The sequence below is a fragment of the Nostoc sp. ChiVER01 genome (genome assembly GCF_034531155.1).
Lineage (GTDB): Bacteria > Cyanobacteriota > Cyanobacteriia > Cyanobacteriales > Nostocaceae > Nostoc.
Map to the genome: position 1 here is coordinate 1 of NZ_JAVRBS010000020.1, position 44842 is coordinate 44842.

Below are 44842 nucleotides of genomic sequence, written 5' to 3' on the forward strand. Positions count from 1 at the left end.
TCGATTATTAAGGGGGAAGTGTGAATTTTCAATCCGTTATAGCTTTGTTGCATCAAGGCTTTGCTTTGTTATGAACGTAAATATCGCCGCCTCATCGGCAATTTATCCCACATTCCGCAGGTTAGTTAGTAAAGCAGATAATATTTTCGACAGGGGGCACCAAAAAAGTTGAGAATCCAGCGTCTTTCGGAAGTCAAATTAGTAATTTGCTTGCTTTGGGCAACAGTAACTAAGTGAATCGACATAAAACATTGAAAGATCCAGCGTAGAGTCGGAGCAGCAGTAGGTTTACCCAACTGATCGTCGATAGTCTTTTTAGCTCTATCGAGTGCTTGACGCAATGCCCTTTGACCCAAGCTATAAACAAGCAAACACAAGCCCATAATCATGGCTGATGCAGCAACCCGTTTGGGTGAGTTGAGGAAGACACTGGAAGTAAAGAATAGCGGGTCTTTGAGAAAGCGAAAACCGCGTTCAGTAGATTGCTGTGTCTTATACTCAATTAACACATCATCATCACTTAACTCAGAAGCATCAAGAACATTGGTTGCTAGGAGGAACCTACTGGCTCTTTGGACTTCAACATCTATAGCAGTTTGTTTGGGTGCAAGTGTTGCACAAAGTTGATAGTACTTTTATATAACAGCATTCTTTCGCGGTCTACCACGTCCCTTGTGCTGCAAAATCTCAACTACTTTGATATCAACTAGCTGATGTAAAGGCAACAAGAAGTTTCAAGCTATTATCTCGTTGATGAAATTCGTGGAACTTATCGTGGCATGATGATTGCAATTCCTCCAAAGGAATGGAAGGTTTTTGCACAAATGAATCTAATTGAACTGACCAACATACTTCGAGATTTGGCAGCTCGCGTTAATTTAGTTCTTTTTGCATCCCACCCTCGCGCACCAAAAAAGACAAGAAGGATACTAAAACGTACTCGTCCTTCCAGACGACCCCATGTTTCTACAGCTAAAATTCTATCCCAAAAATAATACCTAAAAACAGACACCTTGAAAGGGCTGGTCCTAGCTTTTACTACTTGACCTACACTAATTATTTCTTGCGGATGGCTTCCTAGTAGCCGATTGATTTGCTCTACTAGTTCCATTTCGTCACATATGCCTGCGACTATCCCTTACTTGGTCAATATCCTGTACTCTTATATCTAATGGTGATGCTGTCATGCTTCTAAAATGCAGCATTTAGGTCATTTCTAAAAATACAGCATTTACGATCGCACCTGCAGAATGTGGGATTTATAAGTTATCTCTGCCTAAAAATAAGAGTTTCTGCTATTGTTTGGGTAAGTCCTGTTTACTTTTCGCTGTTCGGCTGAAGACTCGATAGTATAGCGACGTACTAATTTCCTTTAAGGGAAACAGGAGATAGGTAAGAGGATTTATTGCCACAATAATATTTCGGAAGTCTCGTCGAGCCAAAAATAAAATAGCACGAGCAACTTGTTGTGCAGACATGACTCCATAAGGATTCAGTTGACTTTTAAATGGGCCAAGAATTAACTTGCGAATTACACAATCCCCGTCCAAACGTTTCAGGGTAACAATATCTCCTAGCGATCGCTTGCTGAGTTCATAAAGCGGACTTAGTGCTGGGGAAACCTCAGCCTCAGAAGTGTTTACCCAGATTTCTTTGGTTGCTTTTGCTTGTGGGCCTGTTACAGTTGTCAAAAATATATCCATCAACCGGAAGGCTGAAAAGGTATTTACTTCATAGGAGGTATTGATAGCCTCCGATGTGCGGCTGGCGTAGACATTGATTCCGTGGTTGATAATTAAAATATCTACTTTCTCTAAACTATCTTTCAAATTGGCTTCATTACCCAACTGCCAAGGAACCACCTTCACCCCAAATTGCTCTACTAATTTTTTTGGATTAGTGGTTAATGCCACGACTTTAGCATTATTCTTTACAAGTTCAGCTGCTAATGCTTGTCCCAACGCTCCTGATGCTCCGGTTAAAGCGATGGTTTTACCTTTAAGAGACAGTCCTGTACCAATAATTTTATCCACTAGGGGGAAGACACCACTGTAGTAAGCGTTGACATCATCAAAATGATGCCGCCAATGGTAAGACCGATTCACCCACCAAATGGATGGTATTGTCTCTAAAGGGCCGGGTAGGTGGTTGTAGTCTGTATCAATTTTTCCCTGGAAATATCTTACAGACGCGCCATACAAGAACGTGCAACTATAAGCTACTCCCAGCCATAACCCCATTTGCTGGACAATTAAGGCAATGACTACCAATACCACTAGTAGTAGACTCGACTCTAAAATGTCGTGATAGAGCTGGGATTCTTGGTAAACTTTCTGAGAAGCTATTGATAAATCACGACGATAAGCCATGTGGTGCTTGTTGTGCCATTTAGCAAGCCAATTGACTTGGTGACACAAAGCATGGTAGCTGTCTCTCAACACCTCAGCGAGTAAAAGTGAAAAAAGTCCCCAAATAACAAACTGCAAGCTGGCATTTAGCCAAACCCAATTAATTTGTAATTTTGTCTCAATTCCAATCAAGTTTTCAGCTAGCATTTTTATCATATTTGTCTATACTCGTTTTTCTTAATCATTCTTCATGGAATGAAGCAAACAACGTAAGATAAGCCTTTCTAGGCGTTCTTTGTATTAAAATGCTCAAAAGATGTTCAAAAGCCTTATTATAAGTAATATAATCACTATTTTTGGTATAAATTAATGCTCCAAATAGATGCTCAATGAATGCTCATTTTTTAAACCTATCTGTCTTACCCTACCTTATACCTGAACTTATTAAGCAATTTACTAAGCAACTAATGACCTCTTAGTGTACAAGCATTACAGCCTATTTTGACCTATAAGCCACTTATAGACAGTTGATAGTATATTCTTCTATTCCTTGTTTGGTAAGGGTTAAAGGGTCTTTGAATGAGATAAATAACACTTGCCATTGCCCTGTCTCTCATGTTTCTAGCTGTTACGTAATCAAGTTTTAATTATGTTACGTTTTCAAGTTAAGATGATATAAGTTAGACAGAGCAAGCGATATGACTAAATACTTGGTAGAGCTAAAAGATTCTACTACAGATGATATGGTACTAATGCAGCTACACGCTGGTTCAGTAGATGAGGTTAGAGAATAAGCAATAGAAGCTAACCCAGGTTGTGAAGTGGTAAAGCTGAAGCATACACATGGTGGCAAGCGTAGCGGCGCTGGCAGAGTAAGTAAGTGGGGTGATGGAGTGAAGACCCAAACATATCGCTTACCTCCTGCCTTTGGTGAGAAAGCTGAGGAAGTAGTAGGAGAGTTAGAAATGGTAGGTCACATCTTAGATAGCTGGCAATCAAAGGTAGATGAATCAAAAGGTAAATCAGCTAACGGTCAACCTAGCGAACGCTACAAATACGTTGACCAATTGATTAGAGACTTGAAACAAGCTATGCAGGTGACGGGTGAAAAGTTAGTGTGAATACTAGTCGTTTTGAAAATTGCACTCGATTTTTTAAGGAAAATACTCAAAAAATTGAAAAACCGTTTTAGGCAGGGTAATGGGAGTGAGAAGTTAGTCTAGCCACTGTGGATCGCCAACTCCTCAGCATCTACCCAAGGAGTAAAGTAGCCGTCAGGCTTTTTACAAGAATACTGCTGTTCATTAATACTGGCTACTACCATTTTCAGTTCACCTAATGTAGTGGCGTAACGTTTGCCTACATAAGAGACGACATCCCCAATCTTGAAATACTCATCTTGATTGAAAATTTCATTTAAAATATCTCCTTTACCCTCCATACCCTCCACTATCCTTCCCTGGTAAGGGTTTAAACCCTCCACTGTACCCTCCATACCATCCTCCATTTGCCCTCCACTTTTAGTAAATGTTGCTGGATTACTAATTAGCTCATCTCCACTAGCTGTTGTGGAGGGTATTGTGGAGGGTTGAAAAGCTTGCTGCGACTCGATAGTGGAGGGTATGGAGGGCAAGTCGTCTAATTCCTCTGCGTATTTTTCTTCGAGTGTGGGGATGTGGTCGTCTGCTTCCTTTCGACGAAGCTTTAGTCCTACTATTTGATTATTCTGACTAGTCTTGCTTTTGGTGACTTCTTTCCAACTTAGAATGTTATTGCACAAATCTACTAGGTGGCGCGAGAATTCAGTGTTGGATTTTGGTATTTTTCCGGCATCCAAGCAACGCTGATAGTAACTACCATACGGGAGCATCCAGTTTTGGAAGATTTACCATTTATGGGAAAATGTAAAGGGAAATAACCCTGTGCGATCGCGCTCCTATGAACCAAGAGAAAACCAATCGTTAGTTGATTATGTCAATAGCCAACATTTGGTTAACCCACTTGTCTGCTTAGGAGATGGTCATGATGGCGTGTGGAATTTAGTCAAAGAGTTTGGAACTGAAAAATTTGAACGTTTAGAAATTCTAGATTGGTATCACCTCAAGGAGAATCTTTATAAAATTGGTGGTTCTTTAAAGCGTCTAAAAGCTGCTGAGAGCTTATTGTGGCAAGGTCGGATAGAGCCAGTTCAGGTTTTATTTAACAATTGCCGAGGCAAACAAGCTAAGAAGTTTATGGCTTATCTCGAAAAACATCGCACTCGCATTATTAACTACAGCTATTACCAAGCTGAACAACTGTGTTCTATTGGTTCTGGATCTGTCGAATCTGCTATTAAACAGATTGGAGCAAGGATTAAAATCTCCGGCGCACAGTGGAATGTTGAAAGTGTTAACCAAATTCTTTCTGAACGCTTACGCTTATCTCAATGGGTTGCTTGCAATTTGAGTCTTTCTGCCAAAACTGGATGCTCCCTAGAATTTTTTGGTTGTTACATCATACGTTCTTCTAATTAAAATTCGTTCTTTTTCCCATTCAATATCGCACCACATAAAAGCTATTGCTTCACCTGTTCGGCATCCAGTAAGGAATTTAAAACTAGTGAAAAAATACCAGTGAGGACAATTGTTTTTTATATAATCAAGAATTATTTCTCTCTCGTCCCAAGTATAGGCTTTTGCTCTATCCAATACATCATCATCGTTTTCCGTTTCTACTTCATTCTGAGTTTTACCTTTAGTTCCTTTAGTGGTTATCTCCTCCGCCATACCTTCAAAAGGATTATGAGTTAATAATTTATTTTTTATTCCCATTCGGTAAGCTTTCGAGAGATTAGAAAGTAGCTGTCTTACGTGTTTTGGATTTCTATTCTCAACTAACCAATTTCTAATTTTTAATGCATCTTCTGATTTAGTGGCTTCTATCGCTGATTTAAGAAAGTTTTTATACTGTCCTTGATAAGTGCTTACAAAAGTACTTTCTCTTAGATCATGTTTCCTGTATTCACAATAGATATTCCAGACTTCCATTAAAGATAGTTCAGGCTTAGGCGGTAGTTGACCACTCGAAACTGTAGTACTATTCACTACTTTTAAGTCTGGTTTAAGCTTCTGGTCAACTAAAATTTCACGATACCTGCTTTCGTTAAAGGTTCCATCTGAGTTGGTAAGCTTCCATTCTTCCATCTCTAACTGTAATCGGCGTTGCAGCTTATCCGCCTTCCCCTCCCATCCATCTAACATTTACAATGCCTGTTGCCTTCTTTACTTGATTTGGTTCACCTGGGAAGAAAGGACGCGGAAAGCAAGCTTTTATCGAGCCGGAGTCCATCGCAGCAGTATAAATACTTAATTGTCAACGTCTGGGGCGAATGACTTCGGCTCGTGCTGCTTCTGGCACAAATGCACAATACATAGCATATTTTAACTTAGTTAAGTACAGAAGTTAGTTTTTAAAACCAGAATTAAGTTTGTTTTAAGGGCTAACTCCTGCCTTATTTAAATGGCTCTTTGCCGCACATGTTCCCCATTAAGTCCTTGCTTAATCCAACTCAGGCATTCATATTCGGATTGGAATAATTTTGGAGCTGCGATATTATTCAATAACTCTGGTGGATAATGATCATAAAAATATTTGTCACCTTCTTGGGAAATAATTATCAAATTGTTTCGGTAAATGTAGCGAGACTTAAAATTATCCTTCTGGCTAACAAACTCTGAATTTTTATCAATATGTTCTTTAGCAATATCAATGATATTACTAACGTTAATTCCATAAATTTCTGCTGGATTTTCTGCTTTATGAAATTGGCTTGTGTGTCCAACGTCTGATAGCAATTTATACGAATAAATCTCGTAATTATCAAGCTTTCCAAAAACAAATGGAATGATGAGATATCCTTTGTAAGAGACTGAATTTTCATAAAGAAGACGACTCATTTCAACCTCCTTTGGTGTAACTGCCTCAAAAAATTCGCTAAGATCACATTTACATTAAAATTCAATACTTTTCTGTTAAATCTACTTATGTATCACCTAAAACCTCATTGCCATTTAACAAATAGGGCTATTATACCTTTTGTCAAGCAGAAAGGAATATCAAACTTTAACAAGAAAGTATCGTAACACTAATTATCGCTCTTTTTTTAATTACTAAACGTGAGATATTTTGTAAAAGTTAAAAAATTAGAAATCTCCTTCTGTGGGCTTAGTTCCTCTACTTCTTGCATCCTGCTTTTCAAGACCATAAACTGAGTTGATTGGGGGAATGCTCAAGGTTATTCCAAGGTAGGGGTGGAATTGGTGTGTGACTCTGTTCTAATAGCTGTTGGAAGTGACGGGCTGTGCTGGGCGATCGCGCTTCTATTGGACAATGAACAAAGAAATAAATTCGCACTCCCATTTGCAACCATTGCTGAATCTGTCTCACCCACTCTTCCATAAACGGCTGATTCACTGATAAATTTGGATGCGAAATAAATCGAATCAGAGTAAAAGGTGCTGTCACACTCAATTGCAAAGGTAATTTTGGTTTACGTCGTTCTGATTGTAACTGGGGGTCATCATCTCCAGTATAAATGGGGCGCGAGTCTAACAATACCCGTCCTACACCGAGTCTTTCTAAAAGTGTCGTCAAATTACTTGCACGGGGTTCTCTAAACCAGTCGGGATGCCGAACTTCTAACGCTAGGGGTGCTTCTATACGTGGCCAAGCTTCCAGAAAGTTAGTCAAATCATCAAGCAATGTAGGTGCGTAACTGGGTGGCAACTGGGCAAATATCGGGCCAAGACGCTTACCTAAAGGACGCATCCCTTCCAGAAATTTTAATGCAGCTGGAATATAAGGTTTCAGCAATCCTTGATGGGTAATATCTCGTGGTAATTTCAGGCAAAATTCAAAACCTGCTGGTGTTTCGGCACCCCAACGGGTTACAGTTTCTTGGTTAGGCACGGCATAAAAGGTGGTGTTACCTTCTACAGTGGTGAAGCGACGACTGTAGAGATGGAGAAAATCGGCAGTGCGAGTGCCTTGGGGATAGAGTTCGCCCACCCAACCTTTATATGCCCAAACAGCACAACCGATAAAAAAGTTCACAGTGCCTAAAAGCCTTGATGTATCATATTCAATTTTACAGGCAGGTTGTAGGGATGGATCAAGCTAGGTTAGATTTCCAACTTTTTGAAGGATACTGCTGATCATTAAAATTACAAACTGCTTTCTCATTTCAGTAGATTCAGCAAGCAAATCTCAGTTTATTTATTTTAGACTTTATATTAAAATCCAAACTAAGCAGTAAATGTATACTTAGATTAATTATTTTAGACTTATATTAAAATCCAATAAAATTCCAGGGACAGGCAAAAGCCATTTGCACACCATTGGATACACTTAATGGGCTTAATGCAAATGGTCAAGGCGATATTTTGCAGCAGTTGTAAATCTGTTGCTTAACTTTTATACTCATTTATTTTGGTGTTTTGGACAAGCATTAAAGCATATTGAAAAAGCAATATGCTTTAATGCTTGTTCATTTGAATAATTCATATTTTCTGTATCATAGCGCAGCCTCAGCTACTGATAAATTGAACCATCAGGCATAATCGCCCCTGCTAAGTTAGTACCAACTAGTTTAACTAAAAGGCGCTCACCAGAACGAATCCGCGCTCCTGTTAAGTCGGCTCCTCGCAAGTCGGCCCCACTGAGATCCGCTCCAATTAAATTAGCAGCGCGTAAATTTGCCTCCCTGAGATCCGCTAAAAGTAGGTTTGCCCGAAATAAATTTGCTTCAGATAAATTCGCTCCTCTGAGGTTGACTTTGTGCATAAAAGTATCGCTAAGATTAGCGCCGCTCAAATTGGCATAACTCAAATTTCTGCCAGATAAGTCTTTATTGCTCAAATTTGCCCGACTGTAGTCTTTACCACTCAAGTCTGAGTTTTGCCTTGGTGGTTTTTGGGTCGTTTGAGCTGGTTTTTCCTGTTGAGCTGGCGGTGAGTATGGTTTCTGGGTTGTTTGAGATGGTTTTTCCCATTGAGGTGGCGGTGAGTGATGTGTGGTTTGATGTTTGGTTTTTAGAGAGCGCAACTTTTCACGAGCTTCATTTATGGCTTTCAGCTTGTCTTGTGCTTTCTGCTGTAAACGGAGATTGTCTTTAGGAATGCGATCGGGATGCCAAACAAAGACTAAATCTTTGTAAGCCTGGTTCACTTCTTCAAGTGTTGCTCCAGGCTCTAATTCCAAAATTCTATAGTAGTGCTCCAGATCGCTCATACGATATTTTGGTGGACAATCAACTTAATTATGAGTGATGGAGCCATTTATTCGCTGCATCATTATGTCATTGGGCATAGGGGATTGGGCATTGGGCATGGGAAAGAGGACTTGGGGACAAGGAGAATTGGGGACAAGGGGAAACACTTGTTGCAAGTTCTGATTTAAGTAACCTTGTCTCTTTGTCCCCTTTGTCCCCTTGTCCCCTTGTCTCCCCTGCTCCCTCTGCTCCCTCATCTTCCCATCTCCCCATTTCTCCATCGAGCGATCGCTCTCAAATATGCTGCAACTGGAATCTGATAAATTTCAATCACAATCCAAACAATAATTGATAAATGTGATAAGAAAGTTAATATCGTCCAAATATATGGCGTCCAGGTTATGGGTTCTTTGAGATTAGCAGGGAAATAGTAAGCTACTATGCCAATTAGAGTAGTGGGAAGAATTACAAAAATTGCTGCTGCTAGTCCATAACCCCAACCTAATTCCACGCCTTCCAACTGACCTTCTGTCCAACTAAACCCATTCCAACGCCAAATTAAGGGTGGTTGTCTAGAAGGCATCTTGATTTGCTCTAGTTCTAAGTTGACTGTAAAAATCTCTTGGCAAAAGTCACAAGCCATAGCTTCCATCATTGGCATGTGAGAAATCTTACCTATCCGACAGACTGGGCAGGGGTAAACTCCATAATAGTCGAAAGATTGGGCTAAGATTTTGGAACTGGGCATAATCAAAGTGAATGATCCTAAAAAGTTGATCTAGTCAATGAGGACTTGGGTTAAGAAAAATGTATGGCGATCGTCAATTGTCTGTAATAAGTTTTCGCAAGGTGAGGTAACAAGTCAGGAGAATTATATATTTTAACTTCTCAATCCTGGCTTTTTAAACTTCTCCGAGACGGAAGTCACTGTATAGATTTCTCTCTGATAACCTTGATTTGGCTGTATTATATTCTTTTAGGGAATCGCTAGATTCTGAATTTTTAGATTTTTCACCATTGATTTTTGTTCATCTACACTACCCATTAGTCATCACACAACAATAATTTGTTAACTTATTAACTAAAGTGATATCTAATAACAAGCAGCTTTCTTTGTCTACGCAAACAAGCAATTAGCACTTCACTTCACTACACAATCAGAACAGGGCGTGATTTTGAATTTTGCCAAGCGTTACTAGTATTTACTCCCACATTTGTACTGAGTCTATCGCTTTTTTATGGTTTGTGGGGGTATTGACACCGCCTGATGTTCCTGTTAATGTTACTTTAAATAGGTATATTTATTAAGTTACCAGCAAAAACCTCACAAATGCTTCACACAAATTCCTACTTTTATTTTTGGTTTAGGGTGGTTCACCGGGAGTGAATTGAGTTTCCTAAGGGAAACTGCCCGGTGAACCGCAGAGCGAACTCTGCGGTTTTTGTTGTTTTAAGGAGAATTTCATCGTCATGACTTATTTGAATAGCTGGTTTTATGGCTTTTATTGGCCCAGACTAAGTTCCGGGTAAATAGCGTCATGTCGATGATTCAGAACGCGCCCGGAACTCTTCAAAGGTTTCGGGCTTTTTTATTATCCGTAAATAGTGCCCAATACTCAATTTTTAGGAGAACGAAACCATGATTAACGCCAAACTTGCCGCACAATCTCATCCAAACCACCAAACAATCGTTAAAATCTCAAAAAAAGTCGCTTTCGGGGGCGAAGAACTGGTAATTATTGGTGGTCCCTGCACTGTTGAAAGTTTAGAACAAATGGAAATAGTCGCCCAAAAGCTATCTGGTGCATCGGTGCAAGGGTTGCGTGGCGGTGTCTACAAACCCCGCACATCTCCCTATGCTTTTCAGGGTATGGGAGAAGAAGGATTGGAAATTTTGGCAAGGGTGCGATCGCATTACAATATGCCAGTTGTCACAGAAGTTATGTCAATTTCTCAAATTGAAGTAGTTGCTGCCCATGCTGATATGCTTCAGATTGGTAGCCGCAATATGCAAAACTTCGACTTGCTCAAAGCTTTGGGACAAGCTGGTAAACCAATACTGCTCAAACGTGGGTTAGCAGCAACAATTGAAGAATTCGTTATGGCTGCTGAATATATTCTCAGCCACGGAAATCCTAATGTGGTGTTGTGCGAAAGAGGTATCCGCAGTTTCGATGATTACACCCGCAACGTTCTAGATTTAGGGGCAGTGGCAGCACTCAAGCAAATAACTCACCTGCCTGTGATTGTAGATCCTTCCCATGCTGTTGGGAAACGTGAGTTGGTAGCACCTGTGGCTAGGGCTGCGATCGCTTGTGGTGCTGATGGATTAATTATTGAATGTCATCCAGAACCAGAAAAATCTGTTTCTGATGCTCGTCAAGCTCTTTCTTTAGAAGATATGGTGCATTTAGTTGATAGTTTAAAGCCTGTAGCTACAGCCGTTGGGCGCAGTATATCAGAAGCGATCGGGGCGGGTTTGGAACCTGCCCCGATTTTTTGTGCTGCTTAAATTTCAGTTGAGGGCGAGCGCTTGTATATCTCAATCCAAAGATTTCTTTTGGCTTAAAGACAAACAGCAATCGCCTTCGTAAAATAAAGGTGCTTAGGCTATTCTATTTATTCTTAAACATTTTTGCGACACAGCCCCATATATGAATAAAGTCACAATAACTTAGTACAAAAGTCACAAGAGTTTAATAACAATTTCTCTCCTAAGGGGGTAGGCGGAAAAAGCATAATATTAGTACGCTAATGTTTAGTTTAACTAATATTATGCTTTCCTAATTAGAATTAATCGCAACCAATCATTTTGCGGAAAATGCGATGTCTAATGACAAGCTAGTACCTGTCTGTACTTTCCCCCTTTCCCCCAGAATTGTTGATATGCGCTGTTTAGCCCCTGTTCAGACGATAAAGCCTTCGTCTTTGCCTGATCAAATTTTTCCTCGTTTTCAGAGCCTTATTCAAAAAGCGCGATTATCACTACTTATCTTAAGCCTGGCCTACTTGTGTAGCGCCTGTAATGCTTCTGAAGCCGAATCAAGTGGAAAAGAAGCAGGAAAAAAACGAGCCGTGCCAGTGGTGGTTGCTACTGCGGCTCAAAAAACGATTCCAATACAGCTATCGGCTACGGGAACAGTAGAAGCATATTCTACAGTATCTGTCAAGTCTCAGGTGGGTGGACAACTTACGGGAGTCTATTTTCAGCAAGGACAGAACGTTAAGAAAGGAGACTTGTTATTTAAAATTGATTCCCGCCCTCTACAAGCTGCATTGATGCAAGCGAATGCTGCCAAAGCCAAAGATTTAGCTCAGGTGAAACAGGCACAGGCAAATGTGCTACAAGCGATCGCTCAAGTGAACCAAGCAAAAGCGAACGTTGTAAAGGATAAGTCTCAGGCAACAAATGCAAATGTGCAGGCTCGACGTTATGCTACTTTGCTCAAGCAAGGGGCAATCAGTAAAGAACAGGCCGAACAGTATCAGACTACTGCTAATGCTCAACAGGCGACAGTGAAAGCAGATCAAGGTGGAGTGGCAAATGCTCAAGCAGCAGTGGCGGCAGCCCAAGCAGATGTCCAAAATGCTCAGGCGGTGGTAGTGGCAGATGAAGCTGCGATCGCTAATGCTAAAGTTCAGCTTTCTTACAGTTCTATCTACTCGCCAATTGCCGGGCGCACAGGTAGCCTAAAGTTAAATCAAGGCAACTTAGTACAGGCGAATGCCACCGATCCGCTAATTACAATCAGCCAAATTCGCCCCATTTACGTCAACTTTTCCATTCCTCAACGACTGCTGCCAGACATCAAAAAATACAGTGCTAATAACGGCAAATTAGCAGTTGATGCTTTACCTGCTAAAGATGCAGGGCATCCGGTACGAGGCGAACTCACCTTTGTTGATAGTGGAGTCAATACCCAAACAGGCACAATTCAACTTAAGGGTACTTTTGCCAACACTGAGGAGCGCCTGTTTCCGGGGCAGTTTGTCAATGTAGTACTCAAACTGAGTGAAGAACCGAATGCCATTACTGTTCCTTCCCAAGCGATACAGAGCGGACAAAAGGGGCAGTTTGTTTATGTAGTAAAACCTGATAAAACAGCAGAAATGCGTCCAATTACGGTAGGTGACACCGTTGGGAACGAAACGGTAATTAAGCAAGGGTTGAAACCAGGCGAGCAAGTAGTCACTGATGGACAATTCAACTTAGTACCTGGTGCCACAGTCCAAGTGAAACCGGAAGTAGGAAGCAGAGGGGCAGGGGGAGTAGGGGGGGCAGGGGAGCAGGGGGACAAAGGTAAACTCATAACTCCTAACTCCTAACTTTTAACTTCTAACTCCTCACTTATTGAAGGGAACGCGATGAACATTTCTGAGTTATTTATCCGGCGTCCAATCATGACAACCTTAGTTATGGTTGGCATTTTGATATTTGGGCTGATCAGTTACCAACAGCTACCTGTTAGCGACCTGCCTAATGTGGATTATCCAACACTCCAGGTAACAGCGAACCTGCCCGGAGCTAGCCCAGAAACGATGGCTTCCTCAGTAGCAACTCCTTTAGAGCAGCAGTTTTCTAGCATTGCGGGAGTGAGTTCGATGAACTCTACTAGCTCTTTGGGTAGCGCACAGATTACGCTGCAATTTGACCTAAATCGGGATATCGACGGAGCAGCCCAAGATGTGCAATCTGCTATTTCTAAGGCAGCAAAGCAGTTACCTACTAATATGCCTAATCCGCCATCTTACCGAAAGGTAAATCCGGCGGATCAGCCAGTTCTCTATATATCCCTGAATTCGTCTATTCTGCCCCTGTCAACTGTAGACAAGTATGCTGAGACATTGCTGGCACAACGTCTATCAATGGTAGATGGAGTGGCGCAAGTGCAGGTGTACGGCTCCCAAAAGTATGCGGTACGAATTCAGGTCGATCCGGAATCGCTGAGTGTCAAAGGAATAGGAATTGATGAAGTAGCTGATGCGATCGCTAACGGAAACGTCAATCTCCCTACTGGTACACTTTACGGTCAACAGCAGAATTCTACCATCCAAGCAAACGGTCAACTCAACGATGCCGCCAGCTATCGTTCCCTAAATGTGGCTTATCAAAACGGCGCACCAGTGCAGCTAGGTGAACTAGGTCAAGTTCTGGACAGCGTGGAAAATGATAAGATTGCGAGTTGGTATTTTCCTGTCAAGAAAGAGAGTAAAGGAGCAGGGGAGCAGGGGAGCAGGGGAGCAGGGGAGAAGTCCCAATCCAAAATCCAAAATTCTGGCGTGCGGGCGATCGTTTTAGCAATTCAGCGCCAACCGGGAACTAATACGGTTCAAGTAGTGGATGCAATCAAGAAAATCCTACCCACCTTCCGCACACAGATTCCGGCGGCTGTGAACATGGATATTCTTTATGATCGCTCCCAATCAATTCGGGAGTCAGTGGATGATGTACAATTCACGCTGTTACTCACCATCGCCCTGGTGGTGCTAGTAATTTTTCTATTCCTTCGCAATATCTCTGCTACAGTCATCCCTAGTTTGGCAGTACCGCTTTCGATAGTAGCGACCTTTGGGGTCATGGTGCTACTGGGCTTTTCCCTCGATAACCTATCACTGATGGCGTTAACCCTTTCAGTCGGTTTCGTGGTAGATGATGCCGTAGTCATGCTGGAGAATATTGTTCGCCACATGGAAATGGGCGAAAGCCGCATGGAAGCAGCCCTAAATGGTTCTAAAGAGATTGGTTTCACAATTTTATCTATGACCATCTCCTTAGTAGCAGTATTTATCCCGATACTGTTTATGGAAGGCATTCTGGGGAGATTATTCCGTGAGTTTGCCGTCACTATCAGCGTTGCCATCTTAGTTTCTGGCGTAATTTCCCTCAGCTTAACGCCAATGCTGTGTTCGAGATTCTTAAGTCCACCTCATCATGAGGGAGCAAGGGAAGCAGAGGAAGCAGGGGGGGATGAGGGAGAAATTCTTAATTCCCAATCCAAAATTCAAAATCCAAAATCTAAAATCCAAAACTTCAACCGTCGTCTCTACAATTTTTCGGAAAACATTTTTAATGTGATATTGAGCGGATACGATTGGAGTTTGAAGAAATCACTCAAGTATCACCGTACAACAATGGTGATTTCCGGAGCGATTCTTGTAGCGACAGTGTATCTATTTATAGTTGTGCCGAAAGGCTTCGTTCCCAACGCAGATGTTGGACAAATTACTGCAACTACTCAGGCATCAGAAGATATATCCTTTGATGAGATGGTAAAACATCAACAGGCTGTAGCTGCGATCGCTTACCGCGATCCGAATGTCGATTCTATTAACTCCAGCGTCGGGGCTGGCGGGCCAAATGCTTCCGCCAACGCTGGCAGAATTTTAATCGAACTCAAGCCCCGCCATGAGCGCCATCTCAGTGCTGATCAAGTTGTACAGGAACTCCGACCAAAGTTGTCAGCTGTGCCTGGAATTAAGGTATTTTTACAAAATCCCCCAGCGATTAATGTGGGTGGACAACAAACAAAAGCGCAGTATCAATTTACTCTACAAACTCCCAATATTCAGGAACTTTACCAGTACGCTCCAGCTTTAGAAGAGAAATTGCGAGCGCTCTCAGATTTACAAGATGTCAACAGCGATTTGCAAATCAAGAATCCGCAAGTAAAAGTAGACATTAACCGCGATCAAGCTTCAGCTTTAGGTTTGACGGTTAATCAAATCGAAACTGCTCTGAGTAATGCTTATGGTACTCGCCAAGTTTCCACCATCTACGCTCCCGATAGCCAGTATCAAGTAATTATGGGCGTAGAACCAAAATATCAGCAAAATGCCAACGCCCTAGATTTACTCTCAGTTCGCGCCCCCAGTGGACAACTTGTACCTCTCAACGCTGTAGCAACCTTGAGCAAAGATGTGGGCCCCTTGACTATCAACCACAAAGGACAACTGGCATCTGTCACATTTTCCTTTAACCTAAAGCCAGGAGTATCACTCGGTAACGTCACTGGGAAAATTGAGCAACTCGCCCGTCAAACACTGCCACCTACTATCAGTACAGGCTTCCAAGGTTCAGCGCAGGCGTTCCAGTCATCGATTCAGGGCTTAGGATTGCTACTACTGGTTGCCATTTTCGTGATTTATATTGTGTTGGGGATTCTCTACGAAAACTTCATTCACCCCTTGACAATTCTTTCTAGCTTACCCTCTGCTGGATTTGGGGCACTGCTGACGCTGTTGCTGTTTCAAGTTGACTTGAATATTTACGCTTTCGTGGGTATTATCCTGCTGGTTGGTATTGTGAAGAAAAACGGGATCATGATGGTTGACTTTGCAATTATTGCCCGTCAAAATGGCAAAACCCCTTATGAAGCTATCTATGAAGCCTGCTTAGTGAGATTCCGTCCAATTATGATGACGACAATGGCAGCACTTATGGGTACACTACCCATCGCCCTCGGTTTAGGAGCCGGAGCAGATACACGCCGTCCCCTTGGTTTAGCAGTAGTTGGGGGGTTAGTGTTCTCGCAGTTTCTCACACTTTATTTAACGCCCGTTTTCTACACTTACATGGAGTCTTGGCAAACAAAGCTTAAAAAACGCAATTGGCGCAAACAGCCAATTTGAAACTCCCCCGGCTGAACATTAGAACCTGTGTTTGCGTAGGCATAGCCCGTCGTAGACATCGATTTTACGAATTCCTTCAGCCATTTGATACTCGTAGCTATCCTCAAAGCGGAAGTTGCTACAGACTGCGCGAAACACCGAAACGTTAAAGCAGAAGTTCCTACAGGGAAAGCGGAAGTTGCTACAGACTGCGCGAAACACCGAAACGTTAAAGCAGAAGTTCCTACAGGGAAAGCGGAAGCTGCTACAGACTGCGCGAAACACCGAAACGTTAAAGCAGAAGTTAATTTTTAATCAGTAACTTTTGACTCTCTTCATTTAAAAGGGAGTTTTTTATGTATTATGATTATTTGTGATAATTCACCTTGTTTAACTTTCCTATGATTGCGATCGCTTGGGTTGGGTGTATGGTGCGATCGCAAAATTTATTTAATCTACTTCTATGACAAAATTTTTAATCGCAAAAATAAGAAAGATTGTTTTCTTTGTCAAACATTAACTTTAATTACTTTTATAAAATACCCAAAAGTATCTAACTGCACAAATTAGCTATGATAAATAATTTCACTAACTAGCAACCTATTAACGCCTAACTTATGGCTACTAAAGCTCATAAGGATATTGCTCTGACAAATAGATAAATAATTTGAGATTCGACAAATAAATTAGTGAGATGTATGTTATGGTTTTTATAGGAATCAAAAAAGAAAAGCACAAAAGACTTCAAGAAACTTTGAGGCAAGCTCAAGAAAGTTTTTTTGCTCTGGTAAGTCCACTTTACTTCGCTACATCTTTTTTTCACTAAAATCTAAAACTAGATTGAGTAGGATAGTAGCCTTTGTAAGAACTTGAAGTCAATCGAAATTTATCTGGGTATAAGCCAATTAGAGTTGGCTAACCTAGCTAGAGCATTACCCACCAAAGGCGATTACTCTTGGAGTCTGGGAAGAAAGACTCTTAGTACAGCCTGACAAATCAATAGAAATACAGAATATTTACGAACTTATTCTTGCGGGGGCAAACAATTTTAACCGCGAACTAAGTTAAAGCAGTTGCTGATTTTGGAAGGAAAACTTCAAGCAATATGGTGTTGTTTCACTTTTAGAAATTTAACCATACTGTCAAAACTCACTAAGATATTATCTTAGCCAGAGTGTTAGAGGTTGCCTGTGCAAGCATCATAGTATTGCACCTGTAGCTGTAACTTTTGGGCTGAAATTCATCCTGCTGCATCAATCACGAAACAAGAAGCGCTATAGAAGTTCTTAGCGACTTGACATTAGCAAAATCAGAGAAATTACAGTGACCATTTAGAGTGGATTGCAATTTGGTTGGTTGTGTGGTTGAGGGAATGAATCTGCGTTTATTTGAATTTCTGCTGCAACCACTCTTCAGGCTTGAGCAACCATTTGGGATTCCGTTACAACAACTGACAATGCTGAAGTCAAATTTTTAAAGGCTTCGTTATTAAGAAATAGAGATTTCTCTATCCCTTAAGCTATCGCTTCGTGGGTAAATATGTTCTGATTTTGATGCTTTTGTCAGGATGCAATGTCTAACGACAACAGGCTCTGCTTCCCTATGACACCAAGGGTAAACAACTACATCAAGCTTACCACCCATCAATTAAATCATTGTAGGAAACACAACCATGACTGACGAAAAAATTAGACAAATAGCTTTCTATGGTAAAGGCGGTATTGGTAAATCTACCACCTCTCAAAATACCCTAGCAGCTATGGCTGAAATGGGTCAACGCATTTTAATTGTTGGTTGCGATCCTAAAGCTGACTCTACCCGTTTGATGCTACACAGTAAAGCTCAAACAAGCGTTCTGCAATTAGCTGCTGAACGCGGCGCTGTAGAAGATATTGAACTCGACGAAGTAATGCTAACCGGTTTCCGCGATGTACGTTGCGTAGAATCTGGTGGCCCTGAGCCTGGTGTGGGTTGCGCTGGTCGTGGTATCATCACCGCCATCAACTTCTTAGAAGAAAACGGTGCTTACAAAGACGTTGATTTTGTAAGTTACGACGTTTTAGGAGACGTTGTGTGCGGTGGTTTCGCAATGCCTATCCGTGAAGGCAAGGCACAAGAAATCTACATCGTTACCTCTGGTGAAATGATGGCGATGTATGCAGCTAACAACATCGCTCGTGGTGTTCTCAAATATGCTCACACTGGCGGTGTGCGTTTGGGTGGTTTGATTTGTAACAGCCGTAACGTTGACCGGGAAATCGACTTAATCGAAACCTTGGCAAAACGTTTGAACACCCAAATGATTCACTACGTACCTCGTGACAACATTGTACAACACGCAGAATTGCGCCGGATGACTGTTAACGAGTATGCACCTGATAGCAATCAAAGTAACGAATATCGCATACTTGCTAAAAAGATCATCGACAACGACAAACTCGCCGTTCCTACCCCAATTGAAATGGAAGAGTTAGAAGAATTGTTGATTGAGTTCGGTATTCTCGAAAGCGATGAAAATACTGCAATGCTAGTTGGTAAGACTGCTAATCAAGCACCCGTAAAGTAGTATCAATTAAATAATGGTTTAGGGTGGGCAAGCTTGCCCACTCTTTTCTTATCTAAGCTATTCTACATTTAGTAGATGTTGACTTACGCAAAATATCTCTCAAAGTCTTGTTATATATATTACAGTATGCTTGAGTTAAGCATTTCTTCTCTTTGCGTCCTTTGCGTCCTTTGCGGTAGCCTGCGGCAAGCCGCTCCGCGTCTACGTTAAAATAATTGACTTTGGCAAATAGTTTTCCCCTTAACCCAAATGTATTGGTTTATATATATCTTCAGAACTGGGATTAAGATAAGGACGCTGTAAATCTATTAAATGTCGCGCAAAGTGTTCGTCAATCGTCTTCATTCGTTCTTCCATCGCATTCTTACCCTTTTGCCAAGCTTCAAACAAAGCATTAGCAACAATTTGGCAACGGTTCATCCCAAAACTTTCTTGTGCTGCAAATTTTTGGATTGGTTCTTCAGCTAAACCTAACCCTGGTGCTAAAAATTTTGTAAACAAGGGAATTTCCGGCTGGAAATAGCATTGATTTTCTAGATAAACAGCCTCAAGGATTGTGCGAATCGCTGGATAGTCGGGGAGTTCAAAGTAGAGCAATCCCGAATCGTAGCGTCCGTATGCACTGGGATTGTGGAGAACCTGAAAGCTAAAAGGAATTGAGGTTGCATTCAATTGCAGTGTCAGACTTTCCATGAGAGCGATCGCACCAGATGGCGTAAAGTTAAAGTAAATTCGCCCTGCTCCCAAATCAGCATCAGGGTTACTTAGCTGTTCCTGTCCGACATTACTAACTGCCAAGTAAGAGCCATTTTGCATTCTATTTTTGGGCATCCAGATTGCTACCATGTCACCCACTTTGGTAGATTTTTTACTGGATTTTAGATGGCAGTCTGGCTCAACATAAAGTGTTAAACCGCCTTTAGTCACCGCCATAGTACCATCAGGTTCTTTACGTAACACCTGCCATCGAGGGTCAAAGTAACCTATGCCGTGATTACTGGCGTGCAATTGCTCGTAAAAGTTCCAATCAATTTCTAAAATGGAATTATCCGTTAAATTATGCTTTGGCGTATCAGTATTGACTGCTAAAGTACTTTGTAGAGAGCCATTGTAATAGATCCCATAGAGAAAGTTTCGCAGCAGTAAAGTGAGATACTTCTGTTGTAAATCTACAGAATTGTGCTGAAATCTCTCAGCTATTTTAGTCGGTAGACCAAAGGGTTGATAATTGGGATGATAAATACAAAAATTAGACTCAATCTGGATATTTTTAGCAATGTCGAATAGAGAAGTTAGCGGTTGATTGATAGAGTAATTTAGCATTAATCCATTTAGAACTTAAACTTTAGAAAAAAGAATTCAGGAGTCAGGAGCCAGAATTCAGAATTGTTCTACTCTCTACTATTAACAACCGCGAAGCCGAGTTTTTTCGTAATAAAGACGAAGTAGCTGTGGCTCTTTTACAGGCTGAGGAAGTTTATGAATTTTTCCCACAGGATTCAAAATCTCTGACTCTGATATCCCAAAAATAGTCAGTACACCTTGCTGCGGCATCGTCAGTAAACTTTTAGCTACTTGGAGCATACAAATATCAGCATTATTAAAGGATTTTCGGCAGGTAATCATATCTTGAATTTCATGAATCAGTGCTAGCCCCGCAAACTGAATAACTCGCACAATGAAGTCACTGCGGTATTCTAAAATCATGGGAAAAGCATTTAGATAAGCCCTAATTAGGGCAATGATTGAAGGTTGTAAACTCTCCAACGGTGTCAACGCCAGATGTAAAGATTCTTGTAACTCAATGGTGGGGTCTACTATAAGACTCTTGAGCCAAATTCCTAAATAACTTGCTAGTAAAGTACCTAAATCAAAAGCTGGATCTCCCCAAGAACAAGCTTCCCAATCAATTAATCGTACTAGGCAATTATCTAGTTTCTCCCACCTAGAATGAACCAAAATGTTGTTCAATTTCAGGTCGTTGTGAGTCAAGCAGCAAGGATTCCAGTCGTATGCCAAATCAGCGATCGCTGATTCCAAACTCTCAGACTGCTGGTATAGTAAATAGAATTTCAGCGCATCCGTGGGAACCGTTCCAAAAATATCTGGCCCAATTGACTCTACCCCTTGCGCCGGATTGTAAAAGCCATAGCGAAACTCTCCTTGGGGAGCAGTTGCCATGAAATCCTTATATTCTCGGCTGTTGTAGGTTGCGCGATGGAGTCCCGCTAAAGTAGTGCCGATCGCAGTGGCAATTTCTTGTGGAAAAATATCATTGTTGTGGTAGAATGTCGCAAGCTCCAGATAATCACCTAAGTAGTTGCGGACAAGGATAGAATTTTCTTCGTCAAAATGGACTACCAATGGTGCAATGGCAGAAATATTGCCGAGAACTGGAAACTGCTGGAGCAACTGATGAAATAGCCACTCCTGAAACAATTCATGAGGAGCGCCGTCATTACTTTTAACGTTACGTTCTTGTTTAATGAGCAGTTTACGATTATCTGCTAGAGTCACGAGTAAATCGAAACTGTTCTTACTACTTCCTGGCAACTCAGATTTATCTGATGCGTCATCTTCTGAGCTACACAGCCCCGCTTCTAGCAGATACTGGATAACGTTATGAGAAGACAGTGATAATACCATGTATTATTTCCTACTTCATTAAATTACTTAAACTTGTACTTAGCAGTTGTCGGTAGATAGTGAATAACAATAGAGATTTGTACAATCTACTAATATCCCATATTTGGGATAAAAACCTGCCAAAATGGCACCAAGTCTTTTACAATTGCTTTAGAATTCGCTCCAAGATAGCGTGGCATCTTTAGGCTTTATCAGCATAGTTACTTAGATACATCTAAAGCAAGTTTTGTGGTAGAAGCCCATTGATGTAGCTGCATCAAAAGGCTTGATAGCGCAGAAGCATCGCCAGTAAAAAACTGATTGGCGGCAGATGTTGTTTGATGCTGAGTAGTCATTCTGAAAGCAGCGAAGAATTTCAGTAATCCTTCGTGATAAGAAGCATGACATTCAACACTATTATTTTTATTTATCACCCCAAACCCAAATAAACCGGAATTTTTAAGCAATTAGTAATTATTTTTTTCTTTAATTTTCAAAATTGATGTCTGTAAGGCTTGTTGTTGCGTCATTTGTCTTACTTACGTATTGTAGATGACTATAGGCGATCGCAGATAACGGTTACATGAGTACATCTTATGGAAGTGTACTTTTGTCAAGGATGAAAAGACCTCTCCCTGGCTTTACTACGTAAAACCGTCCCTCTCCGAGTCGGAGAGGGAAAGAGTTAAGACCTGGTTTCGATATCGTATAACTGGCAGAGGGTAAGAAGTTTTTGTTTGAGGCGATCGCGCACATTCTCTGGTAATATCACTACACAATCTGGCGCATACTGCATGACTTCGCGCATAAACCAAAATGTACTCGATACTCGCCTAATCACTCGTCGAACTTTTGGTTTATCTGGTAGCCATTCATGGATATCATCTTCTGGTTTAGCTTGATAAGCAAAAGCCAAATTTGCTAATAAGTGCATTTCTACTTTCATCTCATCCAAATTAGTACGCCATTCACCAGAAATTGAAGTCACCGCCGCATCCGTAATTCGGTCTAATCGTAAACTCCAGTTGTGAACCAGTTCTGGGATATCAAAGTTTCCTTCTGTTTCTTCGCACCAACAATCAAGATATTGCCGCTTTTCGTGGGGTGTAACTTTGGCATAGCGAACGGTAAAATTAAACACACGCTCTGCTGCATCTTGATAAGAAAGCTGAAAGGGTTGTTCGCGCAAGATATAGCGGTCTATGTCTAAGCGCCAAGGTGGGGGTAAATTCTCTAAGAAACGTTCGATTTCTCCCCGCAACGGTAATGATAATTCGCTGCGTTCGAGAAGTAAGTTTGCAATGATTTGGGCTTGTTCAATTTGCCCGATATCTGTCAAAGCATTGATACATCTATGTAATGCTCTAATGCGTGGTTCTTTCCAATCGTTATTGTTACCGATGAGTAACTTACGTTGAGCGATCGCTTCTATCAACTTGGAGATATTCGGGCGATCGCCCCACTTCATACCGAATTCTAAAGCGATCGCTTCTAGCTCCGCTTTGTCACGTTCTGATATTGACAGTGTAATAGATTGACCTTTTCGACTCATTAAAAATGTCCGTATAGTTTATACATGTTTTCTCTTGTCAACTTCTATTTTGCGTGCCAATATGGTTTTTAACAACTAGTCACGGACACTATTTAAGTGTATGTCCGAAAATTACAGAATTACTCTCAAGCCTGTTTACTCGCAAACCGTCCCCACACCTGACGGAGTGAAGTTACCTAAAGATTGGTTGCTTTCTTGGCATCAAGCTGCAACTTTAGAAGCGTTGCGCGATCCAAATATTGATGTAGTGTTCAACACTGCGATGACTGGCGATGGTAAAAGTCTAGCGGCTTACCTAGAAGTGCTTCAGGGTGAATTTTCTGCGATCGGACTTTACCCAACCAACGAACTCGCCCGCGATCAAGAAACGCAGATTAGAGGATATGTTGAGAAATTCCAGCCAGAGAATCAGCCGCGTGTAGTGCGTTTGAGTGGGGCTGATTTAGAGATTTATGCTGAAAATGAAGGATTAAAAAAAGGAGCTGCGATCGCAACTCTTACTAACCAGAGAGAAGCATTATTAACTAACCCTGATATTTTTCATTATTTGCATAGAGGTGCTTACATAATTCGTGGCGATAGTCCAGATAAGTTATGGGGCAGAATTGATAAAGATTTTGACTTATTTATTTTTGATGAATTTCACGTTTTTGCTGCTCCTCAAATTGCTAGTGTGATTAACACAATGTTGTTAATTCGCTGTACAAATCGCCGTAAGAAATTTCTGTTTCTCTCAGCTACACCAGATATAAACTTAATTGGGCGATTAGAAAAAGCAGGATTCCGTTGTAAAGAAATTGATCCTCTAAAACAAAAGAAATATCAATTTCCCGATACACCAGAACAAGGACAGCAACTACAAGCAAAGGGATGGCGGCAGGTAGCACGGACAATTTCGTTGCATTTTATTCCTTTGGAACCATCCTTTAAAGCTTCGGAAACCTGGCTAAAAGAAAATAGTGATTTGATTTTGGCTCAGTTTCAGCAGTATCCAGGAAGTAAAGGCGCAATCATCCTTAACTCAATCGCAGCCGTCAAACGCCTCACTCAGTTTTTTCGGGAAATATTACAGCCTTACGGATTGAAAGTTGGAGAGAATACAGGGCTATCGGGAAAAGCAGAAAAAGAGCTAAGTCTTTCTGCTGACTTGGTGATTGGTACTAGCACAATTGATGTTGGAGTTGATTTCAAAATCAATTTTTTAATTTTTGAATCATCAGATGCAGGTAACTTTATCCAACGTTTAGGACGCTTAGGAAGGCATGATGAATATGAGAAAGATGGTCAAAAAATTAAGTTTGAGAATTTCATAGCTTTTGCTCTAGTTCCTAACTTTTTGGTAGAGCGCTTGTATAAAGGGGATACTCCACCGTTAGAAGTGAATAGTATTTGCGATCGCCCCACTTTTCACAATACAATTACCGAGAATTATCGACAAATCAACGATTTTCGTGGTTATTATCGTCGTTGGGGGGCTGTGCAATCATTTTGGCTGTTTTATCAGTTGAGCGATCGCACAATTAAACAACAGTATGCCCAAAGCCGAGACAAGTTTCAAGAAGCCTGTGAACAAGTATTTGAAACAAGTCTAAAGTCTGCGGCTGGACGTGTTTCGGGATGGGCGAAAGATTGGCAAGCGCTTTCTGGTAAATCAGGAAATCCTATTGGTGAAGATGCTGCTAGTTTTCGAGGTTCAAGTCCTTTGCAATGTGGTTTATACGATTTAACGGAAGAAAACGAAGCAGATAGGTTTAAAACCTACGATTTACCTGGTATTTTGGGCAATTTAGAAATTGAAATGTGGACGGAAGCGGCATTTATACGGACGCTCAAAGAAACCGCAGAACGCACGGGACAACCCATCGCCAAAGGTAGATTTGCTCATTGTCTAGCATTTATGAAGTTGCGTTCCTACCGAGAGGAACGGCTGAACTGGAAGTTTACCTATTCTGGAAACTTGCAGCCAATTGCTGACGCTTGGAAAGTTCAGGTTTTGACTGGTGTGGAAATTTGGCAACCTGACAACTATTGGGTTGGGGAAATTAACAAACGCCTAAAAAAGGAAGGTTTGGTTTGTTATGTGATTCGCCGTCCTCTTGCTGAAGTGCGGATGCGGCTAAGGCTACCGATGAATTTTCAGATTTATGGTATCAGCGATCAGTATAGCTTTCATGATGCTACTGCGCCCTATGCGATCGCTTTTGGTCACTCTGCGCTGCTGCTGGATACGCTGGCGTACACCTTTAAAAGCAAAGGAGATGAGATATGGATTGCTTGAGGTTTCAATCCCTAATAGGGATTTTAGTGATTCAAAGTCTGAAGGCAGAGGAACGAACAGTAGTACGTTCACAGGGTATTGTTTCAATCCCTAATAGGGATTGGGAGTGTTTCAGTGCCTTAGACTTATACTATAGTGTACAGGTTTTATGCAGGGTAAAGGAGTTTCCCTGGTTAATACACTGTAAACTCTATATACTGATCGTTATTCTATGCAAAAGCAATGCAAAACCAGAATGCCGACCTCCACCTGATTCGCACGGTACTTAAACAACTTCATTATTTAGTTGACGCAATGGAAGCAGTACGACAGCAGAATGTCATTCAAGATAATCAGCTAGCTGACCTTGAGCATCGCGTCAGTTTTTTGGAGACAAATTTCGGACACCAAGTTTGCCGAAATGAGAATTTACAGAATCTCGTGGATTTTCATTACCCACCAGATTAAGACGCTGTTTGCAGCGTACACACCATAAAACAATCTACCGTCACTACATAGCTAAACGTGAACGAACAACATCTATTGGAAAGAATCACTGTCAACCCTCAAATATTTAGTGGTAAACCAATATTCGAGGTCGTCGCCTTGCGGTTGAACATATTTTAGGAATGCTTGCAACAGGAGAGACTATCGAAACCTTGCTAGAAGCTTATCCCTGGTTAGAACGCGAAGACGTGCAAGCCTGTTTAGTTTATGCGCGTCGGCTAGTTGAATCTGCAAGTTGAATCTTTTACGTTATGAGTAACCCCATTTCAAACGATTACAGAGATTTACTAATGGAAATAAAACAGCGTATTCGTTCAGCCCAGTACGAAGCACTAAAAGCAGTTAATCGGGAAATGATTAATCTCTACTGGGACATTGGACAGATGATTTTTACCCGACAGCAGGAGGCTGGTTGGGGTCAATCGGTAGTGGAACAGTTAGCAAAAGACTTACAAGCAGAGTTTCCTGGAATTAGCGGATTTTCTGCCCGTAACATTTGGAGAATGCGAGATTTTTATTTGACTTACCACTCTAAAGAAATTCTGCCACCAATGGTGGCAGAAATTGGATGGACTCACAATATAGTCATTTTAGAGAAGTGCAAAGATGACCTAGAACGAGAGTTTTATATCAGAATGACTCGCAAATTTGGTTGGACAAAAAATGTTTTGATTCACCAAATTGAAAATCAAACCTATGAAAAAACTCTGTTAAATCAGACTAACTTTGATAAAACTGTTCCCGTAGAGATTCGTAACCAATTAAAACTAGCTATCAAAGATGAATATACTTTTGATTTTTTGGAACTAGCAGATGAACACAGCGAACGACAGCTAGAACAATCAATTTTAACCAGAGTTGAACCATTTTTGCAAGAAATGGGCGGGATATTTGCTTTTATTGGTAGTCAATATCGGCTAGAAATTGATAATGAAGAATATTTTATAGATATTTTATTATATCATCGCCGCTTAAAATGTTTGGTAGCGATAGAACTGAAGATTGGTAAGTTTTTACCTGAATATGTTGGCAAGATGCAGTTTTATTTAGCTGTTTTAGATGACAAGGTAAGGCTACCTGATGAAAATCCTTCCATTGGGATTATTCTTTGCAAATCGAAACAGAGAACAATTGTTGAATATGCCTTAAAGGAATCTAATAAACCAATTGGTGTAGGAACTTATCAAGTGGTTTCAACATTGCCTCAAGAATTAAAAAATCAACTTCCGGCTCCAGAGCAAGTTGCCAAGTTGTTAGAAGGCGTGGAGTAAAAATTGGAGTTTGAAAATGTCTAATGATGATTGGTTATCAGGTGATTTTGGTTTTGATGGTGATTCTTCAGACCGCACTATCGAAACTGAAGGCGAATTATTAACACTTAAACTATTGCGTGAAGCTATTCAATCTCAAAATCCAGATGATAAGGTAATGGCAGACTTTGCCGAGTATGTCTTACCAAATCTGTTGAGTATAGCTATTGGTGTAACGGCGAAGGGTGGTAAGTTTTTTGATGAAATTGACCAACAGCGAGAAGCAGAAGGAAAAACTAAAGTTAGACGAGATAATGCTGCTGACCAATCACTGAATACTCACTTACTCAATGGATTATTCCCAGCAAATTTAATTGAGAAACGTTTAGAAAAACTTAATACCACAGTGCAGCGAGTGGTGAAAGAGCGAGAGCGCAGATTAGTAATTGCTGGATTTATTTTACATGATTTTGAAAAGTTTCCTGATGTCCCTGAAAACTGCCGCAAGCTACCGTTAACAGAACATCGTGAAATTATTGATAAAAAAGTTCACCAGTTAGGACTGGATAACTTTATAAATCCAGAAAATCCTGAAGGTTATCGAGAGTATCTAGATGATTTGTTGTGCATGGCTTATAATGCTCAACGTCGCTGGGATACTAACTGGAATTTTTCTGAATTTGGGTTGAATCCTCTTCTCAAAGACCGCACCCTTCGCAGTCTGTCTGATTTAACTTGTTTGGCTGATTCTCTCGCCTCAATTGTTAAACATCCCCAGGATGCAGAACATCCTAGACTCAAAGAAATCATCCACAGCCTTAGTGATGGACAGTTGAAATTTACCTATCACAGCATTGCTGAGAATCGGGGTGTTTTAACTAATGTCGTGAATAATGCTTTAATTCAGGCTCATACTAATCTCAATACTGATGAAGATATTTACTATGAACCTTTGTTATATCTACCAACAGGGGTAATTTACTTGGCTTCGCGCAATGCTCCAGCTATCTCGCCGGAAGATTTACCAGACCGTGTAGTTAACAGTATTAAATCGCTTTGTGCTGGACAATTACGCCTCAGACAAACAGGATTTGGTAGAGATGGCAAAGGCATGAAATATGCCGAATATTACAACTTATTTTTTGACGATATAGGCTTGATGAAAGTAGCTTTAGATGCTACATTACGTATCTTAAACCCTAATAAAGATTCTGTTGCGAAAAGCCGCAGCGAAAATCTAATTAAGTTTCAACAACAAAATGTTTTATCTGCTGATTATGAATTCAAATTTGAAGACGATATCCGTATTGACCAAATAGCAGAATTTGTTGATTTAGTTAGCCGAAAGATTTGGGAAGAGACAGTTAATCGCGTTGATTCGGCTCGGAAAAAAGATAAAAAGCTGCCAGCAGTTCCCGATTTTGATTTAACTCACAAGGTTGCAGAATTTTGGAATTTAGCAAAATGTTTGCCTCAAATTAGAGAAATTCAACGCATTAATGAAAGTCTCAAAGAAAACAAGTTAAAGGGAAATACCGGAGGAGTACCTTATGAATGGTATTATCTGGCGGCTAAATATTTAGAACATCATCCAGGAATTGAAGATGTACGCGAAGCTTGTCAGCAAGTCATTGACTATTTGACAACCTTAATTTCTCCGATAATTTCTCAGTATAAATTGCCTGATGGTTGGGATGATTTAAGGCTCTGGGTAAAACGAGTTGTGATGTTACCAGGCACGCATCAAGAGTCATCTGTTAAAACGCAAGTTGAAACATTTCTAAATGAGTTAGATAATTACAATGCTGCAAAAAAAGCAGGGCGAGGGAAACAATTAATCTGTTCAATTTCCCATTCTGCTTACACTGTTACTGAGCAAATGGAATCAGCAGTTTTATTTACGCCGCAAGTTTATACAAACAAGCAAATGTTAGGAGGTTCTAACGCTAAACGTAATATCTCCAGTATTGCAGGTGTGGAGATGATGCTGAGGCAAATATTGATGAATCAAACTCAAGTTGTAGGTAAACGATTTGAAGATGGTAAATATCGTTATCTCTACTTTTATCCTACTTATTACTTTACTCCAGAGACTAACAAGTTTTTGCAGAAAGCATACAATGGGATTGCTCAAACTCGCTTTGATACCAGCGTTCGCAATCATTTTATCAGTAAGGATTTACAGGCGGATTTGGGGCGCGATCGCTACCAAAGTGTAGATAGTTTCTTAATCGATGAAAACCTCCAGCGTGACAAGGATCGCACCTTTAAACTTTCCTATCCTGAAGACCAACCTTTAACATTTTACTTCATGGCACTCCCGCCAGGAAGAGACAGCACCGATACAGAATCTTGGGTAATGCCAACTTGGTTAGCGTTTGCTTTTCCAATGATTTTAGATGTTAAAACTGTGGTTTCAGAGTCACCAATTCCACCTTTTAATGATGGGGCTGAATTTGAGGAAAGCGTTTTCCTTGATAGTGCGCCCCATGCTTTCCGTGCTTTAGTAAGGCGCGATCGCTTTCGTCTTGACTATATCCTCGAAGGTTGGAATGAAAACGGCATCCAATACGCAGCACCTTTAAATGTACTTACTGCCGCTTACGCCATTCATTTAGATGTGAATGTGCGACAAGGTAAGTCTGGTTACGATGCCAATTGGGGAAGATTTACAGAACTGGCTAAAGATTTTGAAACCAGTCCACTGTACGTCTTTTCTTATCTCAATCGCTGGGTGCGCAACCAGGGTTCGGAAACAGCGCGAATTGAGAAAATTAGGCTTTATGCCTATCATTTTTATCCTTGTTTTGACCCTTATGTGAAATATGACACTAATATGGAGCAATTAATTGTGGGAGAAGCATCAAGCCTGAATCATCCTAAGAAATTAACAGATTTATACCGCAGATTTTACCGAGCTAATAAACGTTATAATCCTAAGTCTAATGCTGTGTTAAAACCAATTGATATTGCGGCTGAAACTATTCTCAAAGCTGAGTCAAGTGTGTTTCAGGGAGAAACATTAGTTGCAGCTGTTGCAGCAGAAGTTTTTAAACTGATGGATCGCGTTCATTCTTCTACTGCTGAAGGACGCTGGATCATGAGCAAACGAGAAGAAGAACGGCAAGCTGTTCTAGATTTTGCCAAGTATTTTGTAGTGGAGGTATTTGATAACTCATTTGCAGGCGATCGCGCTCGTTTGGCAGGCCGTCAACTCAACTTAATTAGGGATACTTGCGAATTTCTTTATCGTCTTGAAGATGACAAAGAAAATGCAGGCAAAAATGAAAAATCTGCGGAAATCGAGAACGACAATGAGTAGGGATTTACCCTTACCATTTTTGCTGGAAATGTAAACAAGTAGTGAATAATTCTTTGGAAAATAATCATGGCACTTTTAAAAACTGTTGAACAAAAATTCTTTCAAGCTGAAATTCCTTACAAACCAATGGGGAAATATGCTCATTTTTTGACCATCCGTATTACCGAATCTTATCCACTATTTCAGACAGATGCAGAACTGAATAAAGCACGGGTAAGAGCAGGAGTTAAAGACAAAACTACAATTAGCCGTTTGTCAATGTTCAAGCGCAAACAGTCTACTCCAGAGCGTTTAGTTGGTCGCGAATTGCTGCGTAACTATGGATTAATGACGGCTGAAGAATGTGAATACAACGTGAATTTTGCAATGGATAATCCTGATTGCATCATTTACGGTTTTGCTATTGGTGACTCTGGCTCTGAAAAATCGAAAGTTGTGGTAGACACGGCATTTTCAATTACAGCTTTTGATGAATCACACGAAACTTTCACCCTCAACGCTCCTTATGAAAATGGCACGATGGCTTCTAAAGGTGAAAATGGTTCTAAACCTGGTGAAGTTACCAGTCGAATTAATCAACAAGACCACATTAGACCGCAAGTGTTCTTTCCTAGTATTGTCACCTTGAAAGACCCTACTGAAGCTAGCTTCCTTTACGTTTTTAATAATATTTTGCGAACTCGTCACTATGGAGCGCAAACAACCCGTACAGGTCGCGTCAGAAATGAGTTGATTGGTGTTGTATTTGCTGACGGAGAAATTACTAGTAACCTGCGTTGGACTCAAGCAATATATGACCAAATGAAATCTAATAATACTATAAATCCTCCCGATCCACTAGATGAAGATGATGTAATTACTGCTGCTAAAAATGCTATTGAGGCGTTGATGGCTGATGAGTTTATTGTTCATACAGATTTCATTGGTGATACTTTTGTATCTTTAATTAATGAAGTCAAAACTTTAACAGGAAGTGAGAAAGGCATTCAGACAATTTTGCAAAAGGCTGATGCAGAAGCTAAAGCTTATGCCAATAAGCATATCAGCAAGAAGAAAACTGCTGCTAAAGCGGGGAAAGAGTAATGGTGTTTATTTATCGCTGTCAAATAGAACTTCATGACAGCCTCTATTACGCAACTCGTGAAATCGGGCGATTGTATGAAACAGAGCCAGTAATTCACAATTACGCTGTTTGTTATGCACTGGGTTTAGTTGATAGCCCAATCTACTTTACTACCGTTGCTGAAGAACATTCTTATCGCTATTTTTGCCCTGAACAAGTGCCAAAATATGAGGAGCATTTAACGCCACTCAATCAACAGCAAATTTATGTAACTCCGGCGCGATCGCTCAATCATTCTTCCATCCTCAACACCTGGAAGTATGCTAACAATAACTACCACGTTGAAATGGAGAAAACACAGAAAAATATCCCTAGTTTTGGCAGAGCAAAAGAAATAGCACCAGAAAGCCGATTTGAGTTTTTTGTCATTTCGCAAAAAGAACTCAAACTACCAAAGTGGATTCGCTTGGGTAAATGGATGAGCAAGGCTGAAGTTACGGTTGAACCATTACCGAAACATAAAATTTATGAAGGTATATTCACTTGTACACATCCATTAAATCCTTTAGATGTTATGTTCACTAATCAAGTGATTAGCTATGATGTTGTGAATATGCCTCCAGTTAGCTTAATTCAGAATGTCCAAATGCGAGGGCAATACTATCAATTTGATGGCATTCAAAACTTAAAAATTCCAGTTCAAATAGAATATCGCTTTCGGAGTTAACTACTTTCCAAAGCCTTTACTACGGCTTTTATTTTTTCGAGGCTCTATCGTCATTAACTCGGCTTTAAAACCTCTATAATTTTGCAACATTAACTTACGTATTCGCTGGCGTTGGTAAATCTGCACTTCAGCAGCTAGAAGATGATTAGGATCAATCTTTAGATGAGTAATAGAAGAAACATATTTTTCTTCACTTTCGGGATTATTTGGCTCTTTTAGTCCGCACATAATCCCGCCTTCATCTCCTGAATAGCCAACGAAATCAATTTCAAATTCTCTGTTTGGATCGGCGTTTACCCCTTTTTGCTTTAATGTCTTCAAAAACTGTTTGCCGGCTCGTGCTTTAATGGGTAAGTTCTCTTTGAGTTTTTCAGTTAGCGCCTTGGCTGCATTGTAATCATCAATTCTCATTGGTCTTTCTTGCTATGTAGTTTTTCTTACTTAAAAGAATACTACTATCATCACTCGACAGTCTTTAAAATTTTAGATACCACATTCAGCGATCGCTCCTCTATCCCTCGTGAAACACTATCAACAACAAACCAACGCCTTCCCCAGCGATTACCTAAACAACTTGTGGGGAGAAATCCAAGCTTGTCCTTACTTTGCTATCAACAACCTCAACCGCGATTTTGTCGCCACCAAAGGATTTTCTGTAGTATTTCAGCGTTCTGGATTAGCAAAAGTAGAACAGCAGTTTCCCTACTTCAAGCCTTACCTAGATTTGGCTCTCCAACCAAGTTGTAATGCTTTTTACCTCAATCCTTTACAACTCAAAGAAGGCTCCCGCGTCGATCCGCATATTGATCGCTCCTTGCGTTCATACTCCAAAACCATTGAACCGCCTGCGGTTGTGAGCGTTCTCTATGTGCGCGTACCTGCGGATATGGAAGGAGGAGAACTGGTATTGCGATCGCACAAACGCCAACTTGGGCAAATTAAGCCCCAATTCAATACTTTGGTTTATTTTCAAGGTGATTTAACTCATTCGGTTAACGCTGTCAAAACCCCAGGAAATCGCTTAAGTCTCGTTTGCGAACAGTATAGTTTGAGTGATGCTGAACTCCAGGAAATTCCTGAGTTTACTGTAGAGTCAAGAATCACTCAGTCTACAACCAAAAAAAGAAAGTATGCCTCATAGTTTAGTGTTGAATTTGCTACCTCAATCGCCCATTCCACCACAGTATCTCACAGGTAGACATCTCCACGCCCTATTTTTAACCCTTGTTAGTTCTGTAGATAAAGAATTAGGCGATCGCTTGCACGATTCCACCGCAGATAAAGCTTTTACCCTCTCTCCCTTACAAATTAATTCCTTCCTTTTGAAGGGGGTTAAGGCGGGATCTAAATTGCAATACTCACATCAACAAACCATTCCCGCCGGAACACCTTGTTGGTGGCGCATCTCTTTATTAGATGACACTCTATTTGGCAAACTTACTCAACTTTGGCTAAATCTTAATCCCAATCGCCCTTGGCATCTTGGCCCGGCTGACTTGTATATTACCAGCATTCAAGGCACACCCCAATCTAGTCAACCTTGGGCAAATGCTAGTACTTATGCTCAATTATACGAAGAAGCTAGCGATGTCTGCGACGGGCTACGCCTACGCAATTCTTCCATAAACCTTACCTTTTCCACGCCTACCGCCTTCCGTCAAGGACAGTATGATACTACCCTTCCTACCAGAGAATCTGTTTTCAATTCCCTACTTTCACGGTGGAATAAATACAGTGGCATAGAATTTTCTCAGATTGCGATCGAGTCAATATTTCCCTCATTTGTCAATATTCACACAGAAATATTAGCTGACTCCCGCAGCAAATTTATTGGCATTATTGGCGAAGTTACCTATAAGATTTTGGGAGAAATTAAACCCATACAAATTAAGCAACTTAATGCTTTAGCTGATTTTGCTTTGTATGCAGGAGTTGGTCGCAAAACAACTATGGGGATGGGAATGGCGCGACGGCTGTATTCTCCCTAATTTCAATAATCATTTAAAAACAATCTAACTTATGAATCAAACTGAATATATTTCCATTGCGGCATTGAATCAATATGCTTATTGTCCGCATCGCTGTTGGAGGATGTTTTGTGCAGGGGAATTTACCGATAATCAATACACAATTGAAGGTACAACTTTGCACGATCGCGTCCACACCACAAGCGATATCCAGCGAGGAGAAACTTGGCAAATTAGAGCAATTTGGCTGAAGTCTGAGCAATACAAACTCATCGGTAAATCTGATTTGATTGAAGCCGAATCTGGTCAAGTTTACCCAGTGGAATACAAACGAGGACGCAAAGGCGAATGGGATAACGATGAGTTGCAAGTTTGTGCCCAAGCCTTATGTTTAGAAGAGATGACAGGAGAACTAGTTAACACTGGATATATCTATTATGCCCACTCCCATCAACGGCAATTAGTAGAGATTAATGCAGAGTTACGACAAAGTGCGATCGCAACTATTCAATCTGTCACAAATCTCCTAGAAACAGGAGCAATGCCAAAACCAGTTTACAGCAAACGCTGCCAAGGATGCAGTCTTTATTCGCAATGTTTGCCCAAAGCAACCGATAAAGTCAAAAGTTACCAAGAAGCTAATTAAATTATACCCTAATCCAGTTTTGTTAAAAATTTCTCTCTCCTCTCTGCGTCCTCTGCGTCTTGGCGGTTCGTTAAAACAATTAACCTGCGAATTGTATTCACCCAATCTGCAATTATTACTAGGAAAAATCAACAATGGGAACACTTTATGTAACACAAACCGATGCTTTTATCGGTAAAGTTGACGAACGTCTCACTGTCAAAGCTGAACAAAAAACAATTTTGGATATCCCTTTAATTAAAATAGAGGGAATTGTAGTACTAGGACGGGCTACTATTTCTCCCGCCGTTGTTAATGAACTTTTAGAACGTCACATTTGTTTAACATTTCTCACACAAAATGGACGATATTTAGGACGTTTAGAACCAGAAGCTACTAAAAATATCTTTGTTCGTAAAGCCCAATGGCAAGCTGTGGGAGAATCAGAACCAGCAATACATTTAGTTAGAGGATTTGTCCGGGGTAAATTGAAAAATTACCGCCATAGCTTACTTCGCACTCAGCGAGAACATCCTGATACTGACCTGAATAATAACATCACTCGATTGGAAAATGCGATCGCACCAATCGAAAAAACTAACAGTATTGATTCCCTCAGAGGTTTAGAAGGTGCTGGTAGTGCAGCCTATTTCGGTTCCTTTCAACAGCTAATCAAAACCTCAGAATTTCAATTTGAAGCCAGACGCCGCCGCCCACCAACCGATCCAGTTAATGCGTTATTGAGTTTTGGGTATTCATTGCTACGTCATGATGTGCAAAGTGCTTTAAATATTGTCGGCTTCGATCCCTATCTAGGATACTTACACGTCGAGCGTTATGGTAGACCTTCCCTAGCCTTGGATTTGATGGAAGAATTTCGTCCTTTAATAGTGGATGCTGTAGTTTTGTCGCTGATTAACAAGCGATCGCTAACCCTAACTGACTTTACCACCGAACCACTCAGTGGTGCCGTAAATTTAACCAAAGAAGGACTGCACACATTTCTTCGCGCCTACCAACAAAAGAAACTATCGAGTTTCAAACATCCAGTTTTGGGAAACAAATGCACCTACCAAGAAGCCTTTGAAATTCAAGCGAGGTTACTGGCTAAATACCTCATGAACGAAATCGATAAATATCCCCCTTTAATTCTCAAATAACTCCCCCACTCCCATGTATATTGTTGTCAGCTACGACATTCCAGAAGATAAGCGTCGTACTAAAATCCATTCGATTCTTAAGTCTTATGGACAATGGATGCAACTGAGTGTGTTTGAGTGCAATATCACTCCCACTCAGTATGCTAAACTGCGATCGCGTTTATCTAAATTGATTAAACCCGGCACTGATAGTGTGCGCTTTTATTTTCTCTGTGGCTGTTGTCAGCGAAAAGTCGAACGCATTGGCGGAGAACAGCCACGAGACGAAACAATTTTCTTTGCTGAGTCTCCTTCTAGCTAAGTTCCCATATCTCAAATGCGCGGAAGGGTAGGTGTACAAATTCCACAGCACCAAAAAATGCTTCTATCCCAACTTCAGTAAGGCTTTCAACCTATTGGTCGCCTAATCCTCATCCGCGCAATCTCTGAAATGCTTATCAAAATACGATTTCAGCCTTTAAATTTTCCTGGCGCTCTTTCCAAACAAATTCTCTAATGCTATGATTGCCCTTAAATCGCGCAACCGCACCTTGAAAACTAAATATAGCTTAGGTTTTAGGCTCCCGCTATTGCAATTCATTAAAATCCCTATTAGGGATTGAAACTTGACAATACCAAAGGGATTTGATGGCGCAAAGGCAATGATTGCAATTCATTAAAATCCCTATTAGGGATTGAAACGGAATATTTAAATCGTGATCGACACCAGAACTAATATTGCAATTCATTAAAATCCCTATTAGGGATTGAAACGTTCCAATCACGGGATATGTACATATTCTTGGGATTAATTGCAATTCATTAAAATCCCTATTAGGGATTGAAACGGGTACTGGGGGTGGAATTGGGGGCGGTTTATCTTATTGCAATTCATTAAAATCCCTATTAGGGATTGAAACAGGGTCAGAGTTAGGCACTGGTGTCCCTGGGGGATTGCAATTCATTAAAATCCCTATTAGGGATTGAAACAGAAGAAAATATACTTTGATAAGGGGTATCAATGTATTGCAATTCATTAAAATCCCTATTAGGGATTGAAACATCACTCCATTTATAATAGATACGTTATTGCCAGAAAATTGCAATTCATTAAAATCCCTATTAGGGATTGAAACAAAAGACAAGGATAAACCGCCCCCACTACCTCCCCATTGCAATTCATTAAAATCCCTATTAGGGATTGAAACTTGCGGTGGTGGATAGCTTGGTGGTTCTACTGGAGTAATTGCAATTCATTAAAATCCCTATTAGGGATTGAAACGATTGAAATTCCCATTGCACTGACACCTTGTAACTTGAATTGCAATTCATTAAAATCCCTATTAGGGATTGAAACATTATCGAATAAATCAATAAACACAAAGTAATCAATTGCAATTCATTAAAATCCCTATTAGGGATTGAAACGTAATCTACTTACACTATTGCGTGAGTGCTATGAAATACAAAATTGCAATTCATTAAAATCCCTATTAGGGATTGAAACGCAAATACTCAGTGTATTGTGGTGAGTATTGCCCCATATTGCAATTCATTAAAATCCCTATTAGGGATTGAAACAGCAAAAGAGATTTTAGGCTTAAAGAGGAAAGCCCAGCATATTGCAATTCATTAAAATCCCTATTAGGGATTGAAACCTGATTTTGAAGGTAATGATTGCTGGCGAGTATCGATTGCAATTCATTAAAATCCCTATTAGGGATTGAAACTTGATCATTATAAGCAAAAACGCTTTTATTGTTTGCTATTGCAATTCATTAAAATCCCTATTAGGGATTGAAACGATTATTAATTTGAGAAAGGGCTCTAGCTCTAAAGTTACTAATTGCAATTCATTAAAATCCCTATTAGGGATTGAAACCAAAGATATTGTTTCTAAATATCAAGCAATTCTCGATGAATTGCAATTCATTAAAATCCCTATTAGGGATTGAAACAATTAGCGACATAATTCCCCCACAAGCAATAATGGATTGCAATTCATTAAAATCCCTATTAGGGATTGAAACAGCTACTTCACGCAAGCCATTCATGCCACGTTTTTGGATTGCAATTCATTAAAATCCCTATTAGGGATTGAAACGTACTCACTATCACTAAGTCCGTAAGGCATTTCATTCCATTGCAATTCATTAAAATCCCTATTAGGGATTGAAACCCACTACTAGTAGAAGATACATAGGTAGGAGTTAAAATTGCAATTCATTAAAATCCCTATTAGGGATTGAAACATTCTACTAGAGGCTGTCCCTCCTTTATTATAGGCAGATTGCAATTCATTAAAATCCCTATTAGGGATTGAAACCTTTTAACTTACCCTGTGCTGTTTTAACCTCCGGGCACCCATATTGCAATTCATTAAAATCCCTATTAGGGATTGAAACAATCCCATTGAACTAGAATCTAAGGTGACTACAGTATATTGCAATTCATTAAAATCCCTATTAGGGATTGAAACAAGGATAACTAATTTAGATGACCTTTCAAAACTTTATTGCAATTCATTAAAATCCCTATTAGGGATTGAAACGTATTTTCTAGGAGTACCAAAGCATTTTGACGCTCCTATTGCAATTCATTAAAATCCCTATTAGGGATTGAAACCCCAGAATAGAAACACTTTGCCCGGATATTAGCAATTGCAATTCATTAAAATCCCTATTAGGGATTGAAACCAATCTACACAAAATACAACAGAGCAATCATGGCCCAATTGCAATTCATTAAAATCCCTATTAGGGATTGAAACAAATAATTATCAGTACACTTAATCGCTCGAACAAAATTACAATTCATTAAAATCCCTATTAGGGATTGAAACTGATTATGGGCTGGTTTTCAAAGAAAAGTGATAATATTGCAATTCATTAAAATCCCTATTAGGGATTGAAACTGGAAGGAGAGTGAATACAGAACGAAATCAGAGCCGAATTGCAATTCATTAAAATCCCTATTAGGGATTGAAACTAAGCAGTTAATACCTACACTGCCTGATAAGTTTAAATTGCAATTCATTAAAATCCCTATTAGGGATTGAAACTTGAAAAGGCTTAATGATATGAAAGTTAAGCCTGATTGCAATTCATTAAAATCCCTATTAGGGATTGAAACAAAAGCCTGGGGTGAACTTGGAGAGCCTTCCATTGCATTGCAATTCATTAAAATCCCTATTAGGGATTGAAACTAAGAATGGGGCAACCGTGCTGCAAACATTAGACATTGCAATTCATTAAAATCCCTATTAGGGATTGAAACAAATGGCTTAGGGCTAGATAACAGTACAGATATTGTTGATAGCATTGCAATTCATTAAAATCCCTATTAGGGATTGAAACAGTACAAGCTTCTCCCTGCAATACTTGCCCTTTTGATTGCAATTCATTAAAATCCCTATTAGGGATTGAAACTTGCGACTACCACAAGCTTGGCATCTCTTTCCATCTATTGCAATTCATTAAAATCCCTATTAGGGATTGAAACAGTATTCGGAACAACAGATAACTGATTAGAGGCTTCATTGCAATTCATTAAAATCCCTATTAGGGATTGAAACAAGCCTACAATATGATTCAAGAGACTCACAGTGAATTGCAATTCATTAAAATCCCTATTAGGGATTGAAACATGATGGTGGTATATTAGATTTACAAAGTTACAAGCCATTGCAATTCATTAAAATCCCTATTAGGGATTGAAACAGGAAAAGCAAGAGCAAATGGGGAGAGAACGAATGGATTGCAATTCATTAAAATCCCTATTAGGGATTGAAACCCGTAACTGGTGGTGGCGGTGGCGGTGGCGGAACTCATTGCAATTCATTAAAATCCCTATTAGGGATTGAAACAAGTTCACTAGATACGATGGTAGTAGGTTTGTTACGAATTGCAATTCATTAAAATCCCTATTAGGGATTGAAACATTTGAATTCAAGACAGAATCGAGAGTTATTAAATTGCAATTCATTAAAATCCCTATTAGGGATTGAAACAAAAATCTACGATTATCCCCGAAAGGACTGATGGATTGCAATTCATTAAAATCCCTATTAGGGATTGAAACTGCAATGTCTTGCAGACATGCCGAGGGGGTCGCATTGCAATTCATTAAAATCCCTATTAGGGATTGAAACAGAGTTAACGCTGGCAATACTAGCGATATCTACCATTGCAATTCATTAAAATCCCTATTAGGGATTGAAACTTGGCATATCACCAGTTTATCCACTACAGGTAGCGATGCCTATTGCAATTCATTAAAATCCCTATTAGGGATTGAAACTCAGTCGATTTATGTCCGGTAATCCTTGATAAAAATTGCAATTCATCAAAATCCCTATTAGGGATTAAAAGCATATTGTCACGTACCCAAAAATCTTTAGTCTACTTCAGTAGACTTTAGCTATTAGCCTTGAACTTTAGTTCCAGGCGGGTGAGTCAGCTAACAGTTAAACTACTTTTAGCTTAAGTTGACACTTATGGGCAATGCAGGGCAAACGCATCATGTCAACAAAACCCTTTCATTATCAATAAGCTTCAAAATAGTCGCATTAATTGCTGCTTATTGACAGAGAGTTAGGCGATCGCTTTGGGTTTAAAAAACAAATCAAACGAGAAACGCTGATTTTTCGTTGGTTTTTAAGATTGGTCGTGATCAAGAGTAATTTAGATGCGTTTGCCCTGATGGGCAATGCCATTGCCCAATACCTAATACCCCCATTCAAAATTCCACAATTACCGGCGTATGGTCGCTAGGTTGCGCTAATTTCCTGGGCGCGACATCAATGATGCAACTTGTAGCACGCTCATACAGAATAGGTGTGAGATAGTGATGGTCAATCCGCCAACCTAAGTTGCGACGGAAGGCGGCGGCGCGATAATCCCACCAGCTATAATTTCCGCCTTCTGTGGTGAATTTACGAAAAGCATCAGCAAACCCCAATTTTAGAATATCCCGTAAGGCTTGGCGCTCTGCTTCTGTTGCCATAATATGATTTTCTGTACTCACTTGCTCGTGAATATCCTTATCTTCTAGGGCGATGTTAAAATCACCGCACACACAAATTGCAGGTTCTGACAACACCAACAATCGTAAATACTCGTGTAGTGCTGTTAACCAGCGCATTTTGTATTCATATTTTTCAGTTCCGACTGCTGCACCATTGGGAACATATAAGTTAACAATCCGAATACCATCAATTACACCTGTAATCACCCGCTTTTGCTCATCCCATTCGTGGTGTAAATCTGGCAAAACCGCCCTAAACCCTCTACTTACGTCTACGAGTGGCTGGCGACTAATTATGGCTACGCCGTTATAAGATTTTTGTCCTGATACATAAAGGTTATAGCCTAACTGCTCAAAAGGCGATCGCGGAAACTCGGCATCCACAACTTTGGTTTCTTGTAAGCAGAGAACATCAACAGGATTGGCAGTTAACCAATCGATAACCTGGTCTAGACGAGTGCGAATTGAGTTGACATTCCAAGTAGCGATTTTCATTAGTTATCAGAATTTTTTGTAAATTAATAATTACAAATTATGTAATTATTGTACAGTTACTTAATATTTATAATTTCTGTTCCATTTACCAATTACATTTAAACCAAGCTTTAATGGCTTGATCCCATTGGATATTTTAGTAGTTTTAGCTACAAAATATTCCTTTTTGTAAGTTCTACTACAAAATATTCTACCTCGTTATGATCCCCAAGGCAGATGCAACAAGTGATTGATTTACTCTAAGTTAGAAAGATAGCTCAGAGTTGAGTTTAGCCGATAGTCCATTAGATTTGTCGGTAAAAAATTTCCAGTACGATTAACCATTACTGCGCTTTTCGTAGCTTGTTAGGTTAATTTAAATGTCAAAAGAGTAAGTACAAATACTCTCTCCTCATACAATAATGATGCAACTCATTATATTGAGGAGAATTTGATAGACTGAACCAAAAAAACTTATGAAAATCGCTCAAGTTGCCCCCTTATGGGAAAGGGTTCCCCCTCCTAATTATGGAGGAATAGAACTGGTAGTGAGTCGCTTGACTGATGAACTTGTTCGTCGCGGTCATGAGGTAACCTTATTTGCCTCTGGCGATTCTCAAACTTTGGCTTATTTAGAAGCAGTTTATCCACAGGCATTGCGCTTAGATCCAAATATCAAAGAGTATGCAGTGTACGAAATGCTAGAACTAAGCCAAGTTTACCAGAGTGCTGCCCAATTCGATATTATCCATTCCCATGTAGGGATTTCGGCATTACCTTTAGCGAGTTTGATAACAGCAACTTCTACTGTGCATACCCTGCACAATCATTTTACAAGGGATAACCGCCACCTATTTAACTACCACAAAAAGCAACCTTATGTCAGCATTAGTAACTCGCAGCGTCAAATCGATCTCAATTATATTGACACAATTTATAACGGAATTGAGCTAGCAGATTATCCATTTGTAGCCCAACCTTCAGAACCGCCGTATTTGGCATTTTTAGGTCGTTTTTCGCCAGAGAAAGGGCCACAACATGCGATCGCTATTGCTAAACAGAGTGGTTTACGCTTGAAGATGGCAGGAAAGGTTGATGTTCAAGACTCTAAGTTTTTTGAACAAGAGATTGCCCCCCTCATAGATAGTCAGCAAATTGAATATTTAGGCGAAATCAACCATGCCGAAAAGACTGAACTTCTGGGCAATGCTGCCATAACTCTTTTCCCGATTAGTTGGCAAGAACCTTTTGGGTTAGTAATGATTGAATCAATGGCAACTGGTACACCAGTAATTGCCATGAATTTCGGCTCTGTACCTGAAGTAATTGCCCACGGTAAAACAGGTTTTATCTGCAAAAACTATGCAGAAATGGCGGCAATGATTCCATTAGCTTTGGAACTCAATCGTCAAACCTGTAGAAAACACGTAGAAAACAACTTTAGTGTTAGCCAAATGGTTAACGGATATGAAGCTGTTTACAGACAAATTATTAAAGACCGCATAGAATCGAATGGCTGCATTTGTGCAGGTAACATTCAGTTTTAATCAACTGTTTTTTTTATCCAACTTAAACAATAATTTTTTTTTAGGAGGACATTGGTATGAGTACGAGAGCCAACACCTGCCCATGCTGCGGTGGTTCCCTCCTGCGCCATGTACGACATGGTGAACTATATTGGTTTTGCCTGTCGTGCCGACAAGAAGTACCGCTATTAACTGCTACTCGTTTGCCTAATGTGGAAACCCGGAATACCGGAGTAGTTCCACAGCCTGCGGTAAATTCTTAGTTTGACGGCATTTTAGATTAATAAAAGCCTACTAGAAATCAAAACTAATTTACTTTAAACCTATCAACTAGTGGTTTTTCTCATTAGTTACAAGGAGTAAACAAGTTCGTAGTAAAGACTTTAGTCCTGGATTTTTAAGCACTGAAGTGCTTACTATAAACTCATTAAAATTAATGAGACAGACCATTAGCTTCAACTGATAAAATCGGATGGAGCTAATTAATAGGTTTAAAGCTTTGTTAGCAGCATTACTTTATGGGCAAGAAAATTTCCGCTTAGAGCAAGTTCCTGACCCCACTCCGGCGGCTGGCGAAGTTGTAATTCAAGTGGAGGCAGCAACAACTTGTGGTACAGATTTAAAAGTCTGGCGGCGTGGTGGTCATGCCAAAATGCTGATACCACCAACGCTGTTTGGTCATGAAGGGGCTGGACGAATTGTTGCTTTGGGTGCAGGGGTTAGAAATTGGCAAGTAGGCGATCGCATCGTCGCTAATAATTCCGCCCCATGCATGAAATGCTTTTTTTGTCAACGTCAAGAGTATTCATTATGTCCGAATTTGACATGGAATAATGGGACTTTTGCGGAATACTTGAAAATTCCTGCACCGATAGTGCAGCATAATTTATTGCAAATTCCCGATGAGTTGCCGTGGGAATTGGCAGCCATGACGGAACCCTTAGCTTGTGTGTTGCATGGTATCGCCCGTTCTAACGTCAAAGCCAAAGATAAAGTGGTCGTTTTAGGGGATGGAGCGATCGGATTGATGTTTGTGGCAGCGTTGAGTGAGAAAGCTGAGGTGTTGCTGTGGGGAGGTAATCACCACAGGCTAGAAATTGGTCAAAAATTGGGTGCAGCCCAGACTTTTAACTATCATCAAATTCCAGAAATTCCCAGTGTGGTGAAAGAACTTACCCAAGGATGGGGCGCAGATGTAGTGATTGAAGCAACAGGTGTACCAAGTGTTTGGGAAACTGCGATCGCCTGCGCCCGTCCTGGTGCAACAGTCAACTTATTCGGTGGATGTCCACGGGATACCAGCATTACTGTCAACACAGAACAGCTACACTACAGCGAACTGACCATCAAAGGCGTGTTTCATAATACACCAAAGTATGTGCAGGAGGCGCTGGCACTGATCGCTAGTCGCAAAATTCGCTTTGAGTTACTTATTAGTGAACAGCGGCCATTAAAAGATTTAGAACAGGTGTTTTGTGAGATGAAGGCGCGTCAGGTAATTAAAGTAGCGATGATTCCTTAGATCGTGTTAGTTACAGTGTGAGGAAGAAGACAAGATGTTATTTATGGTGGTCGAGCGATTTAAGGATGGCAAGGCTAAAGAGATATACCGCCGATTTCAAGAGAAAGGGCGCATGATGCCTGAAGGTTTGAAGTATTTAGATAGCTGGGTTGAGGTCAATTTTGATCGTTGCTTTCAACTGATGGAATGTGACGATATACGTTTATTTCAGGAGTGGATATTCCACTGGCAGGATCTTGTTGAATTCGAGATAATTCCTATCCTTCCGTCGAAAGAGACAGCAGAGGTAGTTACTAATACCATTTCTTTGTGAGGCTGCGCCAAACCCTTTTAACTTCTTTCTTTGTGTCCTACCCTGCGGGACGATCAGGTAAATTAAGCTTGTCAGACCAATTGTTGATGACGTTGGAAAGAAGAGAGAGAGTACCGTACCTACTTCCAAACAAGCAAATGCTGTCGCCCAACAAGCAAATGCGAGCGCTCAACAAG

General features: G+C 40.3%; 35 protein-coding genes, 3 pseudogenes and 1 CRISPR repeat array. Of the genes and pseudogenes, 23 read left to right on the forward strand and 15 right to left on the reverse strand.

What is annotated here, in order from left to right; all coding sequences use genetic code 11:
• Positions 1-125: 125 nt before the first annotated feature.
• The 3 genes and pseudogenes from RMY00_RS23440 to RMY00_RS23450 form a co-directional block, all read right to left on the reverse strand.
• Positions 126-716, reverse strand: a pseudogene (locus tag RMY00_RS23440) (IS1634 family transposase); the annotation flags it as partial.
• A 53-nt stretch (positions 717-769) separates the two neighbouring features.
• The gene (locus RMY00_RS36235; RefSeq protein WP_416212095.1) at positions 770-1135 is read right to left on the reverse strand and encodes a DUF4277 domain-containing protein; all 366 of its coding nucleotides are present in this window, start codon (positions 1133-1135) and stop codon (positions 770-772) included.
• 160 nt (positions 1136-1295) lie between these two features.
• The gene (locus RMY00_RS23450; protein ID WP_322649838.1) at positions 1296-2564 is read right to left on the reverse strand and encodes a bifunctional sterol desaturase/short chain dehydrogenase; all 1269 of its coding nucleotides are present in this window, start codon (positions 2562-2564) and stop codon (positions 1296-1298) included.
• A gap of 605 nt (positions 2565-3169) precedes the next feature.
• On the opposite strand from RMY00_RS23450, the gene RMY00_RS23455 reads away from it, so the two are divergent.
• Positions 3170-3469, forward strand: a complete 300-nt coding sequence (locus RMY00_RS23455; protein ID WP_322649839.1) for a hypothetical protein — start codon at positions 3170-3172, stop codon at positions 3467-3469.
• 98 nt (positions 3470-3567) lie between these two features.
• Here RMY00_RS23455 and RMY00_RS23460 read toward each other — a convergent pair whose 3' ends face one another.
• Complete coding sequence (locus RMY00_RS23460) at positions 3568-4218, reverse strand: hypothetical protein (protein ID WP_322649840.1); 651 nt, start codon at positions 4216-4218, stop codon at positions 3568-3570.
• A gap of 79 nt (positions 4219-4297) precedes the next feature.
• Between RMY00_RS23460 and RMY00_RS23465 the strand changes: the two are divergent.
• A pseudogene (locus RMY00_RS23465) lies at positions 4298-4796 on the forward strand (ISKra4 family transposase); the annotation flags it as partial.
• 26 nt (positions 4797-4822) lie between these two features.
• Here RMY00_RS23465 and RMY00_RS23470 read toward each other — a convergent pair.
• From RMY00_RS23470 to RMY00_RS23490, 5 genes are all read right to left on the reverse strand, one after another.
• Entirely contained in the window at positions 4823-5590 is a 768-nt protein-coding gene (locus RMY00_RS23470; RefSeq protein WP_322649841.1) for a hypothetical protein, read from the reverse strand.
• 255 nt (positions 5591-5845) lie between these two features.
• Positions 5846-6286, reverse strand: coding sequence for a hypothetical protein (locus tag RMY00_RS23475; protein ID WP_322649842.1), 441 nt, complete (start codon positions 6284-6286; stop codon positions 5846-5848).
• A gap of 298 nt (positions 6287-6584) precedes the next feature.
• Complete coding sequence (locus RMY00_RS23480; protein ID WP_322649843.1) at positions 6585-7442, reverse strand: DUF72 domain-containing protein; 858 nt, start codon at positions 7440-7442, stop codon at positions 6585-6587.
• A 477-nt stretch (positions 7443-7919) separates the two neighbouring features.
• On the reverse strand, positions 7920-8618 hold the full coding sequence (locus tag RMY00_RS23485; protein WP_322649844.1) for a pentapeptide repeat-containing protein: 699 nt from the start codon (positions 8616-8618) through the stop codon (positions 7920-7922).
• Between the two features lie 233 nt (positions 8619-8851).
• A complete protein-coding gene (locus RMY00_RS23490; RefSeq protein WP_322649845.1) occupies positions 8852-9346 on the reverse strand; it encodes a hypothetical protein in 495 nt (164 codons plus the stop codon).
• Between the two features lie 891 nt (positions 9347-10237).
• Here RMY00_RS23490 and aroF point away from each other — a divergent pair.
• The 5 genes from aroF (at position 10238) to nifH (ending at position 18772) form a co-directional block, all read left to right on the forward strand.
• On the forward strand, positions 10238-11110 hold the full coding sequence (gene aroF, locus RMY00_RS23495; protein ID WP_322649846.1) for a 3-deoxy-7-phosphoheptulonate synthase: 873 nt from the start codon (positions 10238-10240) through the stop codon (positions 11108-11110).
• A gap of 314 nt (positions 11111-11424) precedes the next feature.
• Positions 11425-12924 (forward strand): efflux RND transporter periplasmic adaptor subunit, encoded by a 1500-nt coding sequence (locus RMY00_RS23500; protein WP_322649847.1) that lies wholly within the window; start codon positions 11425-11427, stop codon positions 12922-12924.
• A gap of 39 nt (positions 12925-12963) precedes the next feature.
• Entirely contained in the window at positions 12964-16227 is a 3264-nt protein-coding gene (locus RMY00_RS23505) for an efflux RND transporter permease subunit (protein WP_322649848.1), read from the forward strand.
• 84 nt (positions 16228-16311) lie between these two features.
• Positions 16312-16521, forward strand: a complete 210-nt coding sequence (locus RMY00_RS23510; protein WP_322649849.1) for a hypothetical protein — start codon at positions 16312-16314, stop codon at positions 16519-16521.
• A gap of 1357 nt (positions 16522-17878) precedes the next feature.
• A complete protein-coding gene (gene nifH / locus RMY00_RS23515; protein ID WP_322649850.1) occupies positions 17879-18772 on the forward strand; it encodes a nitrogenase iron protein in 894 nt (297 codons plus the stop codon).
• A gap of 240 nt (positions 18773-19012) precedes the next feature.
• Here nifH and RMY00_RS23520 read toward each other — a convergent pair whose 3' ends face one another.
• The 4 genes from RMY00_RS23520 to RMY00_RS23535 all read right to left on the reverse strand — a co-directional run bounded on the left by RMY00_RS23520 (position 19013) and on the right by RMY00_RS23535 (position 22949).
• Positions 19013-20095, reverse strand: a complete 1083-nt coding sequence (locus tag RMY00_RS23520; RefSeq protein ID WP_322649851.1) for a T3SS effector HopA1 family protein — start codon at positions 20093-20095, stop codon at positions 19013-19015.
• An 81-nt stretch (positions 20096-20176) separates the two neighbouring features.
• Complete coding sequence (locus tag RMY00_RS23525; RefSeq protein WP_322649852.1) at positions 20177-21418, reverse strand: phosphotransferase family protein; 1242 nt, start codon at positions 21416-21418, stop codon at positions 20177-20179.
• Positions 21419-21618: 200 nt separating this feature from the next.
• Entirely contained in the window at positions 21619-21864 is a 246-nt protein-coding gene (locus RMY00_RS23530; RefSeq protein WP_322649853.1) for a hypothetical protein, read from the reverse strand.
• Between the two features lie 218 nt (positions 21865-22082).
• Complete coding sequence (locus RMY00_RS23535) at positions 22083-22949, reverse strand: WYL domain-containing protein (RefSeq protein ID WP_322649854.1); 867 nt, start codon at positions 22947-22949, stop codon at positions 22083-22085.
• Between the two features lie 100 nt (positions 22950-23049).
• On the opposite strand from RMY00_RS23535, the gene cas3 reads away from it, so the two are divergent.
• The 7 genes and pseudogenes from cas3 to cas5d all read left to right on the forward strand — a co-directional run bounded on the left by cas3 (position 23050) and on the right by cas5d (position 32075).
• The gene (cas3, locus tag RMY00_RS23540) at positions 23050-25227 is read left to right on the forward strand and encodes a type I-D CRISPR-associated helicase Cas3' (protein ID WP_322649855.1); all 2178 of its coding nucleotides are present in this window, start codon (positions 23050-23052) and stop codon (positions 25225-25227) included.
• 222 nt (positions 25228-25449) lie between these two features.
• On the forward strand, positions 25450-25674 hold the full coding sequence (locus RMY00_RS23545; protein ID WP_322649856.1) for a hypothetical protein: 225 nt from the start codon (positions 25450-25452) through the stop codon (positions 25672-25674).
• Positions 25675-25731: 57 nt separating this feature from the next.
• Positions 25732-25952 (forward strand): annotated as a pseudogene (locus RMY00_RS36240) (DUF433 domain-containing protein).
• A 12-nt stretch (positions 25953-25964) separates the two neighbouring features.
• The gene (locus tag RMY00_RS23555) at positions 25965-26984 is read left to right on the forward strand and encodes a PDDEXK nuclease domain-containing protein (protein ID WP_322649858.1); all 1020 of its coding nucleotides are present in this window, start codon (positions 25965-25967) and stop codon (positions 26982-26984) included.
• A 16-nt stretch (positions 26985-27000) separates the two neighbouring features.
• Positions 27001-30285, forward strand: a complete 3285-nt coding sequence (gene cas10d / locus RMY00_RS23560) for a type I-D CRISPR-associated protein Cas10d/Csc3 (protein ID WP_322649859.1) — start codon at positions 27001-27003, stop codon at positions 30283-30285.
• Positions 30286-30351: 66 nt separating this feature from the next.
• Positions 30352-31368 (forward strand): type I-D CRISPR-associated protein Cas7/Csc2, encoded by a 1017-nt coding sequence (gene cas7d, locus RMY00_RS23565; RefSeq protein ID WP_322649860.1) that lies wholly within the window; start codon positions 30352-30354, stop codon positions 31366-31368.
• Entirely contained in the window at positions 31368-32075 is a 708-nt protein-coding gene (cas5d, locus tag RMY00_RS23570) for a type I-D CRISPR-associated protein Cas5/Csc1 (protein WP_322649861.1), read from the forward strand. The genes cas7d and cas5d overlap by 1 nt, the downstream gene beginning before the upstream one ends.
• Here the strand turns inward: cas5d and RMY00_RS23575 are convergent, their stop codons facing one another.
• A complete protein-coding gene (locus RMY00_RS23575; RefSeq protein WP_322649862.1) occupies positions 32076-32486 on the reverse strand; it encodes a hypothetical protein in 411 nt (136 codons plus the stop codon).
• 109 nt (positions 32487-32595) lie between these two features.
• Between RMY00_RS23575 and RMY00_RS23580 the strand changes: the two genes are divergently transcribed.
• The 5 genes from RMY00_RS23580 (at position 32596) to cas2 (ending at position 36128) form a co-directional block, all read left to right on the forward strand.
• Positions 32596-33216: a 2OG-Fe(II) oxygenase gene (locus tag RMY00_RS23580; RefSeq protein WP_174712088.1), complete on the forward strand. Its 621-nt coding sequence runs from the start codon at positions 32596-32598 to the stop codon at positions 33214-33216.
• The gene (gene cas6 / locus RMY00_RS23585; RefSeq protein ID WP_322649863.1) at positions 33206-34063 is read left to right on the forward strand and encodes a CRISPR-associated endoribonuclease Cas6; all 858 of its coding nucleotides are present in this window, start codon (positions 33206-33208) and stop codon (positions 34061-34063) included. The genes RMY00_RS23580 and cas6 overlap by 11 nt, the downstream gene beginning before the upstream one ends.
• Positions 34064-34094: 31 nt before the next feature.
• Positions 34095-34688: a CRISPR-associated protein Cas4 gene (gene cas4 / locus RMY00_RS23590; RefSeq protein ID WP_322649864.1), complete on the forward strand. Its 594-nt coding sequence runs from the start codon at positions 34095-34097 to the stop codon at positions 34686-34688.
• Between the two features lie 134 nt (positions 34689-34822).
• Positions 34823-35827, forward strand: a complete 1005-nt coding sequence (cas1d, locus tag RMY00_RS23595) for a type I-D CRISPR-associated endonuclease Cas1d (RefSeq protein ID WP_322649865.1) — start codon at positions 34823-34825, stop codon at positions 35825-35827.
• 13 nt (positions 35828-35840) lie between these two features.
• A complete protein-coding gene (gene cas2 / locus RMY00_RS23600) occupies positions 35841-36128 on the forward strand; it encodes a CRISPR-associated endonuclease Cas2 (protein ID WP_322649866.1) in 288 nt (95 codons plus the stop codon).
• A gap of 267 nt (positions 36129-36395) precedes the next feature.
• Positions 36396-40176: a CRISPR direct-repeat array (repeat unit 37 nt; unit sequence ATTGCAATTCATTAAAATCCCTATTAGGGATTGAAAC).
• A gap of 367 nt (positions 40177-40543) precedes the next feature.
• Here the strand turns inward: cas2 and xth are convergent.
• Positions 40544-41326 carry an exodeoxyribonuclease III gene (gene xth / locus RMY00_RS23605; protein ID WP_322649867.1) on the reverse strand — a complete coding sequence of 261 codons (783 nt, stop codon included), beginning with the start codon at positions 41324-41326 and terminating at the stop codon, positions 40544-40546.
• A gap of 455 nt (positions 41327-41781) precedes the next feature.
• Between xth and RMY00_RS23610 the strand changes: the two genes are divergently transcribed.
• From RMY00_RS23610 to RMY00_RS23625, 4 genes are all read left to right on the forward strand, one after another.
• Positions 41782-42852: a glycosyltransferase family 4 protein gene (locus RMY00_RS23610; RefSeq protein WP_322649868.1), complete on the forward strand. Its 1071-nt coding sequence runs from the start codon at positions 41782-41784 to the stop codon at positions 42850-42852.
• A 56-nt stretch (positions 42853-42908) separates the two neighbouring features.
• Positions 42909-43094, forward strand: a complete 186-nt coding sequence (locus RMY00_RS23615; protein ID WP_229456132.1) for a hypothetical protein — start codon at positions 42909-42911, stop codon at positions 43092-43094.
• A gap of 236 nt (positions 43095-43330) precedes the next feature.
• A complete protein-coding gene (locus tag RMY00_RS23620; protein WP_322649954.1) occupies positions 43331-44353 on the forward strand; it encodes a zinc-dependent alcohol dehydrogenase in 1023 nt (340 codons plus the stop codon).
• 34 nt (positions 44354-44387) lie between these two features.
• Positions 44388-44666 (forward strand): DUF3303 domain-containing protein, encoded by a 279-nt coding sequence (locus RMY00_RS23625; protein ID WP_322649869.1) that lies wholly within the window; start codon positions 44388-44390, stop codon positions 44664-44666.
• The last annotated feature ends 176 nt before the right edge of the window (positions 44667-44842 follow it).

Coding starts and splice junctions, on each gene's coding strand:
- RMY00_RS23450 (WP_322649838.1), bottom strand. CDS start 2,564: ATGATAAAAATGCTAGCTGAAAACTTGATTGGAATTGAGACAAAATTA.
- RMY00_RS23460 (WP_322649840.1), bottom strand. CDS start 4,218: ATGCTCCCGTATGGTAGTTACTATCAGCGTTGCTTGGATGCCGGAAAA.
- RMY00_RS23470 (WP_322649841.1), bottom strand. CDS start 5,590: ATGTTAGATGGATGGGAGGGGAAGGCGGATAAGCTGCAACGCCGATTA.
- RMY00_RS23475 (WP_322649842.1), bottom strand. CDS start 6,286: ATGAGTCGTCTTCTTTATGAAAATTCAGTCTCTTACAAAGGATATCTC.
- RMY00_RS23485 (WP_322649844.1), bottom strand. CDS start 8,618: ATGAGCGATCTGGAGCACTACTATAGAATTTTGGAATTAGAGCCTGGA.
- RMY00_RS23490 (WP_322649845.1), bottom strand. CDS start 9,346: ATGCCCAGTTCCAAAATCTTAGCCCAATCTTTCGACTATTATGGAGTT.
- aroF (WP_322649846.1), top strand. CDS start 10,238: ATGATTAACGCCAAACTTGCCGCACAATCTCATCCAAACCACCAAACA.
- RMY00_RS23500 (WP_322649847.1), top strand. CDS start 11,425: ATGTCTAATGACAAGCTAGTACCTGTCTGTACTTTCCCCCTTTCCCCC.
- RMY00_RS23505 (WP_322649848.1), top strand. CDS start 12,964: ATGAACATTTCTGAGTTATTTATCCGGCGTCCAATCATGACAACCTTA.
- nifH (WP_322649850.1), top strand. CDS start 17,879: ATGACTGACGAAAAAATTAGACAAATAGCTTTCTATGGTAAAGGCGGT.
- RMY00_RS23520 (WP_322649851.1), bottom strand. CDS start 20,095: ATGCTAAATTACTCTATCAATCAACCGCTAACTTCTCTATTCGACATT.
- RMY00_RS23525 (WP_322649852.1), bottom strand. CDS start 21,418: ATGGTATTATCACTGTCTTCTCATAACGTTATCCAGTATCTGCTAGAA.
- RMY00_RS23535 (WP_322649854.1), bottom strand. CDS start 22,949: ATGAGTCGAAAAGGTCAATCTATTACACTGTCAATATCAGAACGTGAC.
- cas3 (WP_322649855.1), top strand. CDS start 23,050: ATGTCCGAAAATTACAGAATTACTCTCAAGCCTGTTTACTCGCAAACC.
- RMY00_RS23545 (WP_322649856.1), top strand. CDS start 25,450: ATGCAAAACCAGAATGCCGACCTCCACCTGATTCGCACGGTACTTAAA.
- RMY00_RS23555 (WP_322649858.1), top strand. CDS start 25,965: ATGAGTAACCCCATTTCAAACGATTACAGAGATTTACTAATGGAAATA.
- cas10d (WP_322649859.1), top strand. CDS start 27,001: ATGTCTAATGATGATTGGTTATCAGGTGATTTTGGTTTTGATGGTGAT.
- cas7d (WP_322649860.1), top strand. CDS start 30,352: ATGGCACTTTTAAAAACTGTTGAACAAAAATTCTTTCAAGCTGAAATT.
- cas5d (WP_322649861.1), top strand. CDS start 31,368: ATGGTGTTTATTTATCGCTGTCAAATAGAACTTCATGACAGCCTCTAT.
- RMY00_RS23575 (WP_322649862.1), bottom strand. CDS start 32,486: ATGAGAATTGATGATTACAATGCAGCCAAGGCGCTAACTGAAAAACTC.
- cas6 (WP_322649863.1), top strand. CDS start 33,206: ATGCCTCATAGTTTAGTGTTGAATTTGCTACCTCAATCGCCCATTCCA.
- cas4 (WP_322649864.1), top strand. CDS start 34,095: ATGAATCAAACTGAATATATTTCCATTGCGGCATTGAATCAATATGCT.
- cas1d (WP_322649865.1), top strand. CDS start 34,823: ATGGGAACACTTTATGTAACACAAACCGATGCTTTTATCGGTAAAGTT.
- cas2 (WP_322649866.1), top strand. CDS start 35,841: ATGTATATTGTTGTCAGCTACGACATTCCAGAAGATAAGCGTCGTACT.
- xth (WP_322649867.1), bottom strand. CDS start 41,326: ATGAAAATCGCTACTTGGAATGTCAACTCAATTCGCACTCGTCTAGAC.
- RMY00_RS23610 (WP_322649868.1), top strand. CDS start 41,782: ATGAAAATCGCTCAAGTTGCCCCCTTATGGGAAAGGGTTCCCCCTCCT.
- RMY00_RS23615 (WP_229456132.1), top strand. CDS start 42,909: ATGAGTACGAGAGCCAACACCTGCCCATGCTGCGGTGGTTCCCTCCTG.
- RMY00_RS23625 (WP_322649869.1), top strand. CDS start 44,388: ATGTTATTTATGGTGGTCGAGCGATTTAAGGATGGCAAGGCTAAAGAG.